The organism is Rickettsia endosymbiont of Villa modesta, from assembly GCF_964026485.1.
Lineage (GTDB): Bacteria > Pseudomonadota > Alphaproteobacteria > Rickettsiales > Rickettsiaceae > Rickettsia > Rickettsia asembonensis.
Genome location: NZ_OZ032157.1, coordinates 1 through 57,671, shown reverse-complemented (window position 1 = coordinate 57,671; position 57,671 = coordinate 1). Strand labels below are relative to the sequence as shown.

The following is a 57,671-nucleotide window of genomic DNA, read 5'->3' as shown; positions in this document are numbered from 1 at the left end:
CTTTCGCAATTTTTGCAAAACAATTAAGCCCCTTATATACTTCTTTTACCTGAAGAATTGGTAGTATTAGATATTAATTATCCATAAGAACATTGATTATTCGCTCATCTAAATATTCATTTTCCAACTTTTCAAGTTAAAGAAGTATAGATTATCATAATGCTCAGAAGCTTAAGCCTGGAAATGGCGGTAGTGATAGTAAACTTACTAGACAGGAGGAAGCAGAGTTAATAGTTCATCTAGAAAATAATAATTATGTGTATGCTAGAGATATAGGTTTGTTCATAGAACGTCAATATGGAGTAATCTATACATTAGCTGGGGTAATCAAGCTGTTACACAGACTTGGTTTTAGTTATCAGAAACCTAAGTTAATTCCTGGAAAAATAGATTTAGCTAAGCAAGAGGAATTTAAGCTGCAATATAGTTTGCTAAAAAATAATTTAGCTAAAGATGAGTCTATTTATTTTATGGATAGTGTTCATCCTCAATACCAAACTCGAGCAAGATTTGGTTGGATTAGAAAGAATGTAGTTAAAACATTACCAAGTTTCAGTGGTTGGAAGCGTAAACATATTATTGGTGCTATTAATCTTAAGGATTTAGAGGTAGTAACAACTGACAATCCTAAGGTTAATGGTGATTATATTATTGAATTTTTAAAGGAATTAGAAGCAAATAATCAAGATAAAAGTAAGATTTATTTGATATGCGATAATGCTGGATATCATAGGTCAAAAAAGGCAAAAGAATATCTACAATACAGTAAAATAGAGTTACTATTTTTGCCAGCATATAGTCCTAATTTGAATCCAATTGAACGACTGTGGAAATTTATGCATTCTGTTGTAAGTAACAATAAATTTTATGCGAATTTTGAGACATTTACTGATTCTATACGAATATTTTTTGAAAATATTGAAAAATATAAAAATAAAATTTCTTCATTGGTAAATGACAATTTTCAAACCATTGTGCCTAATCATTTTAACAACTCTTCATGTTGAAGAAGTATATAGATGTATCAAAAGCAACATTAGATATATCTATGAATAAAAAACATTATAAAATTAAGCTTTGTGTATTAGAATCGACGGAAGGTTATGAGCGTCTTGTAATGAAGAAGCTTCAAGAGTGGGATATTGTGGTACATAGAACACACCCAAATAAGGTATATGCCTTTGCTAAAGCTAGTAACCATTTTGCAAAGACTGATAAATTAGATGCGATATTACTAGAGCAATACGCTATTTTTGTTTCTAATGAAGAAAAAGGCGATGCTATTCTTTCTGATTTACAGTATGAATTGCAATCCCTAAGGCTAGTAGAAAAGAGCTTAGAAGAAGAGCTACATGCTAATCAATGTAGAGTTAAGATTTGCACGGGTAAGAGTAAAAAATATTTAGATAAACAAATAGAATTTATCAAAGAGCAACTTAAGAAAATTAAAGCTGATATTAATAAGTTGATAAAAGAAGATGAGGATTTAAGCTCTAAAAGCAAATTATTAACAAGTTATAAAGGCGTAGGAGAAAAGACTGCAAATACTTTATTAATAGACGTACCTGAACTTGGTAAGTTAAATAATAAAGAGATTGCAAGCTTAGTTGGGGTAGCACCTAAAACTAACCAGAGCGGTCAAAAAACTAAAATAGCTAAGATTAGCGGTGGTAGGTTTGGTGCTAGAAAAGCTTTATATATGGCGGCACTGGTTGCTATGCGATATAACTGTAAAATGAAGCAATTATATTAACGTTTAATTGCTTCAGGCAAAAAAGCTAAAGTAGCTTTGGTTGCCGTCATGCGTAAAATTATTATTTGTTTAAATTCTATGCTAAAACATAACGAAATTTATCAAATTTAACGCTTTTTACTCTTGACTCTTAAGACGGTAGATTCCGTCTTCTTCAATCTCTGGAGAATTAATTTTTAACGGAGCTTGACCTATCATTGCTAAAGCCTCGTTAAAAGATAATTCTTCGTTTTTAACTACTTTGAGTTTCATACCGAACTACCAAGGGTTTATAAGATAAATAATGAAAAATCTTTTGGTTGCCGCAATGTAGACAATAAGCTCCGTTAGCCTAACGTATATAAGTAAAATAATTTATGTACTTTTGTTCAGTTAGGTAATTTTTCTAATAAATCAACAACACTTTTAAAATCTAACACTTAACTATACTCGTACAGTATATTATATCGAAAAAATTTGGGTTATACTAAGTATATAAACGCGAATTTAGGATAAGGAAGAAGAGAAGCATGGAATAAGAATAAAGTATTTACAAGTTAAGAGTGTTGGGTTACTGAAGTTTTTCAACAAAAAAACAAGAACCCGACAATGAAAAAATGTATCACAACTTTATTTTAGATACTAGACAATTTTTGTGAAATATATGAAGAATGGGAGAAGCAAAAATTAATACCAACAGATAGAAAACGCCGGAGAGAAGGGAATTTAAGCCTTTCAGAGCTTTTAACTATCGTATTATATTTTTATATATCGCCGTGCAAAGATTTTAAGAATTATTATTTATATCACTTATCATATAAATATAGAGGTTATTTTAAATTACCAAGTTATAGTCGAATAATACAATTATGGTCAAGATTAATTCTACCGCTTGGTTATAATGTTGCAACTATTTAGAGGAGAGGAAACAGGAATTTATTGCATAGATTCAACTAAATTATCGATATGTTATACAAAACGTACAAATAGCAATAAAGTATTTAGTGGTATACTTCTTTTACCTGAAGAATTGGTAGTATTAGATATTAATTATCCATAAGAACATTGATTATTCGCTCATCTAAATATTCATTTTCCAACTTTTCAAGTTAAAGAAGTATATAGCTAAAATAGGGATGAGTAGTTATGGATGGTTTATGGGGTTTAAGTTGCATATAGTAATTAACAATAAGGGAGCGATTATGGCAATCAAAATTACCAAAGCAAATAATAGTGATTTATCGGTAGCAGACGATATAACTGATGGATTACAAGGTAAACTCTTTGGTGATAAGGGATATATTTCTAAGGAATTATTTACTAAATTATTAGGTCGTGGATTACGCTTATTTACAGGAATTAGAAAAGATATGAAGAATCATTTATTGGAAATGGAAGATAAAATACAGCTTAGAAAAAGGTCGTTGGTTGAGTCAGTATTTAATGTCCTAAAAAATAATATGAATCTTGAACACTCAAGGCATCGATCACCTACTAATTTTTTAGTTCATATTCTAGCTTGTGTTAATGCTTTTAATATTACTAAAACTAATATTTTAAACTCTTCTTATCCTAAACTGGCGTTATAACTGCCTAATTTTATTGTAATAATTTATAAAAAGAAAATTATAGATAGAAATTAAAATCAAGTAAATAAATTATCATATTTCTTTTATACATCTCAGAGTTAATACATTTTATTTAATTTCCTTTGAGAAAAAATCAATAGGTTTGACTTTTCTAACATATTCTAGTATAATATGTATCTTCAAAATAAATAGAAAAATTTAATTTATGAGTACTCCCAAAAGTGACAATTATCTCTCGGAACTAAGAAAGGTAATTTGGCCTATAGAAAGATATGAAAATAAGAAGTTTCTTCCTATGGCGTTTATGATGTTCTGTATTTTATTAAACTACTCAACGCTTCGTTCAATTAAAGACGGATTTGTAGTAACGGATATAGGGGCAGAAGCAATAAGTTTCTTAAAAACATACATAGTACTACCTTCTGCCGTAATCGCTATGGTAATTTATGTTAAGCTCTGCGATATTTTAAAGCAAGAAAACGTATTTTATGTTATTACTTCATTTTTCTTAGGGTATTTTGCGTTATTTGCGTTTGTTCTTTACCCCTACCCTGATTTAGTTCATCCTGATCCTGAAACCATAGAATCTTTAAGTTTAGCTTACCCTAATTTTAAATGGTTTATAAGAATAGTTGGGAAATGGAGTTTTGCATCTTTTTATACTATGGCAGAGCTTTGGGGAACAATGATGCTAAGTTTATTATTTTGGCAGTTTGCTAACCAAATTACTAAAACCGATGAAGCTAAACGTTTTTACTCAATGTTTGGTTTACTTGCTAATTTAGCATTGCCTGTAACATCCGTGATTATTGGATATTTCTTGCATGAAAAAACTCAAATAGTTGCAGAATATCTAAAATTTGTGCCTTTATTTGTTATAATGATAACAAGTAGCTTTTTGATAATATTAACATATAGATGGATGAATAGAAACGTTCTAACCGATCCTAGACTTTATGATCCGGCATTAGTAAAAGAAAAGAAAGCTAAAGCTAAAATGTCATTAATAGACAGTTTTAAAATGATCTTTACCTCTAAGTATGTAGGTTATATTGCATTGTTACTTATTGCTTATGGTATTTCAGTAAACTTAGTTGAAGGCGTTTGGAAATCCAAAGTAAAAGAATTGTATCCGACGAAAGAGGCTTATACTATATATATGGGTAAGTTCCAATTTTATCAGGGTTGGGTTGCAATTGCTTTCATGCTTATAGGTAGTAATATTTTAAGAAAAGTATCATGGTTAGCTGCAGCTATGATAACTCCATTAATGATGTTAATTACTGGTGCAGCGTTTTTTGCATTTATCTTTTTTGATAGTGTTATTGCTATGTATTTAACAGGTATTCTTGCTTCAGGTCCTTTAGCACTTGCTGTTATGATCGGTATGATTCAAAATGTTTTAAGTAAAGGTGTAAAATATTCTTTATTTGATGCCACTAAAAACATGGCATATATTCCGCTTGATAAGGATTTACGAGTAAAAGGACAGGCTGCTGTTGAAGTTATCGGAGGGAGATTCGGTAAATCGGGTGGTGCTATTATTCAATCCACATTCTTTATTTTATTTCCCGCATTCGGTTTTGTTGAGGCAACACCATATTTTGCTTCTATATTCTTTGTAATAGTAATATTATGGATATATGCCGTTAAAGGTTTAAATAAAGAGTATCAAGTTTTGGTAAATAAAACTGAAAAATAGAGTTTGTTAAAATAAAAAAGCAAGTTTCTTAGAAACTTTTTATAGTCGGAGAGTTTATAATATGACAGATACAAAACCCAAAATTAAAACTCCAAGGTCGCCATATGTAAAAAAATATAATAGTTGGCGAATAAGGATTTTGTATTCTATTATTATAGGTTATGCGACTTTTTATTTTTGTCGTCAGAATTTTAATATAGCAACACCTGCTATAAGAGAATATTTTGGGGTTACTAAAACGCAAATTGGTTGGATATTAACTGCTTCATCTATTATGTATGGAGTTAGTAAAGCTTGTAACGGGTTTATTAGCGATAAAGTTAATGCTCGGATATTTATGGTTTTGGGTCTTTTATTTGTTGGGGTCATTACTATTCTAATAGGTTTTGCAGATTCTTTATGGCTTATAGGAATTTTATGGATAGCCAGTAACTGGTTTCAATCTATGGGTTGGCCTCCTGCAACAAAAATGCTTACTCACTGGTTCGCTTCAAAAGAACTTGGAACTAAATGGGCTATGGGTGCAACTTCTAATCAAATAGGTGGTGCCCTTGCTATGATAAGCTGCGGTTATTTAATCGATAAATTTGATTGGAGAGCCGCTTTTTTCGTTCCCGGTGTAGTTGCTTGTGTAGTATCGCTTTTTTTATATGATAGGCTTCGTAATTCTCCAAAAGAAGTAGGTTTATCTACCGTAGAGGAATATAAAGAATATCCGCCTGAAGCTATAGGGGATTACGAGAAGCTATTAACTCCTCAATTACTTAAAATGGTCTTTTGTAATAAGCTAATATGGTATGTTTGTTTAGCAAACATGTTTGTTTATATAATACGTTCTGGAGTAATTTATTGGGCTCCAACATTTTTAAAAGATTTACGTAATATAAGCCTTGCAAATGCAGGCTTACAAATCGGTTTATATGAAATGATAGGTATCCCAGGGGCATTAATAGCAGGTGTTTTATCTGATAAACTATTTCAAGGTCGTCGAGGTCCTGTTGCATCCATATGTATGGTATCGCTTAGCTTATTGTTAATCTTGTTTTGGAAAATTCCTATTCAAAGTGAATTATTAAGTATAGTAATTCTTTCTTTAATAGGCTTTTTTGTTTCAGGACCTCAGCTTCTTGTAGGTATAGCAGCTGCTGATTTTAGTACTCGTCAAGCTGTAGGTACGGCTAATGGATTATCAGGGTTATTTGGTTATTTAGGAGCGGCTATTGCGGGAGTCGGCATAGGATGGATTAGCGATAATTACGGTTGGAATGGGGTATTTATATTTTTCAGTATTTCTGCTCTTTTAGGAGGAGGGTTATTTGCTTTAACATGGAATCGTTCAGCTAAAAAATGAATTTAACAATTATATAAAAATTATATAAATAGGTTATAAAATGACAATACAATATACTTTTTCAATGATTAAGCCTGATGCTATCAAGAGGAATAAAATAGGACAAGTTAATACTTATTTGGAAAATGCAGGCTTAAAGATAGTAGCTCAGAAAATGAAATTTTTAACTAAATATGAAGCTGAGTGTTTCTACGATGAACATAGAGCAAGACCGTTTTTTAATAGCTTAGTTGAATATATTACTTCAGGAGCGGTAGTACTTCAAGTTCTTAAGGGGGAAGATGCTATAATTTTAAACCGTACCATTATGGGTGCAACTAATCCTGCTGAAGCTGAAGCAGGAACTATTAGAAAAGATTTAGGCGAATCTATTGAGGCTAATAGTATTCATGGTTCAGATAGTGAAAGCAGTGCGAAAAGAGAAATCGAATTTTTCTTTAACAAATCTGAAATTATAGAATAATTAATGCTAAAATATGACGTAATAGTTATAGGTGGTGGACATGCAGGCGTAGAAGCAGCAGCCGCTTCTGCACGTCTTGGAGCTTCTACTCTCTTAATTACGTTAAAACCGGAAAATTTAGGCGAAATGTCTTGCAATCCAGCAATTGGTGGAATTGCAAAAGGCACATTAGTTAAAGAAATCGACGCCCTTGATGGGCTAATGGGTTATGTTATAGATCAAGCCGGTATACATTATAAAATGCTGAATGAGACTAGAGGACCGGCAGTTTGGGGACCTAGAGCTCAAGCTGATCGAAAGCTTTATAAAAAAGCGATGTATCAAATATTAACAAATTACCCTAATCTAGATATACTATATGGAAAGGTGGAAGATATAGAAATTAAATCTTCTAAAGTTGAAGCGGTTATTTTAAATAACGATAGCAAAATTCCTTGTCAAAAAATTATATTAACTACTGGTACTTTTCTATCAGGTCTTATTCATATTGGACAAAAAAAAATTCCTGCCGGTAGAGCAGATGAAGAGCCTTCGTATGGATTATCAAATACACTAAAACAAATAGGTTTTAAACTGGCTCGTTTAAAAACAGGTACACCGCCTCGAGTTGACGGACGTACTATTGATTATAGTAAAACAGCTTTACAGCCCGGCGATAAAACTCCTCGTCCTTTTTCTGAATTAACAAGTGTTGTCAATGTTCCTCAGATAAATTGTTTTATTACAAAAACAACCTCAGAAACTCATGATATTATACGTGAGAACCTTAATAAATCCGCAATGTATTCAGGACAGATAGAAGGAATAGGACCGCGATATTGTCCTTCTATTGAAGATAAAATAGTCAGATTTAGTACAAAATCAGAACATCGTATATTTTTAGAACCTGAGGGGTTAGATGATTATACGATTTATCCAAACGGTATTTCTACTTCTTTGCCTGAAGATGTACAACATAAATTAATTAAAACAATACTAGGATTAGAAAATGTAAAGGTTTTACGTCCAGGTTATGCTATAGAATATGATTATGTTGATCCACGTGAAATAAGTGTTACGCTAGAGACAAAAAAAATAGCTGGATTGTATTTTGCCGGGCAAATTAACGGTACTACAGGATATGAGGAAGCCGCAGGGCAAGGTATAATAGCCGGTATAAATGCTGCTTTAGCAGTAAAAGATCAAGCACCGTTTATGTTAACAAGAGCAAACAGTTATATTGGAGTAATGATTGACGATTTAACAACATTTGGTACTATAGAACCTTATCGTATGTTTACTTCTCGCTCAGAATATAGATTATCTTTAAGAGCAGATAACGCTGATTTACGTTTAACGGAATTAGGGATAAACATTGGTGTTGTATCAGAAAAACGTAAAAAAATATTTACAAAAAAATATGAAGATATAGAAAAAACAAAATCATTATTAAATACTTTGTCTTTAACTACTAGTAAACTTGCTAAAATGGGTATACAGGTTGCACAGGATGGTACATATAAAACAGTATTAGATTTATTTAAAATACCTAGTTTTAATGTTGAACAAGCTATTAAAATTTTTCCTATGCTTAAAGAAACGCAAAATAATAATATTTTGCAATTACTCTATATTGAAGCAAAATATGCTTCATATTTAACTAGACAACACGCAGATATTAATTTATTTCAAAGTGAAGAGGCACAGTTAATACCTAAAAATATTGACTATTTTAAAATACCAAGTATATCATTAGAGATACAGGAAAAACTTTCTTCCCATAAACCTACTACTATTGGTGTAGCACGTCGAATTTCAGGGATTACACCTGCAGCAATTACGGCTATTATAATTTATTTAAAAACTAAATATAGTGATGGAAGTTCCACGTGAAATAATTGAAAAGTTAGAAATTTTTCAAAAGTTAGTTAAAAAATGGAATAAATCAATTAATCTTGTATCGGATAATACTATACATAATTTTTGGCAACGTCATATATTAGACTCATTACAATTAATGCAATATATTGATAATAAAGAAATACACTTGGTTGATATAGGAAGTGGGGCCGGTTTTCCCGGTATAGTATTATCTATAGCAGGGGTAGCAAAAGTAAGTTTAATAGAAGCTGATTTACGTAAATGTATATTTTTAGAAAAAGCATCAAAGATATCAAATAATAACATACAAATAATCAATCAAAGAATAGAAAAAGTAGAAATAGATTGTAGTATATTGACTTGTAGAGCTTTCTCTAAATTAAATACAATATTTAATTGTATAAAAAATATTTCAGTACAAGAAAAATTTTTATTATTAAAAGGAAAAAATTATTTAACAGAAATAGTAGAAGCTAAAGAGATGTGGTTATTTGATTATTTAATACATCAAGGTATTACTTGTGAAGAAGGGAAAATTCTAGAAGTTAGTAATTTAACAAAAATTATATGAGAGTAATTGCTATTGTTAATCAAAAAGGAGGGGTGGCTAAAACTACAACCACTGTAAATTTAGCTACAGCTTTTGCTGCTGTAAATAAAAAAATTTTAGTTATAGATCTTGATCCTCAAGGGAATAGTAGTACCGGTTTTGGAATTAGCCAGCAACAACGCAAAAATACTATATATCAAGTATTAACAAATTTAATAAAATTGAAAGATGCAATAATTTCTACAGACATACCAAATTTAGAAATAATTACTTCAAACACTAATCTATCTGCTGCTGAATTAGATTTAACAAAATTAAAGGACCGAGAATATATTTTAGTGAAGCTATTGGAAGAAATAAAGATATTATATGATTATATAATTATTGATTGCCCTCCTTCATTAAATTTATTAACAGTAAACGCTTTAGTTGCAAGCGATGAAGTGTTGATTCCAATGCAATGTGATTTTTATTCATTAGAAGGATTAAGTCACTTGCTAAAAACAATTGAAATTGTAGAGAAAAAATTAAATCCTAAGATAAAGATTGCAGGTATATTATTTACAATGTATGATAAGCGTAATCGTTTAACTGAACAAGTAGAAGATGATGTTAGAAAATGCTTAGGAGAATTAGTATTTAAAACCGTTATCCCAAGAAATATTAAATTATCTGAAGCACCTTCATATGGAAAACCGGCTATTATATATGATTATAAATGTGCGGGAGCAGTTGCATATATAGAACTTACAAAAGAAATCTTAGAAAGATATGGCAAAAAATAAAGGACTAGGAAGAGGGTTATCTTCATTACTTGGGGAAGAAGTTATTTCTATAGAATCAGAAATAATACAAATAATAAATATTGATAAAATAAGGCCGAATGAGAATCAGCCTAGAAAAAACTTTGAATATGATAACATAAAAGAATTAGCAGATTCTATATTGAATAATGGTTTATTACAGCCTATTATCGTTGATAATAATTTCCAAATTATAGCAGGAGAGCGACGCTGGCGTGCATGTAAATTAGCAAAAGTTTTAGAGATACCAGTAATTATAAAAAATTTAGATGCTAGAGAGAGTATGGAAATAGCATTAATTGAGAACATACAAAGAACTGATTTAACAGTTATGGAAGAAGCTCGTGGCTTTAAATATTTGGTAGAAAATTTTAATTATACGACAGAAAAATTAGCTGAAAGGCTTGGCAAAAGTCGTAGTCATATAGCTAATTTATTGAGGCTTAATAATTTGCCACAATCTATTCAAGATAAAGTAAATGAGAATATATTAAGCATGGGACAAGCTCGATGTTTAATAAATCATGAACATGCAGAAGTAATGGCCGATCATATTATAAGTAATGATTTAAATGTACGTCAAACAGAAGAGCTAGTAAGACAATGGTATAAAAATGAATATACGAAATCTCCTAACAATAATAACAAAGTAGGAAAGCGTTTTTTAAAAGACAATGCTACCGATAATGATCTTGAATCATTAGTAAAAGTTTTATCAGAAAAATTTGGTATAAAAGTAACCATAGAAAATTATTCTTTAGGTGGGAAATTAATATTTCATTATAAAAATTTAGAAGAATTAGACTTGATATTATTAAAATTAAATTAAAAAAACTGTTAAAATGTAAAGTATATATACAGCATTTTATTTCTTAAGATACATACCCAAACAAGAAAAATAATGATAGAAATTACAATGTCTAATTTTGAATTATATGATCATAGAGCAATAAATTCATACAATGCAGTAGTAAATATATTTATCGGTGTAAAATAATAATATAAGGAAATAAGTAATTTATGTCATATCAATATGTTTATGAAATGGTTGGTTTAAGCAAAATTATAAATGGTAAACGAATTTTAAAAGAAACAAATTTATCATTTTTACCAAAAGCTAAAATCGGTATAATAGGTCCAAATGGAGCAGGCAAATCGACTTTATTAAAAATAATGGCAGGTATTGATAAAGAGTTTGAAGGTAAAGCAACAGCTAAAATCGGTATAAAAGTAGGATATTTACCTCAAGAACCGTATCTTGATTCTAGTAAAAATGTTTTTGATAATATCATAGAAGGTCTTCATGAAAAGAAAAAACTTATTGATGAATTTAATTATATAAGTAATAAATTTGCTGCTGAAATCACTGATGAAGAAATGCAAAAGCTTTTTGATAAACAAGCAGAATTGCAAGAAAAAATAGACAATTGTGATGGATGGAATCTAGAACGTGAAATAGAGATCGCAATGCTTGCTTTACGTTGCCCACCAAAAGAAGCAGCTATTACAAAAATTTCCGGTGGAGAAAAAAGAAGAGTGGCTTTATGTAAATTGCTTTTAGAGAAACCTGATATGTTGTTACTTGATGAACCTACAAATCATTTGGATGCAGAATCAGTTTCTTGGCTTGAAGATTATTTAAAGCATTATGAAGGTACTGTAATAGTAATTACCCATGATCGTTATTTTTTAGATAATGTTACAGAATGGATATTAGAAATAGATCGTGGAAATTGTATACCGTGGGAATCAAATTATAGTTCTTGGCTTGAACAGAAGCAAAAAAAATTAGCTTTAGAAAGTAAAGAAGACGATGATAGAAAAAAACAATTGAATCGTGAACTTGAATGGATTCGTCAAATACCAAAAGCTAGACAATCAAAAAATAAAGCACGTATTACAGCATATCAAGAATTATTAAATAAACAACAAGAACAAAAAACTGATCCTACTCAAATAATTATACCTAACGGACCTCGTTTAGGGGATCTTGTTATTGAAGCAGAACATATAGCTAAAAAATTTAATAATAAAATATTATTATCAGATTTTAGTTTTAAAGTTCCACGTGGAGCTATTGTAGGAATTATTGGACCGAATGGAGCAGGTAAATCTACTTTGTTTAATATTATTACAGGTAAAATAACGCCGGATAGTGGTTCTATTAAAATTGGTCAAACGGTAAAATTAGGTTACGTTGATCAATCACGGGATCATTTAGATGATAATAAGACTATATGGGAAGAAATTTCAGAAGGTCTAGATGAATTACCACTTGGTAATAGAATAATTAAAAGTAGAGCTTATTGTGCAGCTTTTAATTTTAGAGGCGGTGCTCAACAAAAAAAAGTTGGACAACTTTCAGGTGGAGAACGTAACAGAGTACATTTGGCGAAATTACTAAAAGAAGGAGCAAATGTTATATTATTAGATGAGCCGTCTAATGATTTAGATATTGATACGTTAAGAGCACTTGAAGATGCTATTTTAGATTTTGCAGGTTGTGTATTAGTAATTAGTCATGATAGGTGGTTTTTAGATAGAATAGCCACTCATATTATATCATATGATAAAGAAAATAATGCTACATGGTTTGAAGGAAATTATCAAGATTACCATGAATATATGCTAAGTACTAATGGGGAAAGTATTTTAAATCCAAAATATAAACATAAGAAATTAATATAAATATGTCTTTAACACAAATATTATTAATTTTGTTTGTAGGAATATTGGTAACAAAACCGGATGATATTTTTATAATTAGTAAAGAATTTAAAAAAATAAAAGCGTATTTAATTAATATTAAGTCGTCTATTATAAAAAATATAGATGAGCCGTTAGAAACAGAGCAGGTAAATTTTTATTTAAAAAAAATTATTAACCTAGAAGGTTATTATCATGGTAATTATGATTTAACGACAATAAAAGAAAAATATTATACGCTAATAATTAACAATGACTTAATAGAAAATGAATCAACACCTGATATAACAGAGAAACACTAATCCGTGCCTCGCTCAATTAATTAAATCTAAGAATTATGCAAAAAGTAGTAAAACTTAACAATATTAAAATAGGAAATGATTTACCGTTTATCCTAATTGCAGGACCTTGTCAGATTGAAAGCAAAGATCATACGTTGTTTATGGCAGAAAAACTTGTTAAATTAACTAGCAAACTTGAGATTCCATTTATTTATAAATCTTCTTTTGATAAAGCTAATAGAACTTCCATAAATGGGATTAGAGGACTTGGTATTGAGAAAGGTTTAGAAATTTTATCAAAAGTAAAATCTGAATTCGATTGCCCTATTGTTACTGATGTTCATTCAGAGAGTCAATGTACTGAAACAGCCGAAGTAGCAGATATTTTACAAATTCCGGCGTTTCTATGTAGACAAACCGACTTGCTTCAAGCTGCAGCAAAAACAGGTAAAATAGTAAAAGTAAAAAAAGGACAGTTTTTAGCTCCGTGGGATATGAAAAATGTACAAACAAAACTAGAAGCTTTTGGGGTAAAAGATATATTATTTACAGAGCGTGGTGCATGTTTTGGTTATAATAATTTGGTATCTGATATGCGTAGCCTTGCAATAATGACGGAGTTAAATGTACCTGTAGTTTTTGATGCGACGCATTCCGTTCAGCAGCCTGGAGGGCTAGGAGGTAGTACTGGCGGAGAAAGAAAATATGTAGAGCTGCTTGCAAAGGCAGCAACTGCTGTAGGTATCGCCGGTATGTATATGGAAGTACATCAAGATCCAGATAACGCTCCAAGTGATGGTCCATGTATGATTAAGTTGGATAATCTAGAGTCCATTCTTATCAAACTAAAAAAATATGATAAAATTACAAAAGAAAAATAATCTTAGAGATTATCTGTAAATAAATATTAATTAGTAATTAAAGAGCTTGTTTAGCGAAAATTAATAAGATTTTTGCGGCAAAAAAGAATTAAATTATCGGTTAACATTTATTTACAGATAGCCTCTTAAACTTTACCTTTCAAAATATATATACCTCTAGTAAATGAAAAATTGTCAAAGAAGTCAGCAAGTGTTATTAAGTAAGAATGGATTTATAGAAAATTAACATCAGTAGAAAAAGAAGAATTAAAGCTTTATCATAGAAGCGAAAGGGATAAGAGGATTTGTGATAGAATCAAAGCTGTTCTCATGTATGATGATAGCTATAGTATTGATGAGATATCGAAAGTGTTATTACTGAGTGATGAAGGGATAAGAAAACATTTAATAGATTATCATAATGCTCAGAAGCTTAAGCCTGGAAATGGCGGTAGTGATAGTAAACTTACTAGACAGGAGGAAGCAGAGTTAATAGTTCATCTAGAAAATAATAATTATGTGTATACTTCTTTTACCTGAAGAATTGGTAGTATTAGATATTAATTATCCATAAGAACATTGATTATTCGCTCATCTAAATATTCATTTTCCAACTTTTCAAGTTAAAGAAGTATATGCTAGAGATATAGGTTTGTTCATAGAACGTCAATATGGAGTAATCTATACATTAGCTGGGGTAATCAAGCTGTTACACAGACTTGGTTTTAGTTATCAGAAACCTAAGTTAATGCCTGGAAAAATAGATTTAGCTAAGCAAGAGGAATTTAAGCTGCAATATAGTTTGCTAAAAAATAATTTAGCTAAAGATGAGTCTATTTATTTTATGGATAGTGTTCATCCTCAATACCAAACTCGAGCAAGATTTGGTTGGATTAGCAAGAATGTAGTTAAAACATTACCAAGTTTCAGTGGTTGGAAGCGTAAACATATTATTGGTGCTATTAATCTTAAGGATTTAGAGGTAGTAACAACTGACAATCCTAAGGTTAATGGTGATTATATTATTGAATTTTTAAAGGAATTAGAAGCAAATAATCAAGATAAAAGTAAGATTTATTTGATATGCGATAATGCTGGATATCATAGGTCAAAAAAGGTAAAAGAATATCTACAATACGGTAAAATAGAGTTACTATTTTTGCCGGCATATAGTCCTAATTTGAATCCAATTGAACGACTGTGGAAATTGATGCATTCTGTTGTAAGTAACAATAAATTTTATGCGAATTTTGAGACATTTACTGATTCTATACGAATATTTTTTGAAAATATTGAAAAATATAAAAATAAAATTTCTTCATTGGTAAATGACAATTTTCAAACCATTGTGCCTAATCATTTTAACAACTCTTCATGTTGAAGAAGTATATTAGTAGTACCTGATCTTGAATTAGGCAATATGCTTGCAAAGCAGCTAAAATATTTGGGTCAAGCGGTTATGGCGGGTATCGTTCTTGGAGCCCGTGTGCCTATTATTTTAACAAGTAGAGCCGATCCTATGGATATGCGGGTTATTTCCTGTGTACTTGCTTCATTTATCTATAATCACACTAAGGCAAAGCTACATATCCAAGCAGGTAAATAATATGAAAGATGTTATTTTAATAGCTAATGCCGGCTCATCTAGTTTAAAAATTTCTATTTTTGAAATTCAGAATAAAAAAGTTAAGGATAAAATTTATAATATTTTTTTAGAAAAGAACGACAATAAAATATTATTTCATATAAATAAAAAACAGGAAGCTGCTACCGATATTAAAGATGATGCTATTGAAATGATGATTGAGCTTTTTGAAGATTGGTGGAAAAAACAAGAGAATCTCAATTTAATTGCAACCGATCACCGTATTGTCCATGGCGGAAAAAATTTTAATAAACCGGTTATTGTTAATGAAAAAGTTAGTGAAGATTTGAGAGTATTAATACCTCTAAGCCCTTTGCCTCAACCTTATAATTTGCAGGTACTGGATTTATTTCTTCAAAAATATAAAGGAAGTGTTGAGAGATAAGAAATTAAGTAGAGAATTATAGGAAGGATATTTTTTTGGAAGAAATAGTGTTTAAAATTAAGATAATTTTTGTTCAGTATACTTCTTTAACTTGAAAAGTTGGAAAATGAATATTTAGATGAGCGAATAATCAATGTTCTTATGGATAATTAATATCTAATACTACCAATTCTTCAGGTAAAAGAAGTATATACCACTCCGTCATTGCAAGCAGTCGTAGACTGCGTGGATCAATTTCACCTCTGTCATCCCGTGGCTTGACCACGGGATCCATAACAAAACAAAAAAAGACTGAATCCTGCGATCAAATCCATAGTACCGGACAATTTTTAAAAAGTCCTAGATGTCATTCCCGCGTAGGCGAATCCAGCATAAAGCGAGATAAATCGAGCTTTTAATTTCAAAAATTTGCTGTATTTATACTTTTTTCTGGATTCCCGCCTACGCGGGAATGACATAAAACGAGTCATGCAACAACGCCTACAACTGCTCGCAACCACGTCCTAAATTAGTACACTACGACACTGTTAATAAACTGTATAATTTTTCCTGGATGTTAGTTAACTTACCTATATCATTTCCTCCGGCTTGAGCAAGGCTTGCTTGTCCACCTCCGCCGTTGCCTCCCAAGAATAAAGAGAGTTCTTTTGCAATTATACCTGCATTGTATTTGTCTGTTATAGCTTTACTCACCGCAACCGTAATAGATAATTTATCGTTATTACCCGCAATATATACTACTATTAAATCTTCTACTTTTTTCGTTAAATTTTCTGCAGCCTGACGCAATACTTTATTGTCTAAATTCTCTATATATCGATAAATTAACTTAACTCCTTTTATATCCTCAGCTTGCTTTTCAATCTGCTCTATACTTAAATCTAAACGAGCTAAATGAGTTTTTTCTAACTCTTTCTCAAGTTCCTTATTACGCTCTAGGGTATTATTAACCTTAGTAACAAGTTCGTTTTTGTTAGTCTTTAAACTGCTTTCTATCGATTTAAGTAAACTATCCTTTTCTCTCATTAATTTAATTACGAATTCACCGCAAACTGCTTCAATTCTGCGAACCCCTGCCGCTATAGCACTTTCGCTTGTGATTTTAAAGCAACCGATGTCACCGGTACGTCTGGCATGCGTACCACCGCATAATTCTAAAGAAGTCTCACCCATCTTAACTACTCTTACCTCAGAGTCGTATTTCTCGCCAAACAGTGCCATAGCTCCTTGTTTGACTGCATCTTCAGTTGTCATTAATGTAGTATCTACTTCATGATTATCTCTAATAATCTCATTTACCTTATCTTCGATTAAAGTGATTTCTTCATTAGTCACAGCTTTAGAATGGCTAATATCAAAACGTAAATAAGTCGGAGCGACTAAAGAACCTTTTTGTGTAACATGTTTACCAAGCACCTCATGTAGTACTGCATGTAATATATGCGTGGCCGAGTGGTGAATCCTTAAATTTTGTCTATATTTGATGTCTATACTAAAATTAGCATTTTCACCTACGTTAATCTGCCCCTTTTTCAAAATACATTTGTGGACTATAATAGAGCCTAAATATTTTAACGTATCTATTACTTCTATTTCAGAATCTTTTGAAAATATCGTCCCAATGTCACCCATCTGACCGCCGGACTCACCGTAAAAAGGTGTTTGGTTGCTGATTAGCAGAAATTGCGTATCTATTTCTTTTATATTATCAATTAAACTATTATCTTTAATTAATGCAATTATTTTACATTCTGCTTCATTAAGCGTATATCCTAAAAATTCCGTGCTACCATGCTGCTCTTTAATATCAAACCATAGTTGATCTATTTTTGATTCACCGGAGCCAAGCCAAGATTTTCTAGCACGTTCTTTTTGGGCAAGCATTTGCTCTTCAAATCCCTTATGATCGATGGAAATATCACGGCTTTTTAAAATATCTTCAGTTAAATCAAGCGGAAATCCGTAAGTATCATATAGTTTAAACGCTACTTCTCCTGATAATTCATTACCTTTTATTAGCGTTTCTGTTTCTTCGGTAAGAAGCTTTAAACCACGTTCTAAAGTAGTTTTAAACCTAATTTCCTCTTGTTCTAAGATGCTGCTGATAAAGCTTTCTGCTCTCTTAAGTTCAGGATAAACATTCCCCATTAAATCAACAAGCTTTGGCAGTAATTTATACATAAGCGGCTCTTTGCTGCCTAACATATGAGCATACCGCATGGCTCGCCTCATAATACGGCGAAGTACGTAACCACGCCCTTCATTTGAAGGGATAACACCGTCAGCTATTAAAAAGCTACTTGCTCGTAAGTGGTCGGCAATAACTCGGTAAGAAAATTTAGCTTCTCCCGCTACTTTCACTTTTACTATATTTTCGGTAAAATTAATTATTTCCTGAAATAAATCTATGTCATAATTATTGTTAACATGCTGTAGTACTGCCGTCATACGCTCAAGACCCATACCGGTATCGATAGATTTTTGCGGTAACTCTATTCTAGTATCTTTATCGATTTGTTCATATTGCATAAATACCATATTCCAAATCTCGATAAATCTGTCACCGTCTTCGTCCTTAGTGCCAGGTAGCCCACCGTATATTTGTTCTCCGTGGTCATAAAAAATTTCAGAGCAAGGACCGCAAGGACCCGTATCGCCCATAGACCAAAAATTATCATTTGTTTTAATCCTTATTATGCGATCATCCCTAAATCCTGCTATTTTTTTCCAGTAAGAAGCTGCTTCGTCGTCGGTATGATAGACTGTTACATATAGCTTATCTTTTTGGAGTTCAAATTCTTTAGTCAATAAATTCCAAGCGTAATATATGGCTTGTTCTTTAAAATAGTCACCGAATGAAAAATTACCTAGCATTTCAAAAAAGGTATTATGTCTTGCCGTGTAACCGACATTCTCAAGGTCGTTATGCTTGCCGCCGGCTCTAAGAGATTTCTGACTAGTTACCGCTTTGTTATAAGGTCTTTTTTCTTGTCCGGTAAAAACATTTTTAAATTGTACCATTCCGGAATTAACAAACATTAAGCTAGGGTCATTGTGTGGAATTAACGAGCTAGCCGGTACATGTGTATGATTATTTGCTTTAAAGTAAGTTATAAATTTACTTCTAACTTCTTCGGTGGTAAATTTAGTCATGGTAAGATATATTATTTAATGTTATGTCATTCCTGTGTGGATCGGTAAAATCCACCGTGTCACCCCGTGGCTTGACCACGGGGTCCATAAAAATATTAATATTATTAGTATTTTTTAAGCTGGATCCCGCTACAAGCTCGCAGGATGACAACGGAAAATCAGTCCACGCAGCCTACGGCTGCTCGCAATGACGGCTTGGGTATCCACGCAGAAATGACGTCCAGTATAGTAAAATACACTGAATTATGATTAAAATAAATTTATTTATGAAAAATATTTTTGATTCGATCAAATTACATTTTGTTAATTTTGTAACAAAATTAACAATAGTTTCTTTCAAAAGAAAAAAGATCGTGGTGTTACTAGGTAATAAAGGTGTATTTCTTAGTATTTTTCTCGATAATAAATTATTAGATAAATTATTTATCCCTACTCAGGAACAGATAGACTTAAACCCTTATAAAAACTTTTTTAGTAAATTTCCAAAAAGCGATATTTATTTTTTACTTGATGGTAGTGAATGTAAGACACGGCACGATCAAATACCTATATTACAGTCAATAGTTAAACTTGATCCTATTGAACAATTTATCGAAGGTTATTTTAATAAAGAAGACATTATAGCACATTGTGTTTACGAAATTACTACTACACCAAGTGAAATTTGGTCGACTTTAATTATGTCGTGTCCATTTGAAACACCTTTAAGTGATATAATTTCATGCATTATAGATAAAAGATCGCTTGATTTAAAAGGAATTTACTTTTTAACGCTAGAGCTAAAAGTTATTATAAATAAAATAGTACAGAATATAGAAAATGATAAATATAATGATTATTTCCAAATTTGTGTATATGCCTCACAAGCTAGCGGTATAAAATTTATTATCAAACATAAAAATAATATAATAACAATTAGAAATCTTGAGTATCCATTCGGTAAAACAACCGGATATGTTCAAGGTATTATAGAACAAGAAATTAATGATTGTTTGATATTATTTAAAAACTATATAAGTAATCTTGATCAAAGAGCCTGTATAATTCTTATAGTAGATGAAGAGTTAAAATCTTTATTAGAATCAACAAATTTTGAAGATCGCCCTGTAATCTTTATACCGGTTGATAATATACTAAATAAGCAAACTCTAGAAAAAGAAAGATTTATAGATACGAATATTAGTAGGCTGTTTCTAGAATATAAGAGTTTTCCTGCTTATAATAATAATTTAAAATCAATAAAAAAACTAGTTACCATAAAGGATCTGACATTTAAATTATATAGTGCATTACTTATAATATTAATATTAGTGGTCGGTATTATTAAATATAATACAAAACAGAATTACAAAGACATAAACTCTATTAATGAAAAATATTATGCAACAAATCAAGAATATGATAGTATCAAATATAAATATCCTTATATTAAAAATACTACTAGCCTAGCTGATTTATATGTAATAGAAAAATTACTAGAAGCACCGGTACCGCTACCGTTTGATTTACTTAACAGACTTATAATTACTTTAAATCCGGCTTTTAAATTAGAAGAAATTAAATGGGAATTAACAAATATAGATAATATTTTGTTAGTTTCTAAGAGACAGTTAATAATCAAATTAATACTTAAATATCATACTAATAATCTATCGGTAGATGAATCTCTAAAGATGTTAGATGATCATATGCAAAACGTAAAAAATAAATTATCTAATTTGCAGATAGATTATGTTATATATAAGGATAAAATACTTGATATATTCGGTAAGGTAGTAATTCCTTTATCGGTTAATATAGTTGACGATAAAACCCACTGTGTCACCCCGTGGCTTGACCACGGGGTCCATAAAAACAATAAAAAATACTAATAATTTTAGTATTTTTAACTAGATCCCGTGGTCAAGCCACGGGGGGGGGTGACACCGAACAGGTTTTTCGGTCCACGCAGGCAATGCCATGCGGGAATGACATAAGTCATGCAACAGCACTAATAACCCAAGGTAAAAGTAATGTTTGAAAAATATATTATGTATTTAAAGAATCGTATATTCTTTCAATTTATTATATGTTTCTTCTTTATTTCCTTAACTATTTGGATAATAAAAAATTTCCAGCAAGAATACAGTAAATCTATTCTTGATAAACAAGTTTCACAAGAAAATCTAACAGAGGAAGTTTTAAAGCTTTATTCTATCATTAACTCTAAAGAAGAAATATTAGAATCTTACAAAAAATATGTAGATTTAAGCGTTCCAAGTAATGTAAGTTGCTTAAATTATCAAGAACTAATTCCTAAAATAAAAAGTTTAAGCAATAAATATGATTTAGTAGAACCTATAGACGTATCTATAAATTCAGTATTTTTTAAAAATAATGTTCAGGCGATTGAAGGAGGAGAAGGTGAATCGATTCATGTAAATAATTATAGCATAAATATAAAATATGCATGTGCAGATTTTTTGACTTTTTTAAAAATATTCTCTGAAATTTATTCTTATATGCCTCCTAATACTCTTATATCTTTTGTACGAGTGCGTAATGAAGAAGTGTTAACGCCTAAGAATATATATAAACTTTCAGTGAATCATGCTCCTAATCTTATTTATGCTAAATTGATATTATATATCAGAGAATTAGCCTCAAAATAAATTAATAAAATGAATAATGCGATAGTACTTAATAACGTAAATACTAATTTATTTAAAAAAGATATTGTTAATAATTTTGTCAATAATCTTACGAAATCTACTTGCTCTACTATTGCAAATATGCTTGCTATAGATTATACGCTAAGGCTTAATTCTAAACCGGAAGCTGAAAAATATATTAATAAATGTATTTCTAGACTCAAAAATTATTTAGGTATGCGGGTTATTAACGATGATAATTTTTCCGTAGCATTAGGGTTATTTGCAATAATGATTACTTCTGAAGACGAAAATGAGCAAAATAAGAATAATATTTTAGAGCAATCACAAGATATAATAGCAGAAAATCTTGTAGAAGTTTATTTTGGAGATGAAAAAATAAATAGTACCGAAAAAGAAAAAATTAAAAATATATTTAAAACTCTTTTAAAAAAGAAGAATTTTGACAAAATAATAAATTATGCGGAATCTCATAAAAAATTATTTAAGGCTTCTGTAATGTATGCAATAAAGAAATATAATAATATTGATGAAGCAACAATTTATATAAAGAAAGAATTTAATAAAATATTAGAAATGTCTTTAGCATTTACACAAAAAAGTAATATATTTAAACAAGCAACCGGAAAAATCGCTGGTGCTGTTTGTGCTTTATTAGTCGGAGCAATTAGTGTTGCGACTGCGGGAGCGGCTTTCTCTATCATAGTTGTACCGGCATCGATTTTTGCAGTCAGATATGCACCTGAACTTGGTGAAAAAATTGGAGGATTAATTTTAAATAATGATAATGCAATAAAACTAGAACAAAGCAATATAGATAAGTTTATGAAAACATTACAAAATGATAAAGAAAGTCTTCTCTCTCAAGAAAAAACAAAAAACATCAAACAAAATATTAAAGTTTCTCCTTCTCAAATAAATGCTAAATTAACTAAGAAAGTGGTTAATGAAAAACATAGATAGGGTATCGTAATTGCGAGTGACTGTAGATGTTGCCCGTATGATTAGAAAAACCTACTCGATGTCATTCCCGCGAGGCATTGGCGTTATTGCATGGATAGTTTTTTTCGTCATTGCGAGGAAAAACTGTAAGTTTTGACGAAGCAATCCAGTTAAAAATGCTAAAAATTAGCATTTTTTTTAATTATTTTTACTGGATTGCCGTGCGGTCTTCGACCGCTCGCAATGACGAGGTGGTATCCATGCAACAACGTCCCGCTTTCGCGGGAATGACATAAATGAGCCGTACAATGAAGCTATAAAGCTATTTTTACTTGAGAATATAAAATATTCCTCTTATTATCTTTTTTTAAATCAATAAAATAACTTAATGAGAAAAGTAGTAATATCCGGCATGATCGGCAACGTTTTAGAATGGTATGATTATGCATTATATGCTCAATTTGCTTATATTATAGGGCAGCATTTTTTTCCGGATTCAGAAATGCGAGAGACTTTAACTTTTGCGGTATTTGCTGCAGGCTTTATAATACGACCGCTCGGCGGTATTATTTTCGGTAATATCGGTGATAGATTCGGCAGACGTACTGTTTTAGTAATGGGTATTATAACTATGGCAATACCGACTGCCGGGATAGGTCTCTTACCAGGCTATAAAACTATAGGTATTGCCGCTCCTATTATTATAACTGTTATCAGACTCATACAAGGTTTTTCTTTAGGAGGGGAGTTTAGCGGTTGTATTTCGTATATTGTAGAACATGCTTCGTTCGAGCAGCGAGGACTTGCGGGGAGTAGCTCATTCGTTAGTATGTGCGGTGGTATGCTGCTTGGACTTGCTACAGCAGCCGGTTTTTCTTATTTTATGCCCGCCGATATGCTATTTGAATGGGGTTGGAGAATACCTTTGATTGCCGGTTTATTTATTAGCTCTGTAGGTTTATATATTAGAAAAAACCTAGCAGAAAGTCCTATTTATAAAAAAGCTAAGGAAACAGGGCGTTTAGCACGTTTTCCTTTACGAGAAACATTAACAAAATGCCCAAAAGAACTAATTATCGCACTTGGTCTTTATATTACCGTAACTGCTCCTTTTTATACTTCTACGGTTTTTATCGGTAATTTTATGCAAACGCTTGGTTATACTAGTCAGCAAAGCACAATTGTTAGTAGTATAATATTAATCGTAATGATGATAGTATTTCCTATATCTGCGTATGTTTCGGATAAAGTGGGGCGGCGTCCTGTACTAATATGGGGGATTATCTTGTTAATTTTATCAGTTTATCCTATTTTTCTAGCCTTAGGATCAATGAACTTTACTTTAGCTATAATATCTCAAGTAATATTTGCTGGAATTATCGCTATTTATATGGGACCTATCCCAACGGTTTTAGTAGAGATATTTCCAACTAGCATAAGATTTACCGGTGTTGCACTTTCATACAACCTTGCAGCTGCTATATTTGGCGGTACTGCTCTAATGTTAGCAATGATATTAACGAAAGTTACCGGAGACAATTATGTTATTGCATATTATTTAATTGCACTTGCTTTGTTATCTTCTATAATCCTAAAATTCTATAAAGAGACATATAAAAAGAATTTGGTCAGCTAATCATGAGTGAAATTTTTGAAGTACCGGATGGTGAAAGTAAGGTTTTACTCCATTGTTGTTGTGCTCCGTGTGTTGGTCCTTTAATGGAGAAAATGATCGATACCGGTATTAAGTTTACGCTTTTTTTCTATAATCCTAATATTCATCCTAAAAAAGAATATGAGCTTCGTAAGAATGAAAATATTAAGTTTGCCGAGAAGCATAATATAGAATTTATCGACGCAGATTATGATCCGCAAAATTGGTTTAGGCGTGCTAAAGGGATGGAGTTTGAGCCTGAGAGAGGTAAACGCTGCACAATGTGTTTTGATATGCGTTTCGAGCGTACGGCTTTATATGCTTATGAAAACGGTTTTAAGGTTATAACTAGTTCGCTTGGTATTTCTAGATGGAAAGATATGAACCAAATTAATGAATCAGGGATTAGAGCCGCATCTCATTATGAGGGGATAACATAATATTGACAAAATAAACCTAAAAAAACAAGTTTTTTATAGGTTTTTACTGGATTCCCGCTTTCGCAGGAATGACATATAGCACTAAGCCTTTCCAGCTAATAATAATATTTGAAATTGAAATTATGAAAGATTCAGAACAAGATATTAATAAAAACGATATAAAAACCCTTTCATCCACAGAGATAGAGGATAAGAAACCTACAAAACTTAGTTTCATGGAGTATTTAATCAGTATGTCTAAATGTAATGAATTAGATATTCAAAGAGCAAAAGGAAAAGCTAGAGAATTTGAGTTCTAATATAGAAATTCTTATGAAAAAACTATCATTTCAACAAATTATACTAGCCTTGCAAAATTACTGGCAGGATTACGGCTGTGCAATCTTGCAGCCTTACGATACACATGTCGGAGCCGGTACGTTTCACCCTGCAACGGTACTTAGATGTCTTGGTTCAAAACCTTGGTCAGTAGCTTATGTACAGCCATCAAGAAGACCAGGCGATAGCAGATACGGCATGCACCCTAACAGAATGCAACATTACTATCAGTTTCAGGTTATCTTAAAGCCATCGCCGGATAATATTCAAGAGCTATATCTTAAAAGCTTAGAATGTTTAGGCATAGATTTAAAAACGCATGATATTCGTTTTGTTGAAGATGATTGGAAGTCGCCGACGCTCGGGGCTTGGGGGCTTGGTTGGGAGGTATGGTGTGACGGTATGGAAGTATCCCAATTTACTTATATGCAGCAAATCGGCGGTATTGAATGCCGTCCCGTTGCCGGTGAAATCACTTATGGGCTTGAGCGGCTTGCATTATATATTCAAGGTGTCGATGAAGTAAAGGAACTTGATTGGAATGGGCAGGTAGGAGAAAAAGCTTTAAAATACGGGGAAGTTGATTTTGAGGCTGAACGACAATACTCAAAATATAATTTAGAGCTTGCAGATAGTGAGATGTTAGTACGACATTTTAAAGATAGCGAAGAACAATGTGAGCGGTTAGTAAAAGAAAATGTACCACATGTTGCTTATTATGAATGTACAAAAGCAAGCGATGCCTTTAATCGATTAGATGCACTTGGGGTAATTAGCGTTACTGAGCGTGCCTCTTATATTTTAAGAGTACGGCACTTAGCTAAAATTTGTTGTATGAAATGGTTGGAGTTAAGCGGTGAGTGAATTATTATTAGAGCTATTTAGTGAAGAAATACCTGCATTCATGCAAAAAAATGCTGAAGAGGGTTATTTAAACATATTCACGAAAATTTTTGAAGAAAACGAAATATTTGCAAAAGTACAACTATTTGCAGGACCTCGTAGGATAACATTGTATGCTACCCACTTACCGAAAGTAACTCTGCCGAAAGAAACGGAGATTAAAGGACCGAGCATAGATGCTCCGGAAGCTGCAATTAATGGATTTTGTAAAGCTCATAACGTTAGTAAATTAGAGCTTTCTACTAAATTAATTAATAATCAGCTATATTATTTCTTTGTTAAAAAAACAGAAGAAAGAAAGATAAAAGAAATTTTGCCGGAGATTATTATAGAAGCTATTAATAAATATAGCTGGGCAAAATCGATGTTTTGGGGTGATTATAATATAAAGTGGGTTAGACCACTGCGTAACATTTTATGCATATTTGACGGTGAAATATTACCGCTGCAATTTGGGCATTTAACCGCTAATAATATTACGTACGGGCATCGCTTAACTGATAATAAAAAATTAGAAGTAACAGATTTTGAGGATTACAAAAATAAGTTTTCAGAAAATCACGTTATTTTAGAAAGAACAAAGAGAGAAGAAATAATTAAAACAGGTTTATTGGAACTGGCAAATTCTCATAATCTAAACATAAAAGAAGATAATCGTCTAATTGAAGAAGTAGCAGGGCTTAGTGAATTTCCTGTTGTGCTACTTGGAAAAATCCCACAAAAATTCTTAGAGCTACCTAAAGAAGTACTTATTTCTTCGATGCGTACACATCAAAAATATTTCTGTCTATTCGATAAAGAAGGAAATTTCGCACAATATTTTCTGTTTGTAAGTAATGGCAGATTTATAGATGCCGACCTCGTTATTAAAGGTAATGAAAAAGTACTATCTGCACGTCTTTCGGATGCTTTATATTTTTATAAACAAGATATAGCTAAAACTTTAGAATCAAGATTAGGTAAATTAGAAGCTGTAACGTTTCATGCAAAACTTGGTAATTTAAGAGAAAAAATTGATCGTATAATTAAAGTTTGCAAGCATATAGCTCCAAATAATAAAGATTTAATCACGGCAGCAAAACTTTGTAAAAGCGATCTCGTTTCTGAAATGGTTGGGGAGTTTCCTGATTTACAAGGTATTATGGGCTATTATTATGCAAAACATGAGGGATTAGGCGAAGAAGTAGCCGCTGCAATCAAGGATCATTATAAACCGCAAGGTTTGAGCGATAATGTACCAAGTGGAAATGCAGCACTGCTTGCTTTAGCCGATAAGGTGGATAGTTTAGCTGGTCTAATGATAGTGGGTGAAGCCCCAACAGGTTCAGGCGATCCATATGCCTTAAGACGTCAAGCTCTTGGCATAATAAGAATAATACTTGAAAATAAATTAGAGCTAAATTTAAATGATTTAATTAGTTTTTCTATAAACTTATATAGAGATTCTTCTCATAAAAATAAGGATTTAATAATATCTTTCTTTGAAGAAAGAGCAAAATTTTATTTTAAAAATGACTATGATATTGCGTTAATTAATGCTGTTCTTGATTTAAGAATGGAAGATGAGTTGGTTAGTATAAGTCTAAAACTTAATGCCTTACAAAAATTTTTAGCAGAAGACGCAGGCAAACAATTATTAAATGCTTACAAACGAGCTAGCAATATAATCGGTGATCAGAAAATTATCGACTTAGTTGATACAAGTCTCTTTAGTACACAACCTGAAAAAGAATTATTTGAAGTAATCCAAAAAATTTCGCCGCAAATTATAGAGAGTATAGCTGATAAAGATTATAAGAAAGCTTTAAATTTACTATCATCGCTATTAGTTCCTACTACTAGCTTTTTTGATAATGTACTCGTTAATGATCCTGATCCAAAAATTGCAGAGAATCGTTTATCGTTATTACAAAATATTTGTGAATTATTTGATAAAATAGCTAAGTTTAACCGCTTATGATTGAAACTTTCCTATGTCATTCTTGTGTTAGGGGTTGCATGGCTCTTAAAAAAGCATTCTATGTCATTCCCGCGGAAGCGGGAATCCAGAAAAAAGCGAAATTATTTGAGCTTTTAATTTTAAAAATTTAGTGTTTTTATACTTTTTAGTGACTGGATTCCCGCTTCCGCGGGAATGACATAGAGAAGCAGATATATAACAAAACCAAAATAACTAAATTAATGTTCAGTAAAGCAGTTCAATTTATAAAATCAGGCAAGGTAGTTGTTTTTCCAACCGAAACAGTTTATGGAATCGGAGCGGATGCTACTAATAATGAAGCTTGTTTAAAGATTTTTCAATTTAAAAATCGCCCTGCTATTAATCCGCTTATTGTGCATGTCTCCTCCATAGAGCAAGCAAAGGAAATAGGAAAGTTTAATGATTTAGCTACAAAAATAGCAGAAAAATTTTGGCCTGGACCTTTATCTATAGTTGTCCCTTTAAAAGAGAATGCAAATGTTAGACCTCTTCGGAAACTCGCTTATAGGGAGGAATTTGAAGGAGACACGGAACGCAGCACCGCAACGTATATAGACATACGTGAGGATGCGAGTACCGGATCGACGTACAAATTACCCCTAGAAGTAGAGTTTCCGAAGAGGTCTATTGCTCCTAGTGTAACGGCAGGACTTAATACAATAGCGATTCGGATACCGTCTTGTCCGCTAGCATTAGAACTTATCAGACAATCAGGCGTACCTATAGCCGCACCAAGTGCCAACCCTTCAAACTATATTAGTCCGACTAACGCCGAGCATGTTACAAAACATTTTTCAGAAAACGCAGAAATTTTTATTTTAGCACCTGAAATTTATCAATCTGAATATGGGCTAGAGTCAACGATAATCGATACAACAGCTGTTACTCCTACTATTCTTAGAGAAGGGTTTATAACTGCTGAAATTTTAGAAGAAGTACTTGGGGTAAAAGTTTTAAAAGCATCAAAGACAAGTAATATAAAAGCTCCGGGAATGCTTGCTAAACACTATTCACCGAATATGCCTATTAGATTAAATGCTACAAATTTGGGGGATAGAGAAATTGGATTAAATTTTGGCAATAGTAACCTTACGGGGAAATTTTCATTAAATTTAAGTGCCAAAGGTGAACTTATAGAAGCTGCTGCAAATCTTTATGCTTATTTAAGAATACTTGACGATTATGCGGCAGTTCATGATGTAAGCGGTATAGCAGTTAGCCCCATACCCTCGGTAAATATAGGGGCTGCAATTAATGATCGCCTAAAACGTGCCGCAAAATCATAAATTTCGGCGTTCTATTCTCCCTAATAGCTTTTTGATGATATTTGGTAATTATATAATTATCATGCGGCTTTAAATAATCATCTTTATTCATAATTTCAAAATTACCATTCTGCTCTATTAGCTCTATTGCTTCATAAAAATAATTTTCGATATCGGAAGCAAATACTAAATTACCGTTATCTTTTAGTTTATCCTGTAAAATCTTAAGCCGTTCTTTATTGAAAATACGTTTCTTTTTTTGCTTATTTTTTATCCATGGATCAGGAAATAAAATATAAATTCCATCTAAACTGTTACTTGGTATCTCATTTAATATTAAATCCAAATTATTAGGAAATAATAAAAAATTCGTGATATAGTCAAATGATTTGAATTCACTGAACGAGTCACTCGTCGCTCTCCTATTAGTTATAGACTTCGCTCCTTGCTCCTTGTAATTAAATCCAACTGATTTGACTACATTCTGCTCGCCGGCAAGTTTTAAAACATTTGCAACGCCGTTTAAATATACCTCTACCCCAATAAAAAGTGCATCAGGATTCATTTTGGCTTGGTTAATGAAATGCTCGCCCATACCAAAACCTATTTCTAAAAAGATTTTACGTTTTTCATCAATAAGTTTTTCTTTGGAAAATAAATATTTCGGTAGTTCGTTATCTAATAAATTCTGTTGCAGCCCTGATAAGTTTTTTCCGATACGCCTTGCGTATGACCGAGTTAAGTTAATAGGAGAAAATAATATTACCCTACTGTGACCTTGTAGGTCTTTATAAACATTTTCAATATTATAACCACAATCTAAGAAAATTTGAGTTATTGCTTCTTCCTGTTTAAACCCTATCTCTAATGCCAACTTACCGTTTGGTTTTAAGAATTTTTTTGTATTTTCAGCGATTAAACGGTAAGCTTGTAAACCGTCTTCTTCAGCAAATAAAGCTATAGACGGTTCATAATTGATTGTTTCAATTGCCATCTCTGATTTTTCACTATGAGATATGTATGGTGGGTTGCTAACGATAAAATCAAACTTCTGATCCTCAATATTCTCAAACCAATTACTGTGAATAACCTGAATTCGATCCGTCACGTGATATTTTAGAGCATTACTTCTAGCAACTTCTATTGCATCAAGACTGATATCAGTAGCAATTACATTAGCATTGGGTAGTTCGCATAATAGGCTGATAGCAATGCAACCGCTACCTGTACCGAGTTCGAGTATGCTAAAGAGTTTGTCATTGCAGGTTTCTCTTATGTCATCCCCGCGAAAGCGGGGATCCAGTCGCTTTTTTTTTGGATTCCTGCCTACGCGGGAATGACATTGAGACACAACATCAACCAAAACTTCAGTATCGTTTCTTGGAATTAATACATGTTTATTAACAATAAATTCACGTGAGTAAAATTCTTTAACGCCTGTAATATACGCTATAGGTTCATGCTTTAATCTTCTCTCTAACAGTTTTTCAAAAGCTTCTATTTCAGCTTCATTTAACTGCTCATCAAGATTAATAAGCAAATATTCAATAGGTTTATTTATAACATACCGTAGTAAGATTCGTGCTTCTAATTGCGGTGAATTGATGCCTATTTTATTTAATTTATCTGTTGCTTTACTTAAGACTTGTTTTATAGAATATTGCACGGAACAGGTCCAACTCCTATAACTTCTAATATTGCTTTATATATTGTTTGCATAATGATAGGACTGCAAGTAGTTAGAGGCCCTAGGATTAAGCGTTTATTATCTATGCTACGTATTTGGTCTATTAAAAGATCTGAATCTCTTTCTAATTTATTATGAGCTTTAAAAGGAAAAGCATCATCTATTAAATTAGTTGTTAAAGGGATGATTAAAGTAGATGGGTGATTTGCATCTAATAATACTTGATCTTGAATAATCAATACAGGTCTTGTTTTACCAAGCTCACTACCAACTCTAGGATTTAAATCGGCAAGCCAAATTTCTCCGAGATTAATTTTCAGGGTCATGCTCTATATTAGAAAATTCGGAATTTATTTTCATGCTTTCTTTTCTTGTTCGCATACTAATTGCAAATAATTTTTCTTTCCTTTCTTGCTCATATAGGCTTTTATTCATAGTTTTAATAGATCTTCTAATATACTGACTACGTGAAATATGAAGTTTTTTAGCCCTTTTAGCTACTTCCTCGGCTAAATCATCGGGTAATCTTACAGTAAGTGCAGACATAACTCTTAAGTATTACAATTATAATTACACTATGTGTTTATAATTGTAATACAATTTATGTCAAGTTCTCATTTTCTACCTAGATTTTTCATCTCTAAAATATCTTCTATACTACCCAAAGGAGCTTGTTTCTTAAGTTCGATGAATTTGTGTAATGCATCGGTGGCTATAATTTCTTCCATATCCCTTGGCAACTCACAAGAAAATTCCATAATTTCATTACTAGTCGGATGAGTAAAGCTTAAATACCAAGAATGCAGGGCTTGGCGTTTAAAATCGATTAATTTTGCTTTTAGTTCAGGAGAAGAATGAGCAATTTTTCGGTCGTTATTGCCGTAAGTTTGGTCGCCAACTACCGAATGCTTTAAATGGCTTAGCTGTACCCTAATTTGATGAGTCCTACCCGTGCTAAGCTTGCATTCTACCATGCTAATAGTACCCTTGTGAAACAATTCTAGAGTTTTATAATGTGTTACGGCTTCTTTACCACCATATTTTAATGTGGTCATTTTTTGGCGGTCTACTCTACTGCGACCGATATTATTCTTAATGACTCCTTCTAGCGGATTAATTACTCCCCAAACTAACGCTTTATATTTCCGTATTACCTGCCTTTGCTCTATCTGATTTGCAAGTAGCATATGTGCTTTATTATTTTTAGCAACTACCATTAAGCCCGTAGTATCTTTATCCAAACGATGCACTATCCCGGGTCTTTCTGCTGAACCTATATCCGATAAATTTTTCGTATGGTGAAGTAGTGCATTAACAAGAGTATCATCATGATGCCCTGCTCCCGGGTGTACCGTCATACCTGCAGCTTTGTTAATTACTATCAAATCATCATCTTCGTAAACTATATCAAGTTCTATATTTGTTGCCGTAATTTTTAGCTCTTCAGGTTCTTTAAAAGAAAATAATATAATATCATTCTCCTTGACCAAAACATCAGGATCAGAAATAATTACATCATTAACTAGTACTTGCGAATCTTTAATAGCTTTTTGGATTTGGTTTCTAGAAACATTTTCAAGAAGTTGTGACAAGGCTTTGTCGAGTCTTATATTATTTAGTTCGTGTGGTACGGAATATTTTAACATATTTTATTTTAAGATAATGAGTAATACGCTTAAATGGTTAAGTGCAATCGGTGTTGAATATTACTGCTCTGAGCATCCGCCGAAATTAAAAGTGAGTAATAATATCAAGCCACAAGTAAAACCTATGTCTACAAAAGAAACTGCATTCAATATGAATGATAAAGTTCATGATAATATAACCCTAGCAAGATCTCTTGCCGATAAAGCTAATAATATCGAAGAACTAAAAGAATCTCTACTAAATTTTAATGGTTGTGAACTTAAGAAATTTGCTACTAATACGGTTTTCGGTGATGGTAATTTGGAAGCTAAAATTATGTTAATAGGCGAAGCTCCCGGAAGTACTGAGGATTTGAAAGGAATACCTTTTTGCGGCGAAAGTGGCAATTTACTTGATAATATGCTGCACGCTATCGGAATTTCACGGAAAAATAACGCTTATATTACTAATACGGTATTTTGGCGTCCTCCTGCTAATAGACAGCCAACACTCGAAGAAGTCGATATTTGTAGACCGTTTGTCGAGAAACATATTGCTCTTATTAACCCGAAGCTAATTATTCTAGTCGGTAGCACGGCTGCAACTAGCTTACTTGGAAAAAATTCGGGTATTACTAAAATTAGACAAGAATATTATTTTTATACCAATAAATATCTATCCGCTTCTATCCAAACTACGGCAATTTTCCATCCTGCTTATTTACTTCGCCAACCTATGCAAAAACGCACCTCTTGGTATGATTTACTAAAGATTAAGGAGTATCTCATGAATAATAAACTCATTGCATAACTTGTACATTAATCTAGTACTCACAGCTTTACGTACTTTTCAAAATAATTTTCTACTGGACAATTAGTCGTATTTATGCGACAACATAATTATCTCTAGGTTCTGTGAAAGAAAATTAAATTATTTGTATTTTTAGATATTTTTAAGCGAAAATTAATAAGATTTTTGCAGTAATAGTTGTTCTTATTTCAAAAAAATCTTAATTTGCAGCAAAAAAGAACAAAAATATATTAAATTAATTTTCCTTCACAGAACCTAGTTAAGCTTAATATGCAAAAAACTAAACAAATACAATTTTTTATAACAGCAAACGGTAAATCTTATATTAAAGATTGGTTAGAAAAATTAGATATTAGGACGCATAGTAGAATTCTTAATAGATTAGTTCGGTTAGAATATGGAATTTATGGTGATTACAAACAGATAAAAGGAAGACTATATGAGCTTAGGTTTTTCTTTGGCAAAGGTTATAGAATATATTTTACTGAAAAAGATAATAAAATTATTCTACTATTAAATGCAGGTAATAAAGATACGCAAAGCAAAGATATTGAAAAAGCTTTAGAAATAATAGAAGAAGTTTATAAACGAAATTGAGGACGTTATATGGAAAAGTTTACAGATTATTTAAAAGAAAAATTGCAAAATGAGAAAATATTAGCAGAGTATATTAATGAAGCATTAGAGCAATATTTCGTGGATCATAATAAAGAGCTATTTTTGGCTACTTTAAAAGAAGCCATTATAGCGAGGGGAGGTATAGCAAAGATCTCTAAAGAAGCTCATATAAATAGACAACATATATATAAAATGTTATCTAGCAAAGGTAATCCAAGTTTCGACAATATAGGATCTTTATTAAACGCTTTAGGCTTGCAGTTGAAAGTAGAAGCATGTGCGTTTTAAACGAATTTATAATTAATTTCCGGAGAAAAAGCGTTACAAGATATTCGTGATTTTTGTAAAGAGCAGTTAAACTCCAACGTCTAATTATAATTTTTCATTAATCTTGTAAGCTGAGCAAGATATCAAAGAAAATTTTTAAATCCTCATAAATAATAATTCGTTTCTAATTTCATTAAATTAGGGTTATACTTACTGATGTATAAAAATAAGGTATATCCATATGACCAATGAAAATAATAATGATTCAGAATTTGCCGAATTAAAAATCAGAGGAAAAATATTTAAATTACCTATACTTAAAGCAAGTATTGGTGAGGATGTAATCGATATAAGCAGGGTATCTTCGGAAGCCGATTGTTTTACTTATGACCCGGGCTTTATGTCTACTGCTTCTTGTCAGTCTACTATCACTTATATAGACGGTGATAAAGGAATCTTGCGACATCGAGGATATGACATTAAAGATTTAGCCGAGAAAAGTGATTTTTTAGAAGTGGCATATTTGCTAATCTATGGAGAATTACCAAGCATCGAGCAGTATAATAATTTCACTAAACAGGTTGCTTATCATTCATTAGTGAATGAAAGATTACACTATTTATTTCAAACCTTTTGTAGCTCTTCTCATCCTATGGCTATTATGCTTGCGGCCGTTGGTTCTCTTTCGGCATTTTATCCTGATTTACTGAATTTTAAAGAAGCAGACTACGAACTTACCGCTATTAGAATGATTGCTAAGATACCAACTATCGCCGCAATGTCTTATAAATATTCTATAGGACAACCGTTTATTTATCCTGATAATTCGTTAGATTTTACTGAAAATTTTCTGCATATGATGTTTGCAACGCCTTGTACAAAATATAAAGTAAATCCAATAATAAAAAATGCTCTTAATAAAATATTTATTCTGCATGCTGACCACGAGCAGAACGCTTCTACTTCAACAGTCCGAATTACCGGCTCATCCGGGGCTAACCCTTTTGCTTGCGTAAGTACAGGGATTGCCTCACTTTGGGGGCCTGCTCACGGCGGGGCTAATGAAGCGGTAATAAATATGCTTAAAGAAATCGGTAGTTCTGAAAATATTCCTAAATATATAGCTAAAGCTAAGGATAAAAATGATCCATTTAGGTTGATGGGTTTCGGTCATCGTGTATATAAAAACTACGATCCCCGTGCCGCAGTACTTAAAGAAACCTGCAAAGAAGTATTAAAGGAACTTGGACAGCTAGAAAACAACCCACTCCTGCAAATAGCAATAGAACTTGAAGCTATCGCTCTTAAAGATGAATATTTTATTGAGAGAAAATTATATCCAAATGTTGATTTTTATTCAGGTATTATCTATAAAGCTATGGGTATACCGTCGCAAATGTTCACGGTACTTTTTGCAATAGCAAGAACCGTAGGCTGGATGGCACAATGGAAAGAAATGCACGAAGACCCTGAACAAAAAATCAGCAGACCTAGACAGCTTTACACCGGTTATGTACATAGAGAGTATAAGGGTATCGGGGAGAGGTAAAACCCACTGTGTCATACCGTGGCTTGACCACGGTATCTAGAAAAGCAGTTTAAGGTGTACATTTTTTGATATTTTTACTGGATACCGTGGTCAAGCCACGGTATGACACAGAGGTACATAATGAATTTTATTGATGCAGTTAAAATATATATAAAAGGTGGAAACGGCGGCAATGGTTGCGTTAGTTTCCATCGTGAGAAATTTATTGACAGAGGCGGACCGGACGGTGGTGACGGTGGACGTGGCGGTAGTGTTATTTTCAGGAGTAATCACCATCTTAATACGCTAGTAAATTATCGATATAAACAGCATTTTACCGCAGAAAACGGCGAAAACGGTAAAGGTTCAAATAGAAGCGGTAAATCAGGAAAATCGTTAGTTCTTGATGTTCCCATTGGTACTCAAATCTTTTCCGAGGACGGCAATATATTATTGCATGACTTCACTGAGGATGACCAAAGCTTTGAAATAATTAAAGGAGGAAGCGGCGGTCTTGGCAACAGTCATTTCAAAACGTCGGTTAATCAAGCTCCAAGAAAGCGTACGGAAGGCGAAATTGCTGAAGAAATGTGGATTCATTTAAGCTTAAAACTTCTCTCTGATGTTGGGCTTGTGGGTCTTCCAAATGCCGGTAAATCTACTTTTTTATCGGTTGTAACGGCAGCCAAGCCTAAAATTGCCGATTATCCCTTTACTACTTTAGTGCCGAATCTTGGAGTGGTGTATGTTGATGATGAAGAGTTTGTTATAGCCGATATTCCTGGCTTAATTGAGGGAGCTCATCAAGGTCACGGACTTGGCGATAAATTCTTAAAGCATATAGAAAGATGTAATGTATTAATACATTTAATAGACGGCTCTAGTAATGATGTAGTGGCAGATTATAATACAGTACGTCTTGAGCTTGAATCATATTCCGATTATCTAAAAAATAAAATCGAAATCATATGTCTTAATAAATGTGATGTTCTTACCGATGGGGAAATACAAGAAAAAATAAATAAGTTGCAAAAAGCTACTAATAAAGAAGTTTTTTCTATCTCTACCTACACTAATCTAGGGGTAAATAAAATAGTTAAACTAGCTTTAAAGACTATAAAAAATCAGGAGTAATATATTGCCGGAGCTAAGAAAGACGGGTATTGCCCGCGTGGATACCGATGTCATTCCTGTGAAAGCAGGAATCCAAAAAAAAGTATAAATACAGCAAATCTTTAAAATTAAAAGCTCGATTTATCTCGCTTTATGTTGGATTCCCGCATACGCGGGAATGACATCAATGACAATTAATAAACTTTAAATCAAAGTAATACGTTGCTCTTCTGCCTCTAGATATTTCTCTAGCTCTTCCTTAGTATATTTCTTTTCTTTAAGCTTTATTTCGTTATTAAATATATATTGCACAGCTTTATCTTCTAAGGCAGGACCTTTAAGTCCTTCAATTGCTCTAGGATTATTTTTATAAAAATCAAATATCATATTTTCCTGCCCAGGAAAATTACGTGCTTGTTGCATAATAACTTTTCTTAAATCATCAGGCTCTAATTGCAAATTTTTAGATTTTGCGTATTCAGCAAGTAATAAGCCTATTCGCACACGGCGTAGGGCTAATTTATTATAATATTCTGTTATTTCTTTAGGGGATTTATCTTTTAATAATGATTCATCTTGGTCATTTTTATCGGTTTCGGACTTTAGAATATTTTTTTCTTGCTCTAATAAAGATTCCGGTACGTCAAAATCTAACAATTTTTCTAACTTATCAAATAAGTTCATTTTCATTATAGTATTAATAGCTTCTTCCGATTCGTTTTCTATTTGTTTAGCAAAATGTGTACGCAATTCTTCAAGGCTATTACTTTGGAATTTTTTAGCAAACTCCTCATCAATAACGGTAGGTTCTGCATTATGTACTGCTTTAATTTGTACTGCAAAACGAGCATCTTTACCTGCTAAATCTTTAGCATGGTAATTTTCAGGAAAAGTAACATTAACATCTACTTCACTACCTGTTTTAGAACCTATTAATTGTTTCTCAAAACCAGGAATAAGTGCATTACTACCTATTACTACCTTAAAATCATTTAATTTACCGCCTTCAAAAGCTTCATCCTTGATGTACCCGATTGCATCAATAGTAACCTGATCTCCGTCTTTTATTTTTGCTTTACTTTCTTTAGTATAGCTTTTTGTTAATGCGGCAAGTTTTTCTAGTTGTTCTTCAACATCTTTAGAGTTTACTTCTAATTTTGGACGATCTAGTGAGATTTTCTTTAAATCCGGAATAGTAATTTTAGGTAATAGCTCTATTTTTACGGTAAATTCTAAAGCTTTATCGGGTTCGTTTTGCAATTCTTCAATTTTGGGTCTACCGATTATATTTAGATTATGTTCTTTAATAACGTGATTTACCGAATGGTTAATTCTTCTTTCTATTATATCATTCCTGACGGAAGTACCGTATTTTTTCTTAACAATTGAAACCGGTACTTTACCGGCTCTAAAACCTGCTATTTTAACTTTTTTGGTTAAATCAAGCAACTCTTTTTGAATATCGTCATCTATCTCACTTAAAGGAGTAGAGATTCTTGCATGAAAATCCAATCCTTCGTTTTTTAATACGGTAATTCCCATTTTAATAATCCATTAATTCTGTACATAGTTTGCTAACCAAAATAAACTAATGAGCCGAAATATGCAATAGTTTTTATAAGCTCATCGGTATTGCTTAGTAACTATCTATATCGTCGTTAGCTAAGAGACTGAAAGCATTATTGCGTGTATACTTCTTCAACATGAAGAGTTGTTAAAATGATTAGGCACAATGGTTTGAAAATTGTCATTTACCAATGAAGAAATTTTATTTTTATATTTTTCAATATTTTCAAAAAATATTCGTATAGAATCAGTAAATGTCTCAAAATTCGCATAAAATTTATTGTTACTTACAACAGAATGCATAAATTCCCACAGTCGTTCAATTGGATTCAAATTAGGACTATATGCTGGCAAAAATAGTAACTCTATTTTACTGTATTGTAGATATTCTTTTGCCTTTTTTGACCTATGATATCCAGCATTATCGCATATCAAATAAATCTTACTTTTATCTTGATTATTTGCTTCTAATTCCTTTAAAAATTCAATAATATAATCACCATTAACCTTAGGATTGTCAGTTGTTACTACCTCTAAATCCTTAAGATTAATAGCACCAATAATATGTTTACGCTTCCAACCACTGAAACTTGGTAATGTTTTAACTACATTCTTTCTAATCCAACCAAATCTTGCTCGAGTTTGGTATTGAGGATGAACACTATCCATAAAATAAATAGACTCATCTTTAGCTAAATTATTTTTTAGGACATTAAATACTGACTCAACCAACGACCTTTTTCTAAGCTGTATTTTATCTTCCATTTCCAATAAATGATTCTTCATATCTTTTCTAATTCCTGTAAATAAGCGTAATCCACGACCTAATAATTTAGTAAATATTTCCTTAGAAATATATCCCTTATCACCAAAGAGTTTACCTTGTAATCCATCAGTTATATCGTCTGCTACCGATAAATCACTATTATTTGCTTTGGTAATTTTGATCGCCATAATCGCTCCCTTATTGTTAATTACTATATGCAACTTAAACCCCATAAACCATCCATAACTACTCATCCCTATTTTAGCTATATACTTCTTTAACTTGAAAAGTTGGAAAATGAATATTTAGATGAGCGAATAATCAATGTTCTTATGGATAATTAATATCTAATACTACCAATTCTTCAGGTAAAAGAAGTATACCACTAAATACTTTATTGCTATTTGTACGTTTTGTATAACATATCGATAATTTAGTTGAATCTATGCAATAAATTCCTGTTTCCTCTCCTCTAAATAGTTGCAACATTATAACCAAGCGGTAGAATTAATCTTGACCATAATTGTATTATTCGACTATAACTTGGTAATTTAAAATAACCTCTATATTTATATGATAAGTGATATAAATAATAATTCTTAAAATCTTTGCACGGCGATATATAAAAATATAATACGATAGTTAAAAGCTCTGAAAGGCTTAAATTCCCTTCTCTCCGGCGTTTTCTATCTGTTGGTATTAATTTTTGCTTCTCCCATTCTTCATATATTTCACAAAAATTGTCTAGTATATAAAATAAAGTTGTGATACATTTTTTCATTGTTGGGTTCTTGTTTTTTTGTTGAAAAACTTCAGTAACCCAACACTCTTAACTTGTAAATACTTTATTCTTATTCCATGCTTCTCTTCTTCCTTATCCTAAATTCGCGTTTCTAAGGAATTATTTACTAAATTATTAGGTCGTGGATTACGCTTATTTACAGGAATTAGAAAAGATATGAAGAATCATTTATTGGAAATGGAAGATAAAATACAGCTTAGAAAAAGGTCGTTGGTTGAGTCAGTATTTAATGTCCTAAAAAATAATATGAATCTTGAACACTCAAGGCATCGATCACCTACTAATTTTTTAGTTCATATTCTAGCTTGTGTTAATGCTTTTAATATTACTAAAACTAATATTTTAAACTCTTTTTTCGATAATCTTAAACTCTTCTTATCCTAAACTGGCGTTCTAATAAGAAAATTTACAATCCACGCTTCTTCCACCATTCGTCAGTCTTGTATTCTTCTGGTAACTTTTCCCACTCTTCAGCAAATACTGTATCAATACCTAATTCTTGCTTTACTACTGCACACCACTCATTTCCTAAGGATTTTGGTAATTTAGTACCACACCAAGGACAATAAATTATTTGCTGATGAGTACCATATAAACTATTACGGGTTATAATGCTGTAAACTCTAACTTCAGGCTCATATTCAATAACTGTTTTATCTTTCTCAAGTTCAAACTCCATATTCTCACAACAATATTTTTTCATAATTTTATTCAATAGGATCAAAAGAGTTTTCGGTTTCTTGATTTTTATCCTCATCAGGTTCAAAATCTGGACCTCCTCCCGGCAGAGAAGCACTATTGCCGGCATTATTTACCGAAGCAGCAGGAGGTTTGTTGCTTTTATTCCCATGCTTACTTCTTTCTATTATATCTTCGCTTCCGAGACCTTAAAAACAAAAAATGATAGCTTTTTCAAGTAAACCAAGTTTATCAAGTATGATAAGTAAAGGCGTAATTTGTTTATTTAAATAAGCATCTTCTACTATATTTGTTGAATAAGAACTCGGACTATTCTGTAGTAATGCAGCCCCAACATCGCTATATGACATAGGTTGTCCACTCAATCCTATAAGCGGTGGTGGTGGCGGTATAGGCAATGCCATTGCTAACCGTTGTTAATTACCTGATCAATCTAGGTACTATGTAGCTATGGAGCATTAAACCTTTATCGGTAAGATAGATATTTTCATTTATTTTAATAAAATCTAATGCTTGATAATGCTGCAAGTTATTCATGTCTAAAATATCTGCTAATTTTGCATTTATTTTCTGCTCTAGTGCCGCAATATTTATACCGCTTTTAAGGCGTAAACCCATCATTAACGTTTCTTCAATGATTTCTTGATGCGTTAACTTAGTATTAGTTTGAATACCGACATTTTTTACGTTAACCGAGTCTGACCATTTTTCAGGTTTATGCCACATCATAATTGCCGATACCGAACTTGAAGTGTCAATTAGTCTACTATGAGCTCCAGGACCTATACCTAAATAATTATTATAATTCCAATAAGTCAAATTATGCAAACATTCCTGATTTGCTAGAGCATAATTAGATATCTCATATCTAAAATATTTTTTAGATTCTAGATAATGATTCGTCCATTCGTACATTTCAGCTGCCTCATCTGAATGCGGCAAAATCAGATTACCCTCCTTAAATAATTTATAAAAAGGTGTACCTTTTTCTATAGTCAATTGATAAAGAGAGATATGGCCATTTGCGAGTTGCATAGCTTGCTTTAATTCTTCTTGCCAGTCTTTTAATTTCTGACCGCTACGTGCATATATTAAATCAAATGATACTCTTGGAAAAATCGAATTTGCTGCCTCAATTGTTTTGATGGCTTGCAAAGCATCATGAGTTCTACCTAATTTTTTTAAATCGTCTTCTTTTAAGGATTGTACTCCAATTGAAACACGATTAATTCCGGCGGATTTGAATGCTTTAAACTTCTCAGTTTCAAAGGATGTGGGATTAGTTTCTAGAGTTATCTCGGTTTTATTATCAATAATTGCTAGATTACTGATTTTATTTATTATTCCTGCAACGACTACAGGATTCATTAAAGAGGGAGTACCGCCACCGAAAAAAATAGATTTAATGTATTTATTTTGAATAATATCCTTAAAATACTCTATTTCCGTTTCATAGGATTTAAGCCACTGATGATGATCTATAGTGCTTGCCACATGAGAATTAAAATCACAATATGGACATTTTGACAAACAAAACGGCCAGTGAATATAAATGCTTAAATCATTAGCCATAACTCTCATATTTTTAAGAATTCAGGCAGTTTGTCGTAACTTCTCAATTTCTTCTTTTTTTAAGCCTGTTGAGGCAATTATTAAGTCAGTTTTTAAACCGGCTTTGATTAAATTTTTTGCTATAATAATTTTTTCTTTTCTTCTACCTTCTTGCAACCAATGTTCTACTATACTTCCCATAATTTTTTCTCTTTTTTTAGAATTTAATTCTGATTTAAGTATGTTTTCTACTTCCATTATATCACTTTGCTTAATCTTGGTCAAAGTATAGAATAAAATTAGCTCTATATAATCAATGCCAATATTAACTTTAGCAAATTTAGGTAAGAGATCAGCTATCTCTTACCATCTTTTCAATAAATCACGTTCATGAATATGCTTCATGAAAAATTGTAAAATTCCGGACCAAGCATTTTTTTTCAATTCTTTATCAGATATATCATGCACGTTTATAAGTTGATAATCATTAGTCCACGTAGCCTTTACCAATTCACTATTTTCAAATAATTCCCATAAATTTAAAGGAGCATTATATTTTTGTATGCCGTTATAAAACACTAACGGATATATGAAAGGAAATTGCTTGCTTTTTGTTGTTTTCATATGATATTCGGCAATCTTTAACATATACTTAAACAAGCGAAAAGCCATGTAATAATCAGGTTTGCTTTGATGTTCTAATAATAAAAATAAGTAACCGTCTTCACTATTAAATTTAACGGAAAATAAAATATCTAATATGGATTTCTTAAGTGTTTTATCTACAAAACTATCTTTTTCCATTTTGAGAGTTTTAAAAGAAATCAAACTTTGTATATATGCCGGTAAGTGCATTTGAAAAAACTCTTTGGCAACTATTGGATTTTCAAATGCACTTCGTATAATCTCGTCGTGCTTAAGATTTTTAGACATAAATGTTAATGATATACTGCACTATAAATACATCATTAATAATACTTTTACAATTATAAATTGAGGTAAATTAAGCTTTACAATTTTTGTTTATTAATCCAATATATATCACTCAAATATAAAATTCTTGTACCAGAAGATTATAAGGATAAATATATTTATGTACATAGAATAAAATTGATTAGCCGAGATTTCAATAATCAATATTTTTAATTTAAGAGATATTATTAAATAGCTTTAAGCATGTCTTATTTAATTTTTGTATAAAGCTTTCCAATTTCATAATTAATACCTTAAAAATTTATTTTGAAGCGACATATATAAGTCTTATTTATAAATGTCAACATAAATTAATATGTAATTACTATTAAGTATTAACAAATACTAATTATTATAATTTTCTTTCACAAAATCGAAATAAGCTGTTATTAATATAAAAAACCAATCTTAATCTAGTATATGCGTTCTTTATTTGTAGTAATTATATTCTTTCTAATGAGTAGTTGTAATTTAAAACCGGTATATAGTGAAAAATACAGTAGAAATAATGATTTAGAAGCTATTAAAGTTGAGCCGATTAGAACAATTGAAGGAGCTGAGTTTTATCATCGTTTAACTAGTATTTTACCTCAGAAAGCAAAAGCAAAATACCTGCTTAAAGCAGAGCTTATCGCAACAACTATGCCTGCTACTATTGAAAAAAACTCCAATGTTTTAAGGGAATATATTAATCAATTAGTTAGGTATAAATTAATTGATATAGAAAGCCAAAAGGTTTTAATTGAAGAGAAGTTTTACCAAAACACGTCATATAATGCTATTTTTACACCATATGCAACAAATGTTGAAAGAGATGAAACAGGAATAGACTTGGCATATCAAGCAGCAGAAGAAATTCGTAGCAGATTAATTTTATATTTTACACGGAAATAGTTAAGCTATGAAATTTTATTTTTCACAAATAGGTAGATTATTTGAACTAATAAAAGCCGGAAAGATTAGAGCTCTTTTACTATACGGTCCTGATAAAGGCTATATAGAAAAAATTTGTAAGCATTTAGTAAAAAGCTTAAATATGCTACAAACTTCTATAGAATACTCAGATCTTAATATTTCATCTTTAGAAATATTACTTAATTCGCCTAATTTTTTTGGTCAAAAAGAATTAATTAAAATTAGATCGGTTGGGAATTCAATCGATAAGAATTTAAAAACAATTCTAAACAATGATTATATAAATTTCCCTGTATTTATAGGTGAGGAAATTACTTCAAGCGGGAGCTTTAAAAAGTTTTTTGAAACAGAAGAATATTTAGCGGCAGTTGCTTGTTATCATGACGATGAAGCAAAAATTGAACGAATTATTTTAGGTAAAGTAGAAAAAACTAATAAAATTATAAGTAAAGAGGCTATCACTTATTTAAAAGCTCATTTAAAAGGTGATCATGATTTAATTTGTAGCGAAATAAATAAATTGATATATTTTATTCATGATCGAAGAGAAATTACTTTAAACGATATTCTAAAAGTTATAAGTAGCGAAATTACGGCAAACGGCAGTGATTTAGCAATGTATTTTTCAAAAAAAGATTATAGTAATTTTCTGCAAGAGCTAGAAATATTAAAAAAACAAAATATCAATGAAGTTTTAATTATTAGAGCATTAATAAGGCATTATTTAAATTTATATATAGTTTTGTCGAAAATAAAAAATGGTGAGAGTGTGGAACTCGCAATAAAATCATTATCATCACCGATTTTCTATCAATATATTAATGATTTTACAAAGATAGCAAACACTCTTAGCCTAACTGAATGTTTAGAGACTTTAAAATTGTTACAGCAAGCGGAGGTAGATTATAAATTAAATCCTGCTGGTTTCGATTTATTACAGAGTATACTCGTTTAATTTGAAAAATTGGCGTCGTTGTTTTATATTTTTTGATCCTCACGTACTAGTATGTATACTTCTTTAACTTGAAAAGTTGGAAAATGAATATTTAGATGAGCGAATAATCAATGTTCTTATGGATAATTAATATCTAATACTACCAATTCTTCAGGTAAAAGAAGTATACGCTGCAGTCAAAAAATATGAAACGCCTTGCCCTTTTCCAAATTAAACTTCGTCTACCTAATTTTAAACTTCTTTTAAAAGTAGTATATATTATATGCCAAGACCTGATTTTTCTGACCCTGACAAACAAATTCACGAAATAATTAGAGTTAATCATGCCGGAGAGTATGGGGCAAAAAGAATTTATCAAGGGCAGCTAAAATATATCAAATCTCAGAATGATCATATATTAATTAAAGAAATGCTTGATCACGAAGAGGTACATTTAAATTATTTTGAAAAAAAATTACTAGAAAAAGAAGTAAGACCCACGTTTTTATTATTTTTTTGGCATCATTACGGATTTTTACTTGGTGCTTTATCTTCGTTGATGGGAATAAAAACGGCGATGCTTGTTACCGAGAGTGTAGAAGAAGTAATAGAAAAACATTATGAACAGCAAATAAATTATTTAGAAAATAAAAATATTGAGCCGGAATTATTAAATAATATTATTAAATTTCGACTTGATGAAATTGAACATAAAAATATTGCTATAATGAATGATAGTACTGAGGCAGTATTTGCAGAAATAACTAGTAAAATAGTGAAGATAATTTGTCGTATCTCTATAATTTTAAGTAAGGAAATTTAGAGTTAACAGCTTAATTAGTTGAAAAATCTAGAAATATTTTATTTCTAAGATATTAAGAAGATAATAAAAAAACATTAATAATATTATTAAAAACGGTGATGAAAAGAAAAACTTTTTTCTAATTTTTTCTTTATTTTTTGCATTTGTATTTTTTAGAATTAATAAATCTTTATTTTTATTAAACATAAGCTAATACTACTCGCAATTCCTTTATTTAATTTATGCCTAAATCTAATCTAGAATTAATAAATAAAGGTACCAGGGGTTAAGCTCCGTTGCTGTAAGACAACAACCTCCATTATACTTCATGATTTTACTCACTTATAATAATAGACCCCTGGCATAACTTAATATTAAGTTTTGACAGATTGGTCTTGCAACAATGGAGCTTAAACATTATTAGCGGTCTATATATTAGTTGAATAATATAAAGAGTCAAGAGATTTTAGTTATCATTAATAATAAATAATGTAATTCTAAGTTACGAGGTATATTTTCTATATAATCTGTTTCTAGAATTTGCTTTTACATCAATAATAATTTATATTTATTTATATACTAAGATAGAACTTGAAAAATTGACTATCTTGTCTTTGTAAGTCCTCGAATACTGAATGTTTATTATACGCTCTGCTCCTCGACCTACAGATTCCTTGCTCTTTTCCAAGTTGATCTTCGTATATCTATTCGTAAGTATAATTAGAAAATGATAAAATAAAATATGAATCCAAATTCACATCCTATGACTAAATCGCACTTATTCCATATAGTAGACCCAAGCCCTTGGCCCGTCCTAACATCTTTTGCTTTACTTCTTTTGGTTATAGGCGGCGTCTCGTTCATGCATGGCTACAAATTTAATATATATATTTTATCTGCAGGAGTTATTTCAGTAGGTTACTGTTTATATTCTTGGTGGAGAGATGTAGTGAAAGAAGGAATAGTCGAACATCAGCATACTAGTCCTGTTAGAAAAGGTTTACAAATAGGTATGGCGTTATTTATTTTAACGGAAATAGTATTTTTTGGTGTATTTTTTGCTTCTTTTTTTAAATCAAGTCTATCACCCGTAGGTCTTTTAGACGGTGTATGGGTTGTAAAGCAGGGAATTTGGCCTCCATCTACAATTAAAACTTTTGATCCATTTGATATTCCTTTTATCAATACTTTAATACTACTCTTATCGGGTACTACCGTTACTTGGGCTCACTACGCCTTAGAAGAAAAAAATCAAAAAGATTGCGTAACTGCACTTGCTCTTACCATATTGCTTGGAATATTTTTTACAACTATGCAAGCATATGAATATTATCATGCGGCGTTTAAATTTACAGATGGTATATATGCTTCTAATTTTTATTTAGCCACGGGTTTTCATGGAGCTCATGTAATTATAGGCACTATATTTCTAATAGTTTGCTACTTTAGAGCAAAAAGAGGAGATTTTACTACAGAAGGTAATGGACATTTAGGGTTTGAATTTGCCGCATGGTACTGGCATTTTGTGGACGTGGTTTGGTTATTTTTATTTACGTTTGTTTATATATTTGGAAGCTAAATTATACTATATGTGATTATAATGTTACTTAAAATAAGTGTTTTTAAAATATTTTTGCATATTAATTAAAATTGCATATATTTAGGAGTTGATTTATATATAAATAAATTATACATTAATTTTTAAATGCTAATTATTTTATTGAGGTAAAACAATATGAACTTTCCTATTCGTAAATTAAACGAAGAATTAATCGATTATAATCTATCATTACGCATACTATTTACTGTTCTAAGCGTGGCTATTATTATGGTAGCTTTTGATAGCTTAGGTAGTAGTGTCGACGATCCTGTAGGTGTTGCATTGTGTAATTTAATTAAAGTATTCAGAGGCAATACTGCAAAAGGTATAGCTGTTGTCGGTATAATTGTTCTGGGAATTCAAACATTAAGAGGAAAATTGCAGTGGGAAGTAGCTTTAGTAGTGGTTACTGCAATCATTATATTATTTAAAGCTCCAGATATTGTTAATATGATATCAAGTGATACTAATAGATCAAATTGTGGTGTTTCCTAATACACGATAATAAAAATTATTATATCTTTAGTAATACCCATAAGTTGCGGCTTATGGGTATTTTTATTTTTAAGTGACGTTGTTGCATAGCCTAAGCATTGCCTGTATGGATATCGAGTCATCATTGCAGGAGGCATTGTTGCGTGGGCGGGTAAAACCCACTGTCACCCCGTGGCTTGCTAACTAGGTCCATAAAAACAATAAAAAATGCTAATAATTTTAGTATTTTTAACTGGATCCTGTGGTCAAGCCGGCGTTGTTGCATAGCTCGGTTTTTCTTCTGTCATCCCGCGACTTGATCGCGGGATTTAGGAAAAATAGCCAAATAATATACGCTACAAGTTATTTTTATGGATACCGTGGTCAAGCCACGGTATGACAGAGGTGAAATTGATCCACGCAACCGTCTTTACTTAAATAAAAGCCCTAATCTATTACCTATAGCAATATCAATATATTCTGCTGTAACAGGGATCCCTTCAATATTCATTTCTAGATATATTGCTTGTTTTGCAGGGATTTTTGTTTGTAGTTTTGTAATTGATACATATTCATCTAAAGCTTGATTATTACTATCCATTACTCTAACTTTGATTATAGGATCAGAAATTAAATAATCAGACTGATTAGATAATTTATAAAATATCTTCATACCGCCTATATGATGAGATTTTCCTAAATTAATTTCTTCTATCTTTAATTGATCATATTTACCTAAAAATTTAAAACTATCTATTAGTAATATCACTAAACAAAAAATTATAAAGCTAGTCCATAATATTGGAAATATATTATATTTTTTCTTAGTAGGAATATACGGTAAAATAACCGGCACATTAGCATTATAATGATTTTTAATAGGAGTTTTAATAGTTTCCGTGTTTACTTTATCTTTAAAGTCATTTAATTTACTAGTATTATAGTCTAATTTTTGATACCACAAATGGCTACATTTGGAACATTTTACTCGTCGTCCGTTAATACCTATTTGATTGCTTGTAACGATAAATCTTGTTTGGCAATTTGGGCAAGTAATATACATAGTTAATTATAATTATTATGTTTGACTTCATGATAATCTCATTTATTATTTTTGGCAATAAAACAGTTAAAAGATATGTCCTCTCTTATTAAAGAAATTGAAGAAGCTTGGCAAATTAAGGACAAACTTCTTCAAGATTCTTCAAAGCTTATAACATTAAAAAAAACACTTAATGATATTATAGAAAGCTTAAATCAAGGTACAATTCGTGTTTGTGAAAAGAAAGAAAATAGTTGGGAAGTTAATGAATGGGTAAAGAAAGCTATATTGCTATATTTTATCACTACGGAATCGCAACTTTATAATAACAATTATAATAGTTGGTATGACAAAGTTGCTCCTAAATTTTCTGCGGATACTGATAAAAATATATTCAAAGAAGCAGCTATACGTAAAGTTCCCGGAGCTGTTGTTAGAACCGGTACTTATATAGCTAAAAATGTTGTAATTATGCCTTCTTTCATTAATATAGGTGCTTATATAGATGAGGGAACAATGATTGATACATGGGCTACTATCGGCTCATGTGCTCAAATCGGTAAGAATTGCCATATTTCAGGTGGTACGGGAATAGGAGGGGTACTTGAACCGCTACAAGCAAAGCCCGTTATCATTGAAGATAATTGTTTTATCGGTGCAAGATCGGAAATAGCAGAAGGGGTAATAGTAGAAGAAGGAGCAGTAATTAGTATGGGAGTGTTTATCGGTAGCTCTACAAAAATAATATACAGAGATACAGGTGAAATTATTTACGGCAGAATTCCGGCTTATTCTGTTGTAGTTCCAGGAGCATTACCTGCTAAGGAAGTAGGTAAGCCTGGGCTTTACTGCGTAGTCATCATAAAGCAAGTCGATAAAACTACTAGATCTAAAGTAAGCATTAATGATTTGTTAAGGTGACCGTTCACTGTCACCTAGTTCGTTTGACCAGCGTTGTTGCATGGCTCAAGAAAAGTACTCGGTGTCATTCCTGCGGAGCAGGAATCCAGCATAAAGCGAGATAAATCGAGCTTTTAATTTCAAAAATTTTCTGTATTTATACTTTTTTTGGATTCCTGCTTTTAGCTAAGAATGACATAAGAACCATGCAACAAGGCCCGCTTGACCACAGGATGACAAAGAGGAATAATAAGCCGCTTAACACTAGTGAACGGTCACGGATCAATAATATCGCCGATTATATCTTTAAAATACTCCTTTCTTTGTTGTTGCTCTGAAATATCCAGTTGTTGAATTGCATTATTATTGGGGTTTCCTAAGAAAGTATTGTATGCCGTAAGTACTAAATTTTGTTGTTTTTGAGGAACATGTACAACGCCGGCTGCTTTAAAATATGATTCTGCAGCATCTGCTTCCTGTTGTTTTTGAAAGCGAAGTTCGTTTCCTTGGTCCATATATACTTCTTTAACTTGAAAAGTTGGAAAATGAATATTTAGATGAGCGAATAATCAATGTTCTTATGGATAATTAATATCTAATACTACCAATTTTTCAGGTAAAAGAAGTATATATACAAAATTAGTAAAAATCAGTGGAGATTTTGTTATTATCTATGCGTTATCCATTATAATATTAGCTAGCCGTTAAAACGGTTAAGCGTTTCAAATTAAAACATATAGCATTCATAAATTCCGAGAATTGATTTTTGGCAATACCAATATATCTGACACGTTTATTATCTTGTGAGAATACTCTTTCAAAAGGTGCTCTAATTTTTGTATAATATCTATCAAGGTCAAAATTTTTATCTTTCATGTTATTTTTCTTTACAGCACAAAGATGCACTTCTTGCCTAGTTGCTGTATCTTTGGTAGACTTTGTACAATATGCTTTATCTACATATGCAGCACCGGAGCGTGGCATAACGTGTTTAAAACCTTTGCTATCAGTAACATTTGCAAGAGGTAACTGCAACCTTATTAATAATCCCTGATTGGATATCAACGCTAACATGTTTTTTATAACCATACCAAAACTTATTACCTCCTTTACAACCAATTTTAGCTTGTTTATCATTCGCAACTTTGGGCAAAGTCTCATTATTTAGCTTGTCATACTTTTGCTTCCTCAACTCATCACGTTCTGTCCAAAGACTAGCTTTTGAGATCAAATGAGAGGCATCTACAAAGGTAAATACCTCGCTCATATAACCTTGCTTTCGTAGTTGTTCTCTAAAGTTTGCAAATATTTTTGATAGTAAGTTAGTACCTATTTTCTTACGTATTTTACTAAACACACTATAATCTGGAGTCGTCTCTGTAAGAGCAAAATCACAAAACCATTTGCCGGCATTACTATCAGCCAAATAACGTTCTAATTCTCGATCAGATAAGTCTTCCATAAATTGTAGAAGTAAACATTTAAATAATCTCAATGCTCCATAGCCTTTATAATTAGCTTCAGTTTCTATCGCTAATAACTCTCTTTCAACTACTTTGAAATTAAATTAACTTTTAAATTTACGATATTGATGTTCCGGGCTAACTAATTCATCTAAACTGACCATTGTTATTTGATGCTCTGACATTTTTTACTTTCTTATTTTTTTATCACATTATAACCTTTTACTCTTCATAGCTCAACACTCCCATAGAACGTCAATATGGAGTAATCTATACATTAGCTGGGGTAATCAAGCTGTTACACAGACTTGGTTTTAGTTATCAGAAACCTAAGTTAATGCCTGGAAAAATAGATTTAGCTAAGCAAGAGGAATTTAAGCTGCAATATAGTTTGCTAAAAAATAATTTAGCTAAAGATGAGTCTATTTATTTTATGGATAGTGTTCATCCTCAATACCAAACTCGAGCAAGATTTGGTTGGATTAGAAAGAATGTAGTTAAAACATTACCAAGTTTCAGTGGTTGGAAGCGTAAACATATTATTGGTGCTATTAATCTTAAGGATTTAGAGGTAGTAACAACTGACAATCCTAAGGTTAATGGTGATTATATTATTGAATTTTTAAAGAAATTAGAAGCAAATAATCAAGATAAAAGTAAGATTTATTTGATATGCGATAATGCTGGATATCATAGGTCAAAAAAGGTAAAAGAATATCTACAATACAGTAAAATAGAGTTACTATTTTTGCCAGCATATAGTCCTAATTTGAATCCAATTGAACGACTGTGGAAATTTATGCATTCTGTTGTAAGTAACAATAAATTTTATGCGAATTTTGAGACATTTACTGATTCTATAGAGGGTGTCAGAAAGTTTGTGTAAGTTGTAAAAATAGTTAAGAATAAAATTAATTAAAACAACTTACATGAGGCTAATATGAAGAATAAGAGCAAAGTATCAAATCCGACTATAGAAAAAGTAGTATCAGAAATACTATCACAAAGTGATCCATCTGAGATATTTGGCAAAGAAGGGATATTTCAGGAATTTAAAAAGCAGATAGTAAATAAGATTTTAGAGAAAGAAATGGAATCTCATATAGGTTATGAGAAGCATTCTAAGAATGCCAAGGAGTCAGAGAATAGACGTAATGGCAATTATGAAAAGACTTTAATAGATCCTGAAGGTCGTAAATTGACAGTAGAAGTGCCAAGGGATCGGGATGGAGAATTTGAACCTCAACTCATTCCAAAAGGAGTACGAAAATTTGAAGGATTTGATGATAAAGTAATATCCTTATAACGCCAGTTTAGGATAAGAAGAGTTTAAGATTATCGAAAAAAGAGTTTAAAATATTAGTTTTAGTAATATTAAAAGCATTAACACAAGCTAGAATATGAACTAAAAAATTAGTAGGTGATCGATGCCTTGAGTGTTCAAGATTCATATTATTTTTTAGGACATTAAATACTGACTCAACCAACGACCTTTTTCTAAGCTGTATTTTATCTTCCATTTCCAATAAATGATTCTTCATATCTTTTCTAATTCCTGTAAATAAGCGTAATCCACGACCTAATAATTTAGTAAATAATTCCTTAGAAATATATCCCTTATCACCAAAGAGTTTACCTTGTAATCCATCAGTTATATCGTCTGCTACCGATAAATCACTATTATTTGCTTTGGTAATTTTGATCGCCATAATCGCTCCCTTATTGTTAATTACTATATGCAACTTAAACCCCATAAACCATCCATAACTACTCATCCCTATTTTAGCTATATACTTCTTTAACTTGAAAAGTTGGAAAATGAATATTTAGATGAGCGAATAATCAATGTTCTTATGGATAATTAATATCTAATACTACCAATTCTTCAGGTAAAAGAAGTATACCACTAAATACTTTATTGCTATTTGTACGTTTTGTATGACATATCGATAATTTAGTTGAATCTATGCAATAAATTCCTGTTTCCTCTCCTCTAAATAGTTGCAACATTATAACAAGCGGTAGAATTAATCTTGACCATAATTGTATTATTCGACTATAACTTGGTAATTTAAAATAACCTCTATATTTATATGATAAGTGATATAAATAATAATTCTTAAAATCTTTGCACGGCGATATATAAAAATATAATACGATAGTTAAAAGCTCTGAAAGGCTTAAATTCCCTTCTCTCCGGCGTTTTCTATCTGTTGGTATTAATTTTTGCTTCTCCCATTCTTCATATATTTCACAAAAATTGTCTAGTGTCTAAAATAAAGTTGTGATACATTTTTTCGTTGTTGGGTTCTTGTTTTTTTGTTGAAAAACTTCAGTAACCCAACACTCTTAACTTGTAAATACTTTATTCTTATTCCATGCTTCTCTTCTTCCTTATCCTAAATTCGCGTTTTTAAGCCCTTTATATTTTTGTGTTCTTTAATGCTTATACCTGTCCATTCTTGATGAATAATATTAGTTAATATAGCAAATTCACTCTCTTTCATTACTTCATGATTTTTCCAGTAGTCAGTTAATTTATTTCGTGTTTCCTGCCCCATCATACGTTGCTGAATCCATTTCTCACTACGCCCGTGTCGTTTCCAATTATCCCTTGCTCTATCAATTGACTTTTCCGGATCAGAAATTTCTTGAATCCTCTCATAACCGACTTTAGCAAGCCATTGTTTAAATGGTTCTGCTTTTGGAGACGGAATAGATTGTATAATACGAAGTAATGATTCTGTATTTGCACAATCTGTTTCACGCAACTTTCCATCGGGAGCTTTTAATTTTAACTGTACGATTTTTTCGTACAATTGAGAAAAATCTTCTTTTTCTATAAGCTGTTTTTTTAAATCTGACCAATATCGCCGTGGGATAGCACTATCAGTCAATGCTCCTACTACGTCGACTACTGAAAACCACCATTCATTATTATGAAAAATTCTTCTAATGGTTTTATCTTTAAAAATTACTAACTTATTAAGTTCATCGCTATTATTCATAATGTTCCATATTATTTTTTATGAATTATAAATATTCTAAATAAATTTTACAACTTACATTAGAAATAAAAAATCTTTTAGATAAATAAACTATTAGTTTAAAATAAGTTATAGATTGACTTTTAAAGGAAGTTAGGTATAAACTTTAACTGAAATAGTAAAACACTATTTCGGGGTGTAGCAACCTCTACCAAAAGTGAGAACATCTCTCACATAACTGATGTAATCCTCGACCTTATATGGTCGGGGAGATAGTAGGTATGTCCAGAGCTTAAAGCCATGCTTTAAGATTAAAACCTATTATAGCTGACTTTTGGCAGTTTTGCTAACTCCCCGACCACCAAAGTTAAACTTCGGTGGTTGAAACTTGAGCAATTTAAGTTTAACAAATCGAGAGAACTGCATGTCCAACCAAACTAACAAGAGCCTACCTGAACTCGTAGCAGAGTTTACTTCAAAAGAAAATTTAGAAATTCTGAAAATTGAGATAGCAGAGTTGTTAGAAAGACCTTTGAAAAAGAGAGATCTCAACGCAATAGAGAAACGCTTAGCAGAACTAGAAGCAATATTTGGTAGCTAAAGTATAGATATCATCGGTGAGCAGGCATTGCTTTATTTATATCATTCCTACTATTTAATATTTAAAGTTGTATTTATGGATACCATGGTCAAACTAAGGTATGAAAGGACAGAATAAATACTAGTCAAATGGTTTCACTATAACCATTATTACTGCAACAATCATACAAATAGCTGGAATCTCATTAACTATACGGTAAAATTTTTCTGAATGGACATTCTTGCCATTTGCAAAATCTTTTCGCCATCTTGCAAGTAAACCGTGAAATATCACTAAAATTAACACTGCAAACATTTTAACGTGAAACCAAGTATCAAGAGCAACAAACCCGTAAATATGAGCATTTATTAAACCAAATATAAATGTGCTAATCATTGCCGGATTCATAATGAACCTGAGTAATTTTAGCTCCATCACTTGTAAGGTATTATCTAGCTCACTACCTATTTTAGCTTTGGTATGGTAAACATATATTCTAGGTAAGTAAAGAAGCCCTGTCATCCAACATATAGCAGATATCAGATGGACTGACTTAAACCATAGATAGTAACTTGCCATTCTTTTCCTTGTTAATTTGTTAATTTACATAAACATTTAGTAAATTCGTTTGGACATATTCTTGTACTAGAGCTACTCGTAACTAAATTAGTATCAACCTTATTAATAAATTGTAGCAATATATTTGTCAAACTATTAATAAAAATTTTATTTGTTCCAAGTGTTGGAATTCGGATATATTGAATTTCATATTTATCTGCGATTAATTTATATTCAATATCAAGTTCTACCAATGTTTCAACATGCTCGGATACAAAGGATATAGGTACGATAATTATGTCCTTTTTTAACTTTCCTGCTAGCTCTATTTCGTCTTCCGTATTCGGTTTTAACCACTCTATAGGTCCTACTCTACTTTGATAAGTTATCTTATAATCTAGATCTTTTATATTTAATTCTTTAACTATTGCTTTTACTGTTTCTTTTATCTGAAAACTATAAGGATCGCCTGCTTTTATTATTTTTTCAGGTAATCCATGAGCAGAAAATAATATACGAAAATTTTTATCGTCATCGTATAGTTTTTCCTTAATCAATGAAATATGACTTTTTATAAAATCTTCTTCTAGAGGATAACAACAAATTGTTTTAATTGGAATATCAATATCAAAGTTTTGTAAAAAATTTTTAACTGAAGATCCTGTCGTAGTACTTGAAAATTGAGGATATAGAGGCAATAATATTATTTCGCTTGGATTATATTTTTTTATTTGATTTATTACTTCTTTGGCAAATGGTGCTGAATATCTCATATTTATAAAAATAACGAAATCTTCTTTTATGAGTTGCTTTAGTTTTTCGGTTAGTGCTAATTTCTGCTCCTCTGTTTCCTGAAGTAAAGAAGATTTACCACCAATTAAAGAATAAATTTTTTGAGATTTTCTCTCTCTAGTAGTAGAAATTATTTTTGCAATAATATAGCGTAATGGATGCGGTAGATTAATTATAGCTTTGTCATAGAATAAATTAAATAAAAAAGGTTTTACGGATTCAAGGTTTTTTGGACCGCCTAAATTAAAAAGTACTATTGCTATTCTTTTCTTCATATAACCTAACATATTCTGTCAAAAATTCTACATTTTCCAGCGGTGTTTCAGGCAAAATACCATGCCCTAAATTAAAGATAAAATTCTTTCCTTTCATTGTCTGAAGAATTTTATAAGCTTTTTCTTTGATAATTTCTTTATTAGTTAATAATACGACTGGATCTAAATTACCTTGTACTATTACTTTATCACTCCACTCTTTCATTTTTTCAAGAGGGATCATTTGATCTACGGCTAAAATATCTATAGGTACTTCTTTTATAAATTTTTCGTACAATAATCCCGCTCCTTTAGGAAAAGCAATTATAGGAATTTTTGGAAAAGCTTCTTTTACTTTTAATATAATTTTTTTTGTCGGCTCTATTACAAATTCAGTAAACTCCTCTTCTGCAAGTACTCCTGACCATGAATCAAAAAGCTTTAAAACATCTGCTCCCGATTTTGCTTGATTTATAAGATGATCAGCTGTTTTTTCCGTAATAAAATTCAACAATTCTTTAGCAAGTATTTTATTTTCATATATAAATTTTTTGCTCGTTTTAAAATCCTGTTTTCCTTTTCCTTCTAGCATATAACTCATCACTGTCCAAGGACTACCTGCAAATCCTATTAAAGAAGTGGTGGAAGGTAATTCTTCTTTTACTTTTTTTGTTATTTCATAAACTTTCTCTAATTTATTATTCGGATTGCTTTGCAGATATTTAAAATCTTCTTGTGATTTGAACTGCTTTAATATAGGTCCTATGTTTTCTTTAAAATCTACTTCCCATCCAAGAGCATGAGGTAAAACTAATATATCAGAAAAAATAATAGCTGCATCAAATCCATAACGTTTTATCGGTTGTAAGGTTACTTCCGTTGCTTTATTAACATCATAACAAAAATCTAGAAAATTTTTTGTTGTTTCTCTTACTTTTTTATATTCCGGCAAATATCTACCTGCTTGACGCATAAACCAAATAGGTATCTTATTACTATTTCCTTTTAATGGATTTATAATTTGCTTCATGCTATTACTAAAAATATTAAAATAATAAATATATTTATTATTTATGTAAACAGAATTATGTAGATTAAATGTTTTAAACAGAGTTATCAACAAAATTTTCA

At 31.3% G+C, this 57,671-nt stretch carries 55 protein-coding genes and 11 pseudogenes; 43 read left to right on the top strand and 23 right to left on the bottom strand.

Annotated features, from left to right (window positions below; all coding sequences use genetic code 11):
• The first annotated feature begins 146 nt into the window (after positions 1 to 146).
• Positions 147 to 1,007, top strand: coding sequence for an IS630 family transposase (locus tag AC5584_RS00330; RefSeq protein ID WP_499217062.1), 861 nt, complete (start codon positions 147 to 149; stop codon positions 1,005 to 1,007).
• Positions 1,001 to 1,864, top strand: a pseudogene (locus AC5584_RS00325) (IS110 family transposase). The gene AC5584_RS00330 and the pseudogene AC5584_RS00325 overlap by 7 nt, the downstream one beginning before the upstream one ends.
• A gap of 6 nt (positions 1,865 to 1,870) precedes the next feature.
• Here the strand turns inward: AC5584_RS00325 and AC5584_RS00320 are convergent.
• On the bottom strand, positions 1,871 to 2,005 hold the full coding sequence (locus AC5584_RS00320) for a hypothetical protein (protein ID WP_410527658.1): 135 nt from the start codon (positions 2,003 to 2,005) through the stop codon (positions 1,871 to 1,873).
• A 366-nt stretch (positions 2,006 to 2,371) separates the two neighbouring features.
• On the opposite strand from AC5584_RS00320, the pseudogene AC5584_RS00315 reads away from it, so the two are divergent.
• The 15 genes and pseudogenes from AC5584_RS00315 to AC5584_RS00245 all read left to right on the top strand — a co-directional run.
• Positions 2,372 to 3,321, top strand: a pseudogene (locus tag AC5584_RS00315) (IS982 family transposase).
• A 205-nt stretch (positions 3,322 to 3,526) separates the two neighbouring features.
• Positions 3,527 to 5,023, top strand: coding sequence for an ATP/ADP exchange transporter Tlc1 (tlc1, locus tag AC5584_RS00310; RefSeq protein WP_499216478.1), 1,497 nt, complete (start codon positions 3,527 to 3,529; stop codon positions 5,021 to 5,023).
• A 61-nt stretch (positions 5,024 to 5,084) separates the two neighbouring features.
• Positions 5,085 to 6,374 (top strand): MFS transporter, encoded by a 1,290-nt coding sequence (locus AC5584_RS00305; protein ID WP_499216477.1) that lies wholly within the window; start codon positions 5,085 to 5,087, stop codon positions 6,372 to 6,374.
• Positions 6,375 to 6,414: 40 nt separating this feature from the next.
• Positions 6,415 to 6,837: a nucleoside-diphosphate kinase gene (ndk, locus tag AC5584_RS00300; RefSeq protein WP_499216476.1), complete on the top strand. Its 423-nt coding sequence runs from the start codon at positions 6,415 to 6,417 to the stop codon at positions 6,835 to 6,837.
• Between the two features lie 3 nt (positions 6,838 to 6,840).
• Positions 6,841 to 8,709, top strand: a complete 1,869-nt coding sequence (mnmG, locus tag AC5584_RS00295) for a tRNA uridine-5-carboxymethylaminomethyl(34) synthesis enzyme MnmG (protein WP_499216475.1) — start codon at positions 6,841 to 6,843, stop codon at positions 8,707 to 8,709.
• Entirely contained in the window at positions 8,693 to 9,268 is a 576-nt protein-coding gene (rsmG, locus tag AC5584_RS00290) for a 16S rRNA (guanine(527)-N(7))-methyltransferase RsmG (protein WP_499216474.1), read from the top strand. Before mnmG ends, rsmG begins: the two co-directional genes overlap by 17 nt.
• On the top strand, positions 9,265 to 10,032 hold the full coding sequence (locus AC5584_RS00285; RefSeq protein WP_499216473.1) for a ParA family protein: 768 nt from the start codon (positions 9,265 to 9,267) through the stop codon (positions 10,030 to 10,032). Before rsmG ends, AC5584_RS00285 begins: the two co-directional genes overlap by 4 nt.
• Positions 10,019 to 10,879: a ParB/RepB/Spo0J family partition protein gene (locus tag AC5584_RS00280; RefSeq protein WP_499216472.1), complete on the top strand. Its 861-nt coding sequence runs from the start codon at positions 10,019 to 10,021 to the stop codon at positions 10,877 to 10,879. The genes AC5584_RS00285 and AC5584_RS00280 overlap by 14 nt, the downstream gene beginning before the upstream one ends.
• 191 nt (positions 10,880 to 11,070) lie before the next feature.
• Complete coding sequence (gene ettA / locus AC5584_RS00275; protein ID WP_499216471.1) at positions 11,071 to 12,738, top strand: energy-dependent translational throttle protein EttA; 1,668 nt, start codon at positions 11,071 to 11,073, stop codon at positions 12,736 to 12,738.
• Between the two features lie 2 nt (positions 12,739 to 12,740).
• Positions 12,741 to 13,058: a DUF2672 domain-containing protein gene (locus tag AC5584_RS00270; protein ID WP_499216470.1), complete on the top strand. Its 318-nt coding sequence runs from the start codon at positions 12,741 to 12,743 to the stop codon at positions 13,056 to 13,058.
• A gap of 35 nt (positions 13,059 to 13,093) precedes the next feature.
• A complete protein-coding gene (gene kdsA, locus AC5584_RS00265) occupies positions 13,094 to 13,918 on the top strand; it encodes a 3-deoxy-8-phosphooctulonate synthase (RefSeq protein WP_499216469.1) in 825 nt (274 codons plus the stop codon).
• A 309-nt stretch (positions 13,919 to 14,227) separates the two neighbouring features.
• Positions 14,228 to 14,437 (top strand): hypothetical protein, encoded by a 210-nt coding sequence (locus tag AC5584_RS00260; protein ID WP_499216468.1) that lies wholly within the window; start codon positions 14,228 to 14,230, stop codon positions 14,435 to 14,437.
• Positions 14,438 to 14,498: 61 nt separating this feature from the next.
• On the top strand, positions 14,499 to 15,278 hold the full coding sequence (locus AC5584_RS00255) for an IS630 family transposase (RefSeq protein WP_499217061.1): 780 nt from the start codon (positions 14,499 to 14,501) through the stop codon (positions 15,276 to 15,278).
• Positions 15,279 to 15,284: 6 nt separating this feature from the next.
• Positions 15,285 to 15,503 (top strand): annotated as a pseudogene (locus AC5584_RS00250) (phosphate acetyltransferase); the annotation flags it as partial.
• A 1-nt stretch (position 15,504) separates the two neighbouring features.
• A pseudogene (locus tag AC5584_RS00245) lies at positions 15,505 to 15,909 on the top strand (acetate/propionate family kinase); the annotation flags it as partial.
• A 157-nt stretch (positions 15,910 to 16,066) separates the two neighbouring features.
• Here the strand turns inward: AC5584_RS00245 and AC5584_RS00240 are convergent.
• A complete protein-coding gene (locus AC5584_RS00240) occupies positions 16,067 to 16,192 on the bottom strand; it encodes a hypothetical protein (RefSeq protein WP_499216467.1) in 126 nt (41 codons plus the stop codon).
• A 251-nt stretch (positions 16,193 to 16,443) separates the two neighbouring features.
• The gene (gene alaS / locus AC5584_RS00235) at positions 16,444 to 19,080 is read right to left on the bottom strand and encodes an alanine--tRNA ligase (protein ID WP_499216466.1); all 2,637 of its coding nucleotides are present in this window, start codon (positions 19,078 to 19,080) and stop codon (positions 16,444 to 16,446) included.
• A gap of 23 nt (positions 19,081 to 19,103) precedes the next feature.
• Between alaS and AC5584_RS00230 the strand changes: the two genes are divergently transcribed.
• From AC5584_RS00230 to AC5584_RS00180, 11 genes and pseudogenes are all read left to right on the top strand, one after another.
• The gene (locus AC5584_RS00230) at positions 19,104 to 19,271 is read left to right on the top strand and encodes a hypothetical protein (protein ID WP_499216465.1); all 168 of its coding nucleotides are present in this window, start codon (positions 19,104 to 19,106) and stop codon (positions 19,269 to 19,271) included.
• 54 nt (positions 19,272 to 19,325) lie between these two features.
• Entirely contained in the window at positions 19,326 to 20,951 is a 1,626-nt protein-coding gene (locus AC5584_RS00225) for a hypothetical protein (RefSeq protein ID WP_499216464.1), read from the top strand.
• A 141-nt stretch (positions 20,952 to 21,092) separates the two neighbouring features.
• On the top strand, positions 21,093 to 21,731 hold the full coding sequence (locus tag AC5584_RS00220) for a hypothetical protein (protein ID WP_499216463.1): 639 nt from the start codon (positions 21,093 to 21,095) through the stop codon (positions 21,729 to 21,731).
• A 9-nt stretch (positions 21,732 to 21,740) separates the two neighbouring features.
• On the top strand, positions 21,741 to 22,694 hold the full coding sequence (locus AC5584_RS00215) for an RP853 family protein (protein WP_499216462.1): 954 nt from the start codon (positions 21,741 to 21,743) through the stop codon (positions 22,692 to 22,694).
• Between the two features lie 367 nt (positions 22,695 to 23,061).
• On the top strand, positions 23,062 to 24,309 hold the full coding sequence (locus AC5584_RS00210) for an MFS transporter (protein WP_499216461.1): 1,248 nt from the start codon (positions 23,062 to 23,064) through the stop codon (positions 24,307 to 24,309).
• A gap of 2 nt (positions 24,310 to 24,311) precedes the next feature.
• Positions 24,312 to 24,764, top strand: a pseudogene (locus AC5584_RS00205) (epoxyqueuosine reductase QueH); the annotation flags it as partial.
• Positions 24,765 to 24,835: 71 nt separating this feature from the next.
• A complete protein-coding gene (locus AC5584_RS00200; protein WP_499216460.1) occupies positions 24,836 to 25,066 on the top strand; it encodes a type II toxin-antitoxin system Phd/YefM family antitoxin in 231 nt (76 codons plus the stop codon).
• A gap of 13 nt (positions 25,067 to 25,079) precedes the next feature.
• Positions 25,080 to 25,949, top strand: coding sequence for a glycine--tRNA ligase subunit alpha (locus tag AC5584_RS00195; protein WP_499216459.1), 870 nt, complete (start codon positions 25,080 to 25,082; stop codon positions 25,947 to 25,949).
• The gene (glyS, locus tag AC5584_RS00190; RefSeq protein ID WP_499216458.1) at positions 25,942 to 27,948 is read left to right on the top strand and encodes a glycine--tRNA ligase subunit beta; all 2,007 of its coding nucleotides are present in this window, start codon (positions 25,942 to 25,944) and stop codon (positions 27,946 to 27,948) included. Before AC5584_RS00195 ends, glyS begins: the two co-directional genes overlap by 8 nt.
• Before the next feature lie 221 nt (positions 27,949 to 28,169).
• Positions 28,170 to 28,448: pseudogene (locus AC5584_RS00185) on the top strand (L-threonylcarbamoyladenylate synthase); the annotation flags it as partial.
• A gap of 147 nt (positions 28,449 to 28,595) precedes the next feature.
• A pseudogene (locus tag AC5584_RS00180) lies at positions 28,596 to 29,255 on the top strand (L-threonylcarbamoyladenylate synthase); the annotation flags it as partial.
• On the opposite strand, the gene trmB reads toward AC5584_RS00180, so the two are convergent.
• The 4 genes from trmB to AC5584_RS00160 form a co-directional block, all read right to left on the bottom strand.
• Positions 29,221 to 30,900 (bottom strand): bifunctional peptide chain release factor N(5)-glutamine methyltransferase PrmC/tRNA (guanosine(46)-N7)-methyltransferase TrmB, encoded by a 1,680-nt coding sequence (gene trmB / locus AC5584_RS00175; protein WP_499216457.1) that lies wholly within the window; start codon positions 30,898 to 30,900, stop codon positions 29,221 to 29,223. The pseudogene AC5584_RS00180 and the gene trmB overlap by 35 nt on opposite strands.
• Positions 30,885 to 31,247: a type II toxin-antitoxin system PemK/MazF family toxin gene (locus AC5584_RS00170; RefSeq protein WP_499216456.1), complete on the bottom strand. Its 363-nt coding sequence runs from the start codon at positions 31,245 to 31,247 to the stop codon at positions 30,885 to 30,887. The genes trmB and AC5584_RS00170 overlap by 16 nt, the downstream gene beginning before the upstream one ends.
• Positions 31,231 to 31,467 carry a ribbon-helix-helix protein, CopG family gene (locus tag AC5584_RS00165; protein ID WP_499216455.1) on the bottom strand — a complete coding sequence of 79 codons (237 nt, stop codon included), beginning with the start codon at positions 31,465 to 31,467 and terminating at the stop codon, positions 31,231 to 31,233. The genes AC5584_RS00170 and AC5584_RS00165 overlap by 17 nt, the downstream gene beginning before the upstream one ends.
• 68 nt (positions 31,468 to 31,535) lie before the next feature.
• Positions 31,536 to 32,567 (bottom strand): RluA family pseudouridine synthase, encoded by a 1,032-nt coding sequence (locus tag AC5584_RS00160; RefSeq protein ID WP_499216454.1) that lies wholly within the window; start codon positions 32,565 to 32,567, stop codon positions 31,536 to 31,538.
• 16 nt (positions 32,568 to 32,583) lie between these two features.
• Here AC5584_RS00160 and AC5584_RS00155 point away from each other — a divergent pair, with 16 nt between their 5' ends.
• The 5 genes from AC5584_RS00155 (at position 32,584) to obgE (ending at position 36,904) form a co-directional block, all read left to right on the top strand.
• On the top strand, positions 32,584 to 33,357 hold the full coding sequence (locus AC5584_RS00155) for a uracil-DNA glycosylase family protein (protein WP_499216453.1): 774 nt from the start codon (positions 32,584 to 32,586) through the stop codon (positions 33,355 to 33,357).
• Positions 33,358 to 33,627: 270 nt separating this feature from the next.
• Complete coding sequence (locus AC5584_RS00150) at positions 33,628 to 33,954, top strand: type II toxin-antitoxin system RelE/ParE family toxin (protein WP_410526851.1); 327 nt, start codon at positions 33,628 to 33,630, stop codon at positions 33,952 to 33,954.
• 9 nt (positions 33,955 to 33,963) lie between these two features.
• Entirely contained in the window at positions 33,964 to 34,263 is a 300-nt protein-coding gene (locus AC5584_RS00145; RefSeq protein WP_499216452.1) for a helix-turn-helix domain-containing transcriptional regulator, read from the top strand.
• A gap of 220 nt (positions 34,264 to 34,483) precedes the next feature.
• Entirely contained in the window at positions 34,484 to 35,791 is a 1,308-nt protein-coding gene (locus tag AC5584_RS00140; RefSeq protein WP_499216451.1) for a citrate synthase, read from the top strand.
• 120 nt (positions 35,792 to 35,911) lie between these two features.
• Positions 35,912 to 36,904, top strand: coding sequence for a GTPase ObgE (obgE, locus tag AC5584_RS00135; protein WP_499217060.1), 993 nt, complete (start codon positions 35,912 to 35,914; stop codon positions 36,902 to 36,904).
• A 183-nt stretch (positions 36,905 to 37,087) separates the two neighbouring features.
• Here obgE and tig read toward each other — a convergent pair whose 3' ends face one another.
• The 3 genes and pseudogenes from tig to AC5584_RS00120 form a co-directional block, all read right to left on the bottom strand.
• Positions 37,088 to 38,425 carry a trigger factor gene (gene tig, locus AC5584_RS00130; protein ID WP_499216450.1) on the bottom strand — a complete coding sequence of 446 codons (1,338 nt, stop codon included), beginning with the start codon at positions 38,423 to 38,425 and terminating at the stop codon, positions 37,088 to 37,090.
• Between the two features lie 156 nt (positions 38,426 to 38,581).
• A pseudogene (locus AC5584_RS00125) lies at positions 38,582 to 39,124 on the bottom strand (IS630 family transposase); the annotation flags it as partial.
• 18 nt (positions 39,125 to 39,142) lie between these two features.
• A pseudogene (locus tag AC5584_RS00120) lies at positions 39,143 to 39,996 on the bottom strand (transposase); the annotation flags it as partial.
• 102 nt (positions 39,997 to 40,098) lie between these two features.
• Between AC5584_RS00120 and AC5584_RS00115 the strand changes: the two are divergent.
• On the top strand, positions 40,099 to 40,401 hold the full coding sequence (locus AC5584_RS00115) for a transposase (protein WP_499216950.1): 303 nt from the start codon (positions 40,099 to 40,101) through the stop codon (positions 40,399 to 40,401).
• 22 nt (positions 40,402 to 40,423) lie between these two features.
• On the opposite strand, the gene AC5584_RS00110 is transcribed toward AC5584_RS00115, so the two are convergent.
• The 4 genes and pseudogenes from AC5584_RS00110 to AC5584_RS00095 form a co-directional block, all read right to left on the bottom strand.
• Entirely contained in the window at positions 40,424 to 40,720 is a 297-nt protein-coding gene (locus AC5584_RS00110) for a DUF6980 family protein (RefSeq protein WP_499216449.1), read from the bottom strand.
• Between the two features lie 184 nt (positions 40,721 to 40,904).
• Entirely contained in the window at positions 40,905 to 41,120 is a 216-nt protein-coding gene (locus tag AC5584_RS00105) for a hypothetical protein (protein WP_499216448.1), read from the bottom strand.
• Between the two features lie 16 nt (positions 41,121 to 41,136).
• Positions 41,137 to 42,297 carry a radical SAM family heme chaperone HemW gene (gene hemW, locus AC5584_RS00100; RefSeq protein ID WP_499216447.1) on the bottom strand — a complete coding sequence of 387 codons (1,161 nt, stop codon included), beginning with the start codon at positions 42,295 to 42,297 and terminating at the stop codon, positions 41,137 to 41,139.
• A gap of 12 nt (positions 42,298 to 42,309) precedes the next feature.
• Positions 42,310 to 43,200: pseudogene (locus AC5584_RS00095) on the bottom strand (Rpn family recombination-promoting nuclease/putative transposase).
• 459 nt (positions 43,201 to 43,659) lie between these two features.
• Here AC5584_RS00095 and AC5584_RS00090 point away from each other — a divergent pair.
• The 5 genes from AC5584_RS00090 to AC5584_RS00070 all read left to right on the top strand — a co-directional run bounded on the left by AC5584_RS00090 (position 43,660) and on the right by AC5584_RS00070 (position 47,985).
• Positions 43,660 to 44,133: a hypothetical protein gene (locus AC5584_RS00090; RefSeq protein ID WP_041078920.1), complete on the top strand. Its 474-nt coding sequence runs from the start codon at positions 43,660 to 43,662 to the stop codon at positions 44,131 to 44,133.
• 7 nt (positions 44,134 to 44,140) lie between these two features.
• Positions 44,141 to 45,109: a DNA polymerase III subunit delta gene (gene holA, locus AC5584_RS00085; protein ID WP_410526945.1), complete on the top strand. Its 969-nt coding sequence runs from the start codon at positions 44,141 to 44,143 to the stop codon at positions 45,107 to 45,109.
• A gap of 262 nt (positions 45,110 to 45,371) precedes the next feature.
• The gene (locus tag AC5584_RS00080; protein ID WP_499162306.1) at positions 45,372 to 45,911 is read left to right on the top strand and encodes a demethoxyubiquinone hydroxylase family protein; all 540 of its coding nucleotides are present in this window, start codon (positions 45,372 to 45,374) and stop codon (positions 45,909 to 45,911) included.
• A gap of 721 nt (positions 45,912 to 46,632) precedes the next feature.
• Positions 46,633 to 47,469, top strand: coding sequence for a cytochrome c oxidase subunit 3 (locus tag AC5584_RS00075; protein WP_499216446.1), 837 nt, complete (start codon positions 46,633 to 46,635; stop codon positions 47,467 to 47,469).
• Between the two features lie 156 nt (positions 47,470 to 47,625).
• Positions 47,626 to 47,985, top strand: coding sequence for a TrbC/VirB2 family type IV secretion system protein (locus AC5584_RS00070; protein WP_499216445.1), 360 nt, complete (start codon positions 47,626 to 47,628; stop codon positions 47,983 to 47,985).
• Positions 47,986 to 48,394: 409 nt separating this feature from the next.
• Here the strand turns inward: AC5584_RS00070 and AC5584_RS00065 are convergent, their stop codons facing one another.
• Positions 48,395 to 49,027, bottom strand: coding sequence for an MJ0042-type zinc finger domain-containing protein (locus AC5584_RS00065; protein ID WP_410527699.1), 633 nt, complete (start codon positions 49,025 to 49,027; stop codon positions 48,395 to 48,397).
• A gap of 75 nt (positions 49,028 to 49,102) precedes the next feature.
• Between AC5584_RS00065 and dapD the strand changes: the two genes are divergently transcribed.
• Positions 49,103 to 49,927 (top strand): 2,3,4,5-tetrahydropyridine-2,6-dicarboxylate N-succinyltransferase, encoded by an 825-nt coding sequence (dapD, locus tag AC5584_RS00060; protein WP_499216444.1) that lies wholly within the window; start codon positions 49,103 to 49,105, stop codon positions 49,925 to 49,927.
• A 254-nt stretch (positions 49,928 to 50,181) separates the two neighbouring features.
• Here dapD and AC5584_RS00055 read toward each other — a convergent pair whose 3' ends face one another.
• The 3 genes from AC5584_RS00055 to AC5584_RS00045 form a co-directional block, all read right to left on the bottom strand.
• Positions 50,182 to 50,421: a hypothetical protein gene (locus AC5584_RS00055; protein ID WP_499216443.1), complete on the bottom strand. Its 240-nt coding sequence runs from the start codon at positions 50,419 to 50,421 to the stop codon at positions 50,182 to 50,184.
• 178 nt (positions 50,422 to 50,599) lie between these two features.
• Positions 50,600 to 50,941, bottom strand: a complete 342-nt coding sequence (locus tag AC5584_RS00050; protein ID WP_499216442.1) for a transposase — start codon at positions 50,939 to 50,941, stop codon at positions 50,600 to 50,602.
• Positions 50,913 to 51,437 carry a transposase gene (locus AC5584_RS00045; RefSeq protein WP_499217059.1) on the bottom strand — a complete coding sequence of 175 codons (525 nt, stop codon included), beginning with the start codon at positions 51,435 to 51,437 and terminating at the stop codon, positions 50,913 to 50,915. The genes AC5584_RS00050 and AC5584_RS00045 overlap by 29 nt, the downstream gene beginning before the upstream one ends.
• Before the next feature lie 179 nt (positions 51,438 to 51,616).
• Between AC5584_RS00045 and AC5584_RS00040 the strand changes: the two genes are divergently transcribed.
• Together AC5584_RS00040 and AC5584_RS00035 are read left to right on the top strand one after the other, a co-directional pair.
• On the top strand, positions 51,617 to 52,255 hold the full coding sequence (locus AC5584_RS00040) for an IS630 family transposase (RefSeq protein WP_499217058.1): 639 nt from the start codon (positions 51,617 to 51,619) through the stop codon (positions 52,253 to 52,255).
• Positions 52,256 to 52,309: 54 nt separating this feature from the next.
• Positions 52,310 to 52,675, top strand: coding sequence for a transposase (locus tag AC5584_RS00035; protein ID WP_499216441.1), 366 nt, complete (start codon positions 52,310 to 52,312; stop codon positions 52,673 to 52,675).
• 7 nt (positions 52,676 to 52,682) lie between these two features.
• Here AC5584_RS00035 and AC5584_RS00030 read toward each other — a convergent pair.
• Both AC5584_RS00030 and AC5584_RS00025 read right to left on the bottom strand, forming a co-directional pair.
• Positions 52,683 to 53,619, bottom strand: a pseudogene (locus tag AC5584_RS00030) (IS982 family transposase).
• A gap of 149 nt (positions 53,620 to 53,768) precedes the next feature.
• Entirely contained in the window at positions 53,769 to 54,377 is a 609-nt protein-coding gene (locus AC5584_RS00025; RefSeq protein WP_499216440.1) for a BRO-N domain-containing protein, read from the bottom strand.
• 403 nt (positions 54,378 to 54,780) lie between these two features.
• Here AC5584_RS00025 and AC5584_RS00020 point away from each other — a divergent pair, with 403 nt between their 5' ends.
• Entirely contained in the window at positions 54,781 to 54,957 is a 177-nt protein-coding gene (locus tag AC5584_RS00020; RefSeq protein ID WP_410527383.1) for a DUF5320 domain-containing protein, read from the top strand.
• A gap of 120 nt (positions 54,958 to 55,077) precedes the next feature.
• On the opposite strand, the gene hemJ is transcribed toward AC5584_RS00020, so the two are convergent.
• Genes hemJ through hemE form a run of 3 tightly spaced genes read right to left on the bottom strand, consistent with a single transcriptional unit; the run spans position 55,078 to position 57,570 of the window.
• A complete protein-coding gene (gene hemJ / locus AC5584_RS00015) occupies positions 55,078 to 55,515 on the bottom strand; it encodes a protoporphyrinogen oxidase HemJ (RefSeq protein WP_499216439.1) in 438 nt (145 codons plus the stop codon).
• 11 nt (positions 55,516 to 55,526) lie between these two features.
• Positions 55,527 to 56,573: a ferrochelatase gene (hemH, locus tag AC5584_RS00010; RefSeq protein ID WP_499216438.1), complete on the bottom strand. Its 1,047-nt coding sequence runs from the start codon at positions 56,571 to 56,573 to the stop codon at positions 55,527 to 55,529.
• On the bottom strand, positions 56,530 to 57,570 hold the full coding sequence (gene hemE / locus AC5584_RS00005) for a uroporphyrinogen decarboxylase (protein ID WP_499216437.1): 1,041 nt from the start codon (positions 57,568 to 57,570) through the stop codon (positions 56,530 to 56,532). Before hemE ends, hemH begins: the two co-directional genes overlap by 44 nt.
• Positions 57,571 to 57,671 lie beyond the last annotated feature (101 nt).

Coding starts and splice junctions, on each gene's coding strand:
- AC5584_RS00320 (WP_410527658.1), bottom strand. CDS start 2,005: ATGAAACTCAAAGTAGTTAAAAACGAAGAATTATCTTTTAACGAGGCT.
- tlc1 (WP_499216478.1), top strand. CDS start 3,527: ATGAGTACTCCCAAAAGTGACAATTATCTCTCGGAACTAAGAAAGGTA.
- AC5584_RS00305 (WP_499216477.1), top strand. CDS start 5,085: ATGACAGATACAAAACCCAAAATTAAAACTCCAAGGTCGCCATATGTA.
- ndk (WP_499216476.1), top strand. CDS start 6,415: ATGACAATACAATATACTTTTTCAATGATTAAGCCTGATGCTATCAAG.
- mnmG (WP_499216475.1), top strand. CDS start 6,841: ATGCTAAAATATGACGTAATAGTTATAGGTGGTGGACATGCAGGCGTA.
- rsmG (WP_499216474.1), top strand. CDS start 8,693: ATGGAAGTTCCACGTGAAATAATTGAAAAGTTAGAAATTTTTCAAAAG.
- AC5584_RS00285 (WP_499216473.1), top strand. CDS start 9,265: ATGAGAGTAATTGCTATTGTTAATCAAAAAGGAGGGGTGGCTAAAACT.
- AC5584_RS00280 (WP_499216472.1), top strand. CDS start 10,019: ATGGCAAAAAATAAAGGACTAGGAAGAGGGTTATCTTCATTACTTGGG.
- ettA (WP_499216471.1), top strand. CDS start 11,071: ATGTCATATCAATATGTTTATGAAATGGTTGGTTTAAGCAAAATTATA.
- AC5584_RS00270 (WP_499216470.1), top strand. CDS start 12,741: ATGTCTTTAACACAAATATTATTAATTTTGTTTGTAGGAATATTGGTA.
- kdsA (WP_499216469.1), top strand. CDS start 13,094: ATGCAAAAAGTAGTAAAACTTAACAATATTAAAATAGGAAATGATTTA.
- AC5584_RS00260 (WP_499216468.1), top strand. CDS start 14,228: ATGTATGATGATAGCTATAGTATTGATGAGATATCGAAAGTGTTATTA.
- alaS (WP_499216466.1), bottom strand. CDS start 19,080: ATGACTAAATTTACCACCGAAGAAGTTAGAAGTAAATTTATAACTTAC.
- AC5584_RS00230 (WP_499216465.1), top strand. CDS start 19,104: ATGTCATTCCTGTGTGGATCGGTAAAATCCACCGTGTCACCCCGTGGC.
- AC5584_RS00225 (WP_499216464.1), top strand. CDS start 19,326: ATGATTAAAATAAATTTATTTATGAAAAATATTTTTGATTCGATCAAA.
- AC5584_RS00220 (WP_499216463.1), top strand. CDS start 21,093: ATGTTTGAAAAATATATTATGTATTTAAAGAATCGTATATTCTTTCAA.
- AC5584_RS00215 (WP_499216462.1), top strand. CDS start 21,741: ATGAATAATGCGATAGTACTTAATAACGTAAATACTAATTTATTTAAA.
- AC5584_RS00210 (WP_499216461.1), top strand. CDS start 23,062: ATGAGAAAAGTAGTAATATCCGGCATGATCGGCAACGTTTTAGAATGG.
- AC5584_RS00200 (WP_499216460.1), top strand. CDS start 24,836: ATGACATATAGCACTAAGCCTTTCCAGCTAATAATAATATTTGAAATT.
- AC5584_RS00195 (WP_499216459.1), top strand. CDS start 25,080: ATGAAAAAACTATCATTTCAACAAATTATACTAGCCTTGCAAAATTAC.
- AC5584_RS00170 (WP_499216456.1), bottom strand. CDS start 31,247: ATGACCCTGAAAATTAATCTCGGAGAAATTTGGCTTGCCGATTTAAAT.
- AC5584_RS00165 (WP_499216455.1), bottom strand. CDS start 31,467: ATGTCTGCACTTACTGTAAGATTACCCGATGATTTAGCCGAGGAAGTA.
- AC5584_RS00160 (WP_499216454.1), bottom strand. CDS start 32,567: ATGTTAAAATATTCCGTACCACACGAACTAAATAATATAAGACTCGAC.
- AC5584_RS00155 (WP_499216453.1), top strand. CDS start 32,584: ATGAGTAATACGCTTAAATGGTTAAGTGCAATCGGTGTTGAATATTAC.
- AC5584_RS00150 (WP_410526851.1), top strand. CDS start 33,628: ATGCAAAAAACTAAACAAATACAATTTTTTATAACAGCAAACGGTAAA.
- AC5584_RS00145 (WP_499216452.1), top strand. CDS start 33,964: ATGGAAAAGTTTACAGATTATTTAAAAGAAAAATTGCAAAATGAGAAA.
- AC5584_RS00140 (WP_499216451.1), top strand. CDS start 34,484: ATGACCAATGAAAATAATAATGATTCAGAATTTGCCGAATTAAAAATC.
- obgE (WP_499217060.1), top strand. CDS start 35,912: ATGAATTTTATTGATGCAGTTAAAATATATATAAAAGGTGGAAACGGC.
- tig (WP_499216450.1), bottom strand. CDS start 38,425: ATGGGAATTACCGTATTAAAAAACGAAGGATTGGATTTTCATGCAAGA.
- AC5584_RS00110 (WP_499216449.1), bottom strand. CDS start 40,720: ATGAAAAAATATTGTTGTGAGAATATGGAGTTTGAACTTGAGAAAGAT.
- AC5584_RS00105 (WP_499216448.1), bottom strand. CDS start 41,120: ATGGCATTGCCTATACCGCCACCACCACCGCTTATAGGATTGAGTGGA.
- hemW (WP_499216447.1), bottom strand. CDS start 42,297: ATGAGAGTTATGGCTAATGATTTAAGCATTTATATTCACTGGCCGTTT.
- AC5584_RS00090 (WP_041078920.1), top strand. CDS start 43,660: ATGCGTTCTTTATTTGTAGTAATTATATTCTTTCTAATGAGTAGTTGT.
- holA (WP_410526945.1), top strand. CDS start 44,141: ATGAAATTTTATTTTTCACAAATAGGTAGATTATTTGAACTAATAAAA.
- AC5584_RS00080 (WP_499162306.1), top strand. CDS start 45,372: ATGCCAAGACCTGATTTTTCTGACCCTGACAAACAAATTCACGAAATA.
- AC5584_RS00075 (WP_499216446.1), top strand. CDS start 46,633: ATGAATCCAAATTCACATCCTATGACTAAATCGCACTTATTCCATATA.
- AC5584_RS00070 (WP_499216445.1), top strand. CDS start 47,626: ATGAACTTTCCTATTCGTAAATTAAACGAAGAATTAATCGATTATAAT.
- AC5584_RS00065 (WP_410527699.1), bottom strand. CDS start 49,027: ATGTATATTACTTGCCCAAATTGCCAAACAAGATTTATCGTTACAAGC.
- dapD (WP_499216444.1), top strand. CDS start 49,103: ATGTCCTCTCTTATTAAAGAAATTGAAGAAGCTTGGCAAATTAAGGAC.
- AC5584_RS00055 (WP_499216443.1), bottom strand. CDS start 50,421: ATGGACCAAGGAAACGAACTTCGCTTTCAAAAACAACAGGAAGCAGAT.
- AC5584_RS00035 (WP_499216441.1), top strand. CDS start 52,310: ATGAAGAATAAGAGCAAAGTATCAAATCCGACTATAGAAAAAGTAGTA.
- AC5584_RS00025 (WP_499216440.1), bottom strand. CDS start 54,377: ATGAATAATAGCGATGAACTTAATAAGTTAGTAATTTTTAAAGATAAA.
- AC5584_RS00020 (WP_410527383.1), top strand. CDS start 54,781: ATGTCCAACCAAACTAACAAGAGCCTACCTGAACTCGTAGCAGAGTTT.
- hemJ (WP_499216439.1), bottom strand. CDS start 55,515: ATGGCAAGTTACTATCTATGGTTTAAGTCAGTCCATCTGATATCTGCT.
- hemH (WP_499216438.1), bottom strand. CDS start 56,573: ATGTTAGGTTATATGAAGAAAAGAATAGCAATAGTACTTTTTAATTTA.
- hemE (WP_499216437.1), bottom strand. CDS start 57,570: ATGAAGCAAATTATAAATCCATTAAAAGGAAATAGTAATAAGATACCT.